This is a genomic window from Sulfuriflexus sp. (assembly GCF_032250955.1).
Lineage (GTDB): Bacteria > Pseudomonadota > Gammaproteobacteria > AKS1 > AKS1 > Sulfuriflexus.
In genome coordinates this window covers 1-54,308 of sequence record NZ_JAVVES010000011.1, presented here as the reverse complement: position 1 = coordinate 54,308, position 54,308 = coordinate 1, and the positions used below count along the sequence as shown (strand labels likewise).

The following is a 54,308-nucleotide window of genomic DNA, read 5'->3' as shown; positions in this document are numbered from 1 at the left end:
CAATGTGTTATCGAATCTAAATCCCCTCACCCTAACCCTCTCCCGAAGGGAGAGGGAATTAACGGGACAGCAGTGATTTTTCCTGAAAGCGCCAGGCGCAAATGCTGACATCCATATTGCGGATGCAGCTCGGTCATCTTTACCCGGAAAAATCGGGTACGACAGCTATTGAAGCTTTTACCTTGTTTTACAATTCCCCTCGTTTGTCCATGTTTTAAGTCTTCTGCTTTCAGGTATAGTTATTGACAGGAAGGCCAGGGCGAAACCTCATGACGAACCAGAAGATCCTGCTGGGGATCAGTAGTTGCTTACTCGGTGAACAAGTCCGCTTTGACAGTTCACATAAGCATAATCGCTACATCACCGACACACTCGGCGAATATTTTGACTTCCAGGCATTTTGCCCCGAGGTGGCCATTGGCATGGGCATACCCCGGCCACCCATTCGGCTGGTCAAGGTCGGGGACAGGATCCGTCTCCGCGGTGTCAGAGACCCTGATACCGATGTCACTGACGAGTTGATCGCCTATGCAGAAAAAACAGCCGCAGAATGCAATCACCTCAGTGGCTACATCTTCAAAAGCAAATCACCAAGTTGCGGTATGGAGAGGGTAAAGGTCTACAATGAAGCAGGTAACCCACTGGAGTCCTCGTCAGGGATCTACGCCGCCGGCATCATGCGGCAATACCCGGCGTTACCGGTGGAAGAAGAAGGCCGCCTCATGGGCCCGCATTTGCGCGAGAATTTCATCGAGCGCGTTTTCATTTATCATCGCTGGCAGCAATACCGGCAGCAAGGCCTGACATCCGCCAGTCTCGTCGATTTTCACAGCCGGCATAAATTTACCGTCCTCGCCCATGATGAGCCGGTATACCGCGAGCTCGGCAGACTGGTCGCCGAGGCCGGCAAAGGCGACTTGTCCGAAACGGCTGAGGAATACCTGACCCTGCTGATGCGGGCCCTGAAAAAACTGGCCACCAACAAAACCCACACCAACGTGCTCCAGCATATCATGGGGTTTTTCAAGGAGAACATGTCGGCAGCGGATAAACAGGAGCTGCTCGAGGTGATTGATGAATACCGCCGCGGCCAGTTGCCGTTGATAGTGCCGATCACCTTAATCAGGCACTATCTACGCCTGCACCCGAATGACTATATTTCGTCGCAGTATTACCTTGAACCCCATCCACGCGAACTGCAGTTACGCAACAAGGTCTAGCCGCGCCCCTGTCAGAGTATCTCCCAGTCCTCTATTTCCCCGCGCACTTTTTCAAGCAGGGGATGGGGCCTGATCTTTTTAACCGTTTTTAACTGCTGGTATAAGCCTGGCGCCCTGACCCTGAGTTTTTTCAACAGGTGTTGGAATTCGTATTCCAGTTGGCCACTGGTGACCGGGATCTTATGCATGATGCGCCTGTTTACCAGCCTGCTTCTGTCGAAGTTATACCCCCTCCTGTCGGCCTCGTCGGCCACACAACGCAGGTAGCTGGCGATCGCCCCGGGCGGGTTCCTGTTCTGTTTGAACCGCGTCAACTGCGGATGGTTTGTATAGCCTTTCGTCTTGCCTAGTAAAACATTTTGCGCCAGCAGACCCTCTCGCCAGAGCGCCACCAGCCCCCTGGCATCCAGATAGTCGGGGTGCAGAGACCACAGCCGCATGACTTTTCCTCGATAAGCGCTTGAACAACCCGCCACAGGTTGTTCTATGTCAGGTACTGTACTCGACTTGCCGGATCTGATGCGGAGCAAACAGCAGCGTGCCCCAATAAACGAACAGGCCACTCATGATCCCCGGCACCACTTCGTAGATCAGTCCGCCCAGTCCCAGATAGTACCAGAACAAATAACCGGCGACCCCGACCAGTACCATCATGATGGCCAGCGGTTCCGAGGGCAGCTGCTTCCTCGAGTAGACCAGGATAAGGGGCACAAAGGCGGAGGCCAGCAAGCCCCAGGCAAGCAGCACCAGGTTAAACACCGTTTTGCTATCAGAAATCGCAATGACGAGTGCCGTCAGCACAACAAAGGCGGTTGCCATTTTCGCCGCCCGCAACGAATGCTTCTGATGCGGCAGAAAGTCGCGGGTGATAGCACCCGAACAGGCGATAACGAGCGAATCCGCTGTTGACATGGTGGCGGCAAACATCGCCGCCAGGATCAGGCCGACCAGGACATCCGGCAGCAGGAGTTTTGCCATCGTCGGTAACGCCAGCTCCTGATCAAACCCCTGGGTCTCCGGCAGGATGATACGCGCCAGCAAACCCACAATAATCGTCGCACCGTAGAAGAGCGTAAACCAGGAGTAATAATAGGCACGCAGGCGATTGATGTGTTCCGGTTTATCGAGGCTCATAAAACGGATCACAATATGCGGCTGCCCCAGAACCGCCATACCACCAAATATCCAGCCAACGATGAACAGCACAATACCCAGCGTGGTTTTGTCGGGGAACCAGTTCATGTAATCATGACTGACATTACCGAGTGCCGCCATGACCGGTTCGATGCCACCTATATACTGCGTGCCGGCGAACATGAGCAGGAGCATGCCAAACAGCATAACAAATGATTGTGCCGCATCGGTCCAGATAGAGGCGCGCAGGCCACCGGCATAACTGTAAAGCAAGACAATGACCGCGCCGATAATGATGCCTGAAGACTGCTCCCAGCCAAAGATCACAGTGGTTGCCTTGTCGCCCGCCTTCAGTTGTGCCGCCGCGTAGGCGCCGAGGAAAATCACGGTCAGCAGGCCCGACAGGCGGCGCAGCCAGGTATAATCCGTTCCGTGCCAGTTGGCCAGCAGGCCGCCGAAAGAATGAATGCTCTCTTGCCCGCTGGCCAGCCTGATCTGCCTGACGGCCAGCAAGTTACCCAGCAAGTCCCCGAAGATCCAGCCGATCATTACCCAGATGGAGGCCAGCCCCGTGGTATAGGTCAGCCCGACCATGCCGATAAACATAAAGCCGCTGTTGTTGGTGGCGACAGCCGACAAGCCTGCCAGCCAGGAGGCAATACTCTTGCCGGCAATCAAATAGTCTTCGGCACTGTTTTTGCTTTTAAAGTAGGAAAGCATGCCGATGATGACGAAAAGCAACAGAAAGAAGAGAAAGCCAGCTGTTATCACGATGCGTACCCCCATGATTTTTTTGTGTAAGAGACAGACGAACTGAGTGCGTATTTATTTTCAGGCGATAATTGTGCTGGTGTTGTTTTGTCGGCAACCCGGGTTTTTTCAGCAGCTTGCCCGGCCGGCGAACGGCCGGCGTGAACGCTTCACAAAGGCAGACTGATACCCAGAATATAGGGCATGGGCGATTTTATCAAATGGCCGGGGATTAGCCCCGTGCAGCGCGGCTCAGGCCTTTTTCACAAACTCTGATTTCAGTTTCATCGCACCGATCCCGTCAATTTTACAATCGATATCATGATCGCCATCGACCAGGCGGATATTTTTGACTTTGGTGCCGACCTTGACGACCGCTGATGAACCCTTGACCTTGAGGTCTTTAAGCACGGTGACCGTATCCCCGTCCTGCAGTACATTGCCATTGGCATCGGTAATAACGCGCTCACCCTCGGTCTCGACGACCGCGGCTTTCGCCCATTCATGCGCGCATTCCGGGCAAACATACATATTGCCGTCTTCATAGGTATATTCCGAGCCGCACTGCGGACACTTGGGTAGATCACTCATGGTTTTTTATATCCTGTCATTGTTTAAATAATTCGTCATGCCACTACTCGTCCCGGACCGCATATCGAAATGCTCGACTGGATCGCTATCGACGATTTTCTTTATCTTATCCGATAGCCGGCATGGCAGGCGACGCATGAAGACGTCACGTCTGAAAGCATCCTGTATGCCGGTAACAGCTCACCTTCCTGGGCCTTCAGGGCAAAACGACTCGCCGCTTTATGCATCTTTGTGCCGGTCTGCTGCATACCTTCCGGCATGCGGGCAGCCATGTGGCCCGCACCATGCAGCTCCAGCGAACTCATGCCGAGGCGCTGCTCGGCTATGTCGGCGGCCTTGTCCAGCTCACCATTGCCCATATTGATAAGGATTTCATTTAATGCCAGCAGATGGTCGCGCATATTCGACAGCATATGCTCCTGCATCATTTCCGGAAATTCTACCAGCTGCCGCGTGTCTTCAGCCGCAGTGCTTATCGGGCTTGTTAGCCACAGCAGTATTAAAAGTGCTGATTGTCTTATTGCGCTCATCAGTCTCCACCCTTTGCCTGTATGTTCATATGCCTTTTTCCGCACCGGCAAGTCCTCACTCTGGTGTTGATAGCTGGAGCATCTCCCTGCTCTTTGCCAGCGCCTCATCAATCGTTCTCGAAAATGTGATCTTGCCGGCACCCGCCAGGACACCGGCACGACGCAATTTCAGGATCATACGGGGTCGCAGGTTGTTTATCACCAACTCTACATGATTGGCCGACAGGTCAAACACAATTGATTCCATCGCCACGATGGCACTCATGTCGATCATCGTCACCCTGGACATATCCAGCACCACAACCCTGACTTCCGGCGTAATGCTGGTCAGGCCATTCATCGCCTTTTGCGCAGAGCCAAAAAATAACGGTCCGTCGATATTGTAAATCGCAATTTCCTTCGGCAGGTCTGCATAGGCGTCATCCTCTGTCTCGAGCCTCGTGCTGTCGGTCAGGCTGATGCTTCGCCGGATAAACAGCATAGCCGCCAGCCCCATGCCGATACCCACTGCAACGGTCATATCAAATATGACCGTCAGCAGAAAACAGACCATCAAAGTCAAAATATCGTCTCTCGGGGCAATTTTAAGCGTACGGATAAAATGCCTGGCCTCACTCATATTCCAGGCCACCATAAGCAACAAGGCCGCCATTGATGCCATCGGGATATAGGACAATAAAGGTGAAAGTGAAAGAATAGCGACCAGGATAAACAGACCGTGCACAACGGCGGCAAGCGGCGAGGTCCCACCTGCCCGGACGTTCGCCGCGGTACGCGCAATCGCGGCGGTTGCCGGAATGCCCCCGAAGAAGGGCACAATCATGTTGCCGATCCCCTGCCCGATAAGTTCGTCATTGGGGTTGTGCTTCTTGCCGGACATGCCATCCGCCACGACGGCACATAACAGGGACTCGAGCGCCCCCAGTACCGCAATCGTAATGGCAGAGGCCAGTAATGTGCGCGCGAGATCAAAACTGAAACCAATCGGCTTGCCATCAGCGCCAGGGTAATTCCATGGCCATTCAAATCCGGGAAGAAGCGGCGGGATACCGCCACCCGTGAGACCATTCAGCTCGTAATGAAAGCGACTGCCAATAGTCGCCACAGAGAAATCGCCGTTGAGCTGGCTCAATACCCAGGCGATGCCGGAGCCGATTAATATCGCAACCAGATGCCCCGGGATCCGGGAGCGTAGTTTTGGCCAGGCAATCAACACGCCCAGGGTAATGGCGCCAATCAGTGTTTCTTGCCAGTGCGTGGTCGGCAAGGCCTGCATGATCTGCAACAGCTTGTCTATATAGTGGCCATCCACGGCCTGGACATTCAAGCCGAAAAAATCTTTTATCTGGAAGGTGGCAATAACCACGGCGATACCTGCTGTAAAGCCGACGATTACCGGGTAAGGAACTATTTCAATCAGCCGGCCGATCCTCATAAAGCCCATTGACACCAGGATCACACCCGCCATGAAGCCACTGATCAGCAAACCACCGATCCCGAATTGCTGCACAATTGGCAACAACACCACCACAAAGGCCGCCGTCGGCCCGGAAATATTGACTTTAGAGCCACCGGCGAGGGCGATCACAATACCGCCCACTATTGCCGTGTATAAGCCATGTTGTGGAGGGACACCGCTGGCGATCGCCAGCGCCATGGATAACGGCAGTGCAATCACGCCGACTGTTAAGCCGGCCAGTACATTGGCCTGAATGCTGGATAGCGAACATCCATTTTTCAACGATTTAGTTAATGCAGAAAACATTGACGTCTCTTGATTATGCTGCGCGCTCGCGCCTGAACTCATTTGTGTGTCGCATTTTATCACCGACTTTACAGGCAAGGCCTGGTGCGCTGGCCGCTGCCCGGCACACAGGAAACACTTGATCGACATCCCGCTCAAGCTGGTGCTACAAGCAAGACATAAAGGGCAATCTGCGTACCTTGGTTATGTTGCAATCCCGGATACAGCTGCCGACAGGCACCAGACCTCTACGAGGTTATGACAAGGCTTGCGGCCAGAAGCTACCGATAAATACAACAATTGCCTGAGTATACCACCCGGGCACATGCCAACTAAGCCCCACTATGTGTCCGTCTCAAACATTCCTTCTTTCGAGGAGGAAAAACCGCCACTGGATCAGGCCATGGTGCCCAGCGTTTTGCGAAAGCGTGCCAGCGACAGGGCGAATAACGCCGTACCGATGGCGACCAGGGCCAGCAGTTGCGGTCAGACCACGGCGATACCGGCACCGCGAAACAGGATGGCCTGGGCGAGCGAGACGAAGTGGGTATTTGGCGCGGCCAGCATAATGGTGCGGACGATCTCGGGCATGCTCTCACGCGGCGTCATGCCACCGGAGAGCATCTCCAGTGGCAACAGTACGAGGAATAACAACAAACCGAGCTGGGGCATGGAGCGGGCGACTGTTCCCAGGAATATCCCCATCGAGGTGGTGGCGAACAGATGCAATGCCGCGCCGAACATGAACAGACCAAGCGATCCCTCGACAGGCACGGCCAGCAGGCCGCGAACGATCACCTGCAATGAAAGGGCTGAGGCAAGCAGCACCACCAGCATCATCGCCCAGACCTTGCTGCTCATGATCTCAAACGGCGTGATCGGCATGACCAGTAGATGCTCCACTGTGCCGTGTTCACGCTCGCGAATCAGCGCCGCACCGGTCAGGACGATCGACAGCATGGTGATGTTGCCGATGATCTCCATGATCGCGCCGAACCAGGCGTTGTTCAGCTCGGGGTTGAAGCGTGCGCGCAGTGCCAGTTCCACGGGCAGGGTCGTGGTGGCACGATAGCCCTGCACGAAGTCGTTGACCTCGTCGTAGATAATGGCCTGGATATAGCCGCTACCGGTAAAGGCCTGGCTCATGCGGGTGGCATCCACATTAAGTTGCAGCGCCGGACCGCGCCCGGCCAGCACATCACGCTGGAAGCCGGCGGGGATGTGCAGGGCAAAGGTGTCGAGCCCGGCATCCATGCGCGCATCCATCTTCGCCGGGGTAATCAGCCTGGGCGGCAGGAAATACGGCAGATAAAAGGCATCAATGATGCGCCGTGACAACGGCGAGCGATCCTCGTCGACGACAGCGATAGGGGCCTTGTGCAGGGTCTCCGGCATTGCCGTGGCGGCAGTGTAGACTGAAAAGGTAAAGGCATAGACGATCAACACCAGCATGATCGGATCGCGCGACAGACTGCGCAGCTCCTTGACGCCGAGATAGAAGATGTGACGTGCGGATCGCAGGCTCATGATCACTTCTCCTGCTTTTTCAGCAGCAGTGCGCCAAGGCCAATCAATATGGGAATGGACAGCAGCAGCGGCACAAAACTGTCCCGCAGATCGGCAAACCCCAGCCCCTTGGAAAAGGTACCACGCGCGATGGTGATAAAGTGGGTGGTAGGGAAAATCTCACCAATGAAACGCCCCGCCCCTTCCAGCGAAGTGACCGGATCGATGAGCCCCGAAAGGGTCACTGCCGGCAGCATGGAGAGGATGGCCGTACCGAACAGCGCAGCTATCTGGCTGCGCACAAAGGTGGAGATCAAGAGCCCGTAGGCGGTGGCAGCGATCACATAAAATACGGCGGCAACGCCCAGGGTGATAAAGCTGCCCTTGAGCGGCACACCAAACAGGAAAATGGCCAGCGCCGTCAGCAACAAGAAACTGACCAGAGAAAGCACTACGTAGGGGATCTGTTTGCCGATCAGGAACTCCAGCCGGGTCACTGGCGTCACGTACAGATTAACGATGGAGCCCAGCTCCTTCTCACGGACCACCGCCAGGGCGCTGAGGATCGCGGGGATCAGTATCAGCAACAGCGGGATCACCGCCGGCACCATCGACTGCAGGCTTTCCACGTCCGGGTTATAGCGAAAGCGCGTCTCTATGGTCACAGGCGCGACGAGGGCCCGCTCGCCGTAGGTCTCGCGCAGCCTGGCGTTCAGCCAGTGCTGGTGCATGCCCTGCACATAACCACGCACTGTTTCGGCGCGCTGCGGCATGCTGCCATCGATCCAGGCACCGATCTCGGCCTGATCGCCACGCGCGAGATCGCGCGCAAACCCCGATGGGATCTCTATAGCCAGGCTGAGCTCACCACTGCGCATGCGCTGATCCAGTTCGGCATAACCCGACAGCGGTGGATGCTCGTCGAAGTAACGCGAGCCGGACAGGTTGAGTGTGTAATCCCGGCTCACCGTGGTCTGATCGCGATCGAGTACGGCGAAGCTCAGATCCTCCACGTCCATGCTGATGCCATAGCCCAGCACCAGCATCAACAGCGCGCTACCCAACACGGCCAGCGTGAGACGAACCGGATCGCGTTGCAGTTCCAGTGCCTCGCGCCGACTGTAACTAAAGAGGCGGCGCAGGCCACGCTGCCAGCTGCTGCCGGTGGCGGGCGGCGGCTGCCCGATTCGGGCCGATTCGCCCGGCACGGTTTCATCCGGTTCGACGGCTGCCGCTGTCGACTGGGCCACCGCTTCCTCGAGGTGACTGATAAAAGCCTCTTCGAGATTGTCTGCGTCGCGCTCCCGGGTGATAGCCGCCGGCGTGTCAGTGACCAGTACCTGACCTGCGTGCATCAGCGAAATACGGTCACAACGCTCGGCCTCGTTCATGAAGTGGGTGGAAATAAAAATAGTGACGTTGTCGCGCCGTGCCAGCTCTATCAGCACATTCCAGAATTTGTCACGCGCCACCGGGTCCACGCCCGATGTCGGCTCGTCGAGGATCAGCATCTCCGGACCATGGATCATTGCCACTGCCAGCGACAGGCGCTGGCGCTCGCCCAGTGGCAGTTCGCCGGGCAATGCCTCCATGCTCCCGGTCAAGTCAAAACGCCCGGCCATCTCCTGCACCCGCGCGTTGATCCGATCCGATGTCATGCCGAACAGACGCGCGTGCAGCACCAGGTTCTGGCGCACGCTCAGCTCACCATAGAGTGAGAAGGACTGGGTCATGTAACCCACACGGCGACGGGTGTCGATGTCGTGTGGGTCCACCGGGTGGCCGAACAGCCAGGCCTCGCCCTCGCTGGCGGGCAACAGGCCGGTGAGCATTTTCATAGTGGTGGTCTTGCCGCAACCGTTGGAGCCGATGAAGCCGAAAATCTCACCGCGCCAGATCCTGAAGCTGACATGCTCGACCGCGGTGAAATCGCCAAAGCGCATGGTCAGATCGCGGGCCTCGATGGCAGTTTGTTCCGCATCACTGACATCGCGGGGCGAGATCTCCACCGACTGGTATTCCGCCTGCTGTGCCTCGGGTAACAGGCGAATAAAAGCCTGCTCCAGGTTTTCGGTCCGGGTGTGCGCCAACAGCTCTTTGGGTGTGCCTGTCGCCAGCACCTGCCCGGCATTCATCGCCACCAGCCAGTCGAAGCGCGCCGCCTCTTCCATGTAGGCGGTGGCCACCAGCACACTCATGCCGGAACGCCTGGAACGGATACGGTCGATGAGCTCCCAGAATTGCCGGCGCGACAGGGGATCAACCCCGGTGGTGGGTTCATCGAGGATCAACAGGTCAGGATCGTGGATCAACGCGCAACACAGGCCGAGCTTCTGTTTCATGCCGCCGGAGAGCTTGCCGACGGCACGCTCCTTGAAGGGCGCGAGTCCGGTGGCCTGCAGCAGTTCATCGATGCGCCGTTCACGTTCACGCCGAGCATGCCCGAACAGGCCGCCGAAGAAGTCGAGGTTTTCAAACACCGACAAGGTGGCATAGAGGTTTTTGCCCAGGCCTTGCGGCATGTAGGCGATCCGCGGGCAGACCCGACGGCGATGCCGCGCCTCCGCCATATCGCCACCAAGCACGTCAATATGGCCGTCCTGGATCTTTCTGGCACCGGCGATCAACGCAAACAGACTCGACTTGCCGACACCGTCCGGCCCAATGATGCCGACCATACAACCTGCCGGCAGCTCGAGGGTGATGGCTTCAAGGGCCTGTGTCTTGCCATAGCGCAGGCTGACTTCGCGCAAGCACGCCACGGGTTCGTTAACCGGCGATCGCATCACACCGCCGGCCTCGCTCATTGCACCAGGTTTTGCTGCAGGGACTCAGGCCACGCCGTATCGGCATCGAGCCGCACGTAGGCGACCCCTGGCAGACCGGTTTTGACCTGCTCAATGTGTTTGTTCAGCAGTTCGCGGGGAATGCGTGCGCGCACGCGGAACATTAATTTTTCCCGCTCGCTCCTGGTCTCCACTGTCTTCGGGGTGAACTGCGCCACGTCGGCGACGAAGGAGACTCTTGCGGGAACCACATAGTCCGGCGCGGCATCAAGGACGATGCGTACCTCGGTACCAATCGCCACCCGACCCGCCGCCGCGGTCGGTAAAAAGAAGGTCATATACACATCGCTGAGATCGACCAGATTCAACACGCGTCCCCCGGCGCTGACCACCTCGCCGGTGCGGGCCACGATAAACTGTACGCGCCCGTCGCGCGGGGCAACCAGGTTGCTGTCGTCGATGTCGCTCTGAACCCGTTCTACCGCTGCACGCGCGGCTTCCACCGCCGACTGCGCGCTGTCGATCTGGGTACGCGCCGTGGCGATAGCCGCCTCGGTCGCTGCGACCTGGGCGCGGGTAGCACTGAGTGCCGCGGCGGCGCTCGCCATGTTCGCGCTGGCATCATCCGCTTCCTGTGCCGAAATGGCCCCTTGTTGCGCGAGTTCCGCAATACGCGCCGCCCGCTTGCGCACCGCCACGAGTTCGGCCTGCCGCTGGGCGACCATCGCCTCGGCAGCCGTCTTTTCGCTTTGCCGCTGGACGAGCTGGCTGCGCGCGGTGGTCACCGCCTGTTCGGCCTGCCGCAACTGCGCCTCGGCCTGCTGGCGCTGGGCCTCCAGTGAGCGGGTGTCCATTCGCGCCACGACCTGGCCGCGACTGACGAAGTCACCTTCCTCTACCAGTATCTCATCGATTCGCCCGGCCGTTTTGGCGGCAACGTCAATCTCCACCGCCTCGATGCGGCCGTTGCCACTGGCGATGCCCTCGAATCCGTCATCGGCCTCGTAGCGTTGCCAGGCCAGGGCCACCAGCACCCCGACTACCAGTGTGGCGATGGCGCGTCTTAACCATTTCTGCTGTTGTGCGATCATTATTGTTTTAACCCGGCGTGGTACCAGTGATCAAAAGGACATCGATATCTACAGTCGCATGATATCCCAGATATAAGGACAAAGTCCCTGTATCGAGCAACCAACCTTTTGATCTCTTGCCTGAACCCATCATGGCCTGACACCAGTGCCTGACTCATGGATTGGCGCAGTTGGTGGATCGTTGTTGTAAGCAGATACCCTTGGAGAGGCTACAAGCTGCTGCACTTCCGCAGACAAACAAAGGCTCCAATTTCCAGCCTGCAGCATGCGCGGCTAGAGACAATTTATTCCCTTGGCCAGACGTGCGCTTCCACCTCGATAATATGACCCTTGGCATTGAGAACGGCACTCACCCCGTGGAATATCAACGTTTGCCCGGACGGTACCGGTAGCGGTAGCGGCTGCATCAGTTCTGAATACACCTTAACACTCTGGTTATTGCTATCGAGTTCATATATATACTCAACCCGCAGCGGGATGAGCATGGACTCATCCAGTATCTGGTCAAATATTATCAACTCGCCCCGATTGACGGCTCGCAAAAACACGTTAATGATTTTATAGGGCGCGTAGAATCCTGATTCTGCTGGACGCGGCACTTGCTCGGTTGTACGTGCGAAACCCGCATCCCCCAGCATAATGATCAGAAAACCCAGGCATGCAATGAACGCCACTTTCATATAAACATCTCTATGCTTGACGTCCCTGCCGGGCACAAAATGAGCGTCCTTTCCACTTCGTCGGCAAGTGGCCAATATTATTTACTTTGCTGATACGTCGCCCGCCATGACGATTATCAACTTATCTGGATGGAGACGACATTTGAAGGCCGATGATGTCGGCGATGCTGACTGCCGCGACCTTATTGATGAAGATATCGATAATCTGACGGCGGCACGCAAAAAAAATCGAACATGACCACATACTCTGTGATCTTTTTATGGCTGTCGATACGTAATGCCCCGTCTCCAATCTTCTGCCAGACCCGTTTCCGTGTCTCTGCGTATGCACCCGGGCACTGCATACAACCCCGGTTCCCCGGCACCTACCAGCGTGTCCGGGACATTGCGTCCCGTATAGCGGCACTACCCGGGCGTAAGGGTGTGATGGGCAATGACTGTCGTGGCATAAAAAAGGGGGCTTGCGCCCCCTTGATATAACTTGATCAACTGTGAAGCTGTTACTTGCCGCCACCCACCATTACCGTCACCAGCTTGTCGGGATGAATACGACGTTGGAAGGCATCCCTGATGGCCTCGACCGTGACGGCCTCTACCTTGCTTGTAAACGTGTCAAGGTAATCGAGTGGCAAACCATAGAAACCGATCATGGCGACGTACTCGGTGATCTTCTTGTTGCTGTCAACACGCAATGCCCAGCCGCCGGTGATGTTCTGTTTGGCGCGCTGCAGTTCATCTTCGGTGGGGCCCTTGTCGATGTAGTTGCGCAGTGTTTCGTCGAGCAGCTTCAGGGCCTCGTCAGCCTTGGCGTTCTTGGTCTGCAGCCCCATGGTGAAGGGGCCATTCTCGCGCATGGGGGAGAAGTAGCTGTAGGCACTGTAGGCCAGGCCGCGCTGCTCGCGGATGACATCGCTGATGCGCGAGATCAGGCCGCTGCCGCCGAGAATATGGTTGCCGACATACAGGGCCATGTAGTCTTCATCGCCTCTGCGCATGCCGGGCTGACCAACGAGAATATGGGTTTGCTGGGAATCGTGTGTGATGCGTTGCTCGTTGGCCTTTTCAAGCGGTGCCACCGGCGGGATGGCCGCAGCCTGTTTGCCGGTAGCCATCTTTGCGGTCAATTGCGCCGCGATATCCTCAGCCTGCTCGCGACTGACATCGCCGACGATTGCTATCGTGGCATTACGGGCGGTGTAGAAATCCTTGTGAAAGGCCTTTACCTCGTCGCGCGTTACGGCCTCGAGACTGGCCTCGGTGCCGTCACTGTGCGAGGCATACGGGTGCGCGCCGTAAATGGCCTGGTAGAAAGCCTTACTGGCGATTGCGCCCGGTGACTGCTTTTCCCGTTGCAGACCAATCAACATGGCCTTGCGGTTACGCTGAAAGGATTTTTCCGGGAACGTCGGCGTGGCCAGCACGGCAGCGAAGGTCTGCAACGCCGTATTCATGGCCTTCGCTTCGGTCAGGCTGCGCAAGCTTGTCACGGCCATATCACGCAGCGAACTGGCGCCGTACTGGGCACCCACACCCTCGAAGGTTTCTGCCAGCTCGTTGGCGTTCAGTGTTGGTGTGCCTTCGTCGAGCAGGCTGTTTGTCAACGCGGCCAGCCCCGGCCTCTCGCCATCACGGGCACTGCCGGCATCGTAAATGACCCGCAGGTCAATCATGGGCAGTTCCGGGGAGTGGACGAAATACACGCGCGCGCCGTTTTCGGTCTGCCAGTGCTGGATCCTGGGTCCGGCCAGCAGCAGGCTGGCGTTGAGCAGGAGGACGACTGCAACAAGGATTTTCAGACTCTTCATTGCTTGTCTCCCGTGGCTGCGGCTTGCCGGTCGCGCTTCGCCTGCGCATTTTGCGGCTCGAGCGTGGCGAGGGTCAGGGTTTCATTGACCAGGTATTTTTGCGCCACCGCCTGTATCTGTGCCGGCGTGACGGCGCGAATGCGATCGACGTATTCATCGAGTTGCTGGTAGTCGAGGCCGACCGTCACGAGTGTGCCGATCTGCATGGCCTGATAAAACACCGAGTCACGCTCGTAGACCTTGGCAGCCACGACCTGGGCCTTGATGCGCTCCAGTTCTGCCTCGTCCACCGGCTCGTTCTGCACACGCTGGATCTGTTTACGGATGGCGACCTCGAGTTCCTCGACGCTATGCCCGGTGCTCGGGGTGCCATCAAACAGGAACAGGCTGTTAATGCGATCATAAAGCCCGTAACCCGCACCGGCCGATACGGCGATCTGGCTGCCACGGACGAGCTCACGGGCGAGGCGGGCACTGCTGCCACCATCGAGTACGGCGGCGAGCATTTCCAGGGCATAGGCCTCTTCCGTGTCGGCAGCAGTCTTCAGCACCGGCACCTTGTAGCCCATGAGCAAATACGGCACCTCGGCCGGGACCTTGACCTTGATGCGACGCTCGCCAAGCTGTTTGACTTCCGGCCGGGGTTTCACCTTCGCCGCGGCCGGCCCCTCGAGTGGGCCGAAGTGCTGTTTCGCCAGCCGGTAGACCTTATCAGCCTCGACATCACCGACCACGACCAGGGTCGCATTGGCCGGCGTATACCATTTGATGTACCACTCGCGCAGATCCTCGATAGTCAGGCTCTTCAGATCGGCCATCCAGCCGATGACCGGGTACTGGTAAGAGCTAGTCTGGAAGGCGGCGGCATTGAACTGCTCGTAGGTCAATGCGGTCGGCTTGTCTTCGGTGCGCAGGCGGCGCTCTTCCATGACGACCTGTACCTCCTTGGCAAACTCTTCCGGCGGCAGGCTCAGGTTGCGCATCCGATCGGCTTCCAGCTTGAAGCTGATCTCGAGACGATCCTTGTGCATACGCTGGAAATAGGCGGTGTAGTCGCGGCCGGTGAAGGCATTCTCGCGGCCGCCGTTGGCGGCGATGATCCGGGAGAACTCGTTGGGAGCCAGTTTCTCGGTGCCCTTGAACATCATGTGCTCGAGGACATGCGACACACCGGTGATGCCATTGTGCTCGTAACTTGAACCAACCCGGTACCAGACCTGGGAGACCACAACCGGGGCGCGGTGGTCTTCGAGGACGAGGATCCGCAGGCCATTGTCGAGCGCGTATTCACGCACCTTGTTGGCAGGTGCCGCCAGCCCGCTCAGGGCCGGTAACGCAATGAGTAAGCCGATGGCGACGGCCAGATAAGCACGGGGGGGACTCAAACGCATGATTTCCTTCATTCCTTCAAGTTTGTTTTTACCGGCAAGCCGCCGGAGTGATACGATAGCATGCCTGTACCTTATATAATCCTGGACCCACAATATAGTGTGGATTTCACAAGTCATGAGACAGCAGTAAGTCATGTTTGGTTTCGGAAAAAACAAAGATACCCCCCCAAAAAAACCTGCCCCGGCGGAAACGCCAGCTCCTGAAGAAGGTGACCGCGAGGCGGCCGCCGGAGCCCCGGCTGGCAAAAAACCCGGCCTGTTCGCACGCCTGAAACAGGGGCTGAGCATGACCCGCTCCGGGCTCGGCGATGCAGTCGCCGACCTGGTGCTGGGCAAAAAGGAGATCGATGACGAGCTGCTCGAGGACCTCGAAACGCAGTTGCTGACTGCCGATGTCGGCATCGATGCCACCCGCCAGATTATCGACGACCTGACTGCGCGGGTGGCCCGCAAGCAACTCAATGACGGTGACGCCCTGCTCGCCGCCCTGCAGGAAGACCTCGCTGCCATGCTCGCGCCCTCCAGCCGGCCACTCGAGATCCCGCCAGCCGACAGCCCGTTCGTCATCCTCATGATCGGCGTCAACGGCGTCGGCAAGACCACCACGATCGGCAAGCTTGCCAAGCGTTTCCAGGAACAGGGGCTCTCGGTCATGCTTGCCGCCGGCGACACCTTCCGCGCCGCCGCGGTCGAACAGCTGCAGGTCTGGGGCGAACGCAACAATATACCGGTGGTCGCGCAGCATACGGGTGCCGATTCGGCCTCGGTGATCTTTGATGCCCTGCAATCGGCACAGTCAAAAAAGGTTGATGTGCTGATTGCCGATACCGCCGGTCGCCTGCACACGAAGGGTCACCTGATGGAAGAGCTGGCCAAGATCAAACGCGTGCTCGGCAAGCTTGATGCCAGTGCGCCGCATGAAGTCATGATCGTACTCGATGCGACCACCGGGCAAAACGCCCTTGCCCAGACCGAACAGTTCAACGCGGCCATTGGCCTGACCGGCATCACCCTGACCAAGCTGGACGGCACGGCGAAAGGCGGTATCATCTTTTCGATTGCCAACAAGACGAAGTTACCTATCCGCTATATTGGTGTCGGTGAAGGCATCGATGACCTGCGCCCGTTCGATGCTGAAGAATTCAGCCGCGCCTTGTTTGAATAACAAAAGAATGCGTATTTAAATGATTGAGTTTCACAACGTCAGTAAACGCTATCCCGGCTGCCAGGATGCCCTGAGCAACGTCAATTTCCATATCGACAGTGGCCAGATGGCCTTTCTTACCGGCCACTCCGGGGCCGGCAAGAGCACCCTGCTGAAACTCATCGCCCTGCTGATCCGCCCGACCACCGGCCAGGTGATCGTCAACAATGAAAACCTCGGCCGCGTCAGCAAACGCCGCATCCCCTATGTACGCCGGAATATCGGCATTATCTTCCAGGACCACAAGCTACTGTTCGACCGCACCGTGTTCGATAACGTTGCCCTGCCGCTGGTGATCCAGGGGATGCCACACCGCGACATCGGCAAGCGCGTGCGCGCCGCCCTCGACAAGGTCGGCCTGCTTGAAAAGGAAAAGTCCCTGCCGATCACCCTCTCCGGTGGCCAGCAGCAACGCGTCGGTATTGCCCGCGCCGTCGTCAACAAGCCGCCCATCATTCTCGCCGATGAGCCGACCGGTAACCTGGACCCGGATCTGTCGCGTGAGATCATGAGCTTGTTCGAACAATTCCAGCAAGTGGGCGTCAGTGTCCTCATCGCCAGTCATGACCTGGAACTGATCCGCCGCATGGGCCATGGCGTGCTGACCCTGAGCGGCGGCCGTCTCATCGCCGGTGGTGACGGAGTCACGCCATGACCCGGCTCAAGGTCTACATCGCCCGCCACCTGCAGGTATTCTTCTCCACGCTCGGCGAACTGGTGCGCGCGCCGTTTTCAAATATGATGACGATTGCCGTGATCGGCATTGCCCTGGCCCTGCCGACCGGCCTGCATGTGCTGTTGCAGAATGTGCAACAGGTCAGCGCGCAGTGGGATGGCGCGGCGCAGATCTCCTTGTTCCTGCACCAGCAGACGACCGACAAACAGGTCGAGCAACTGGCTGGCCTGATCCGCAAGCGTCAGGATGTCAGCACCGTCACCAGCATTACGCGCGAGGCGGCACTCGAGGAATTTCGCCAGAACTCCGGTTTCGGGGAGGCCCTCGATGCCCTCGAAGACAACCCCTTCCCGCCGGTGATTGTGGTCTATCCGACCAGCGAGGCCGACAACATCGAGTCGGTGCAGGCCATGCTTAAGATGCTTGGCGAGCGCCCCGAAGTTGAACATGCGCAACTCGATATGCAATGGCTGAAACGTCTTTATACCATTATGGATATCGGCCGCCGCGGCATCTGGGTGCTGGCGACGCTGTTGTCTATATCGGTCCTGCTGGTGGTCGGCAATACGATCCGCCTGGCAATCGAGAGCCGCCGCGAGGAGATCGAGATTATCAAGCTCATTGGCGGCACGAATGCCTTTATCCGCCGTCCCTTCCTGTATACGGGGTTCTGGTATGGTCTCACCGGTGGCGTCATCAGCTGGCTGCTGATTACGACCTCGCTGTGGCTGCTGGGCGGGCCGGTTAACCGGCTGGCGACACTCTACGACAGTCACTATGCGCTGGCCGGCCTCGACCTGGCCGCTTCGCTGGGCCTGCTCGGCGCCAGCATCCTGCTCGGGCTTGGCGGTTCCTGGCTGGCCGTGACCCGCCACCTGCATGCCATTGAGCCACAATAATATAGCCACTGGTCGGCTTCGGTTTGCCTAATCGGGATTCGCTTGCCACAATAATCAAGAGAACAAATCCATAAGATATCAGTAATTTACTAACATACCGTAAGCCGGCATCGGGGCTGTGGGGGGAGATGGATGTCGCAAAGACAAACAAGCATCATGGTCGTAGATGGTTCTGAAGTCTCACGCACCATAATCGGACGCATTCTCAAAAATGAAATGAGCAACGTCAGTATCACTTCCTGTGCCAATGCAGAGGAGGCGCTGGCGCGCCTCGGTAACTGGGAACGCTTTGACCTGATTACCACCTCGCTGATGCTACCCGACCTTGACGGGCTTGACCTGTGTCGCAAGATCCGCGCTTCCGAGCGACACTATTACACGCCGGTGATTGTCGTCTCCGGCGATGCCGACAGCCGCCTGCTCCGCGAAGGCTTTGCTGCCGGGGTGACCGACTATTTCGATAAATCCAGCGGCTACAAGGCCTTTGTCGAATTCATCAAATCCTTCCTGCAACGTAATTCCGGGCTGGTCGGCAAGATCCTCTACGTCGAGGACAGCCCGACCGCGGCGGCCATTACGCGCCGCATCATGGAAAAGCACGGTCTCAAGATTGTCCACGTCACGCATGCCGAACAGGCACTGGAGCTGCTGGAGGGGGTCTCTAACGGCTGGGCCGACGAGGAAGACGGCTTTGATATTATCGTCACCGACTTCTTTCTCAAGGGCAAGCTCACCGGCGGCGACCTGCTACATGCCATCCGCACCCGCTTCCACTATTCGCAGCAGGAAATGCCGGTTCTCGTAATAACGGTCAATGATAACCAGAAAAAGCAGGCCGAGGTCTTCCATGCCGGGGCCAACGACTTTGTGAGCAAGCCGATTTTTGAAGAGATATTTATTGCCCGTATCCGCTCGCTATTGCTGATCAAACAGCAATTTCTCGCCCTCAAGCAGCAAGCCGAGGAGATGGGGCGCATTGCCTCTACCGATAGCCTTACCGGGGTTCGCAGCAAGCGTTATCTGCTTGATAACGGCAAGCGCCTGCTCGCGGCCAGCGCCAGGAACAAACATCCGTTGTCGGCACTGATCATGGATATTGACCACTTCAAGAAGATCAATGACCTGCTCGGCCACCTGACCGGGGACCATGTGCTGGCCGGGATCGGTGAACTGCTCAACCAGCTGTTTCCTGACGACACCGTGGTCCGTTTCGGTGGCGAGGAATTCTCGATCATCTTTTCCAATACGCCGCCGGAACAGGCCATCGCACACGCCGAAACCCTGCGCAAGCAGCTCGAGAGCCTCTGCCCGGCCAATGTCGATGTGACGGTTAGCATCGGCGTGGCCAGCACCATCGACTATCCCGAGGCCGATATCACCAAACTTCTCGCCCACGCCGACAAGGCCCTGTACGCGGCCAAGGAACGCGGCCGAAACCGGGTCTGCATCGCCCACATCGAAGGCCCGCAAGACCTTCCCGCCCTGGCTAGTTAGTTTAACCTATTGATATTAAAATAATTTATACTTATGCTGCGGCAGCTTCCGAAATGCCCTTACGGGAACTTTTCCCGCTATTGGCACTCTCACCATGAGAGTGCTAATATAAGCGAACGTGAATATATCCCGACCTGGTCGAAGAGGTATTCCAAATGAGTAATGCTATGCAAGTAAATTTATCGATTCCAACCAGCAACCTGTCTGGCTACATTGCCACTGTGAACAATGTTCCGATGCTTACCGCAGAGGAAGAACGCGCACTGGCGGCAGACCTGCAGGAAAATGGTAACCTCGATGCCGCACGCCAGCTGATCCTGCCACACCTGCGCTTTGTCGTGCACGTGGCCCGTGGCTACTCAGGCTATGGCCTGCAGCAAGCTGATCTGATCCAGGAAGGCAATATCGGCCTGATGAAGGCTGTAAAACGCTTCGACCCGAATGTCGGCGTCCGCCTGGTTTCCTTTGCGGTCCACTGGATCCGCGCCGAGATGCACGAATTCATTCTGCGCAACTGGCGTATCGTCAAGGTTGCCACCACCAAGGCACAGCGCAAGCTGTTCTTTAACCTGCGCAAGTCCAAAACACGCCTCGGCTGGTTCTCGCATGAACAGGTCCAGACTGTCGCCAGCGAGCTTGGCGTCAAACCCGAGACCGTACTGGAGATGGAATCCCGACTCTCCGGTCGTGATGTCGGCTTTGACGGCTATCAGGATGACGATGATGAGCGGGCATTTGCCCCGGCCGCCTATCTCCAGGACACCAGCCAGGAGCCTGGCCGTATACTTGAAGCCGAAGACTGGAGTTCTCACAACGAGGCCCGCCTGACCCAGGCCCTGACGACGCTCGATGAACGTAGCCAGGACATTCTCGCCAGCCGCTGGCTAGCCGACAAAAAGGCGACCCTGCACGAACTGGCGGATAAATACGGTATCTCGGCTGAACGCATTCGCCAGCTGGAAAAAGCCGCCATGCAGAAACTGCGTTCCACGCTGATGGATTAGACCGGCGGCATGGTTATGCAAAAAGCCCCCGCACGGTTTCCGTGCGGGGGCTTTTTTTTGCCCTAGGCCAGTCGGGACAACGTTATCAACGTGAATAGCGAATAACTCGCCGCTACTGGTTAGCCACCCAGGGCATGCATGATTAACGGGATGTAATGATCAATCAGTAAAAAGGCAAACAGGGCCATCAGGTAGAAGATTGAATAACCGAAAGTCTTGATCGGCATTGTTTCGTCTTCGGCCTTGTGCGTGGCTATCGCGTAATACAGGAAACCCAGTCCCAGGGCCAACGCCCCGCCGAGGTAGAAGACCCCGCTCATGAGGGTGACAAACGGCAGTATGGTCACGATGATGAGGATAATGGTGTAGAGCAGGATCTGCAGACGCGTAAACGCCAGCCCGTGCGTGACCGGCAGCATCGGGATCTCGACCTTGGCATATTCCTTGTGCCGGTGGATCGCCAGCGCCCAGAAGTGCGGTGGTGTCCAGGCAAAGATAATCAGAAACAGCAACAGCGAGTGCTCATTGATATCACCGGTTACTGCTGACCAGCCCAGTACCGGCGGCGCGGCGCCGGCGGCCCCGCCAATCACAATATTCTGCGGGGTGGCGCGCTTCAGGTACATCGTATAGATCACCGCATAACCGATCAGGGATGCGAAGGTCAGGATCATCGTAACCGTATTCACGAGGAAGTACAGGATCAGCATGGCAATCGTGCCGATAATGACTGCAAAGGCAAGGGCATGACCATTATCCATATGCCCGGTCGGTAATGGCCGGTTTTTGGTTCTCGCCATGATCGCATCGATACGCTGATCGACAACATGATTAATCGTCGCCGCGGAGGCTGACGCCAGGGCGATGCCAATGCTGCCAAACACCAGTGGTTGCCAGGGCACCATGCCGGGGACGGCGAGGAACATCCCCACCAGGGCAGTAAACATAATCAGCGCTACTACCTTTGGTTTGCAAAGTTCCAGGTAATCACGCCAGCCGATTGCCATCTCGGCAGTTTGTGTTGTGTCAGTCATTTTTCCTGCCTTAACCTGTCTTTGAGTACTTCAACAAACGTTCCAGATCCTTGACCAGGTCATGTGGCCCCTGTTTGGGTTCATAACGCATCATCAGGTTTCCGAGCGGGTCGATTATATAGACCCGTTGTGCATTAATCGCGTCAGCCGCATTATCAAATTCAAAAGGCTGCAGGGTTGCAGGCAGGTCGCGTGCTGTGGTGACCTTCATCCCGTAATGCTCATCAAGCAACGGCTGCATCTCGGCCAGCTTGCTGCTGTCGGTCAACAGCATGATGCGCTGAATTCTTCCCTTTTCACCACCCATTCCCAGCCGGGACTGCCTTATTTCATACAGGTTCTTGCGACACTGTTCATTACAGTCTGCGCTATCTACATAAAATAAAGTCCAGATGCCCTGCAGGTCTTTGTGAGTGACAGCCTTGCCGTCAAGCGTCTCGAGCTGCAGATCCTTGAGGCTACGCACGGGTGTCACCAGCTCGCCAAAGTTGACGGACTGCCCCGGTCGCCAGCCACCGTCAAGACTATGCAGCACAATCGCTGATCCCACGGGGACGACAAACAGTAACACCAGCAGGATCACCGTCAAGCGTGGGTCCATACCCGATTTGGTTTTTTTATCTTCCACTATTCTTCCTCGTCATTCTGCGGCAGCGGCCTTTTTAACCGCCGCGTATTCAAGCCTATATATATTAACAACAATACCACAGCCATACTGAACCACTGTATGGCGTAGGCGTGGTTTTTTTGCGGCGTATCAACATAGGGCGTCCAGTCCTGCTGGTAAGCATGTTCACTGCTCGCATCCAGATGCAGGACATAATCATGCAGTCGCAATCCCGTGTCCCTTCCCACCTGCTCCAGCTCCAGGTTCTGTATGCGCTGCGGCCAGCTATTGCTGCTATCTGGATCTGGCGCGGCCAGTTGCATGAGCTGCCCGGGAGGCAGGCCCAGCACGCCCTCTAACCTGACTTTCTCGCCACTTACCTCGATATCGGGCAGTTTATTTCTGTCCCGGGCTGCCGCTATCCAGCCGCGGTTAACCATGATCCAGCTCTTCCCCATGTCGAGACTGAAAGGAGTATAAACGCTGTAGCCTGTCTGCCCCCTGTAGATACGGTTATCCAGCAGGTACTGATGTTTCGGGTCAAAATAACCGTCGAGAATGGTCTGTCGGAAAGTCATGTCTGCCGCCAGATCCCCGGCCTTTGTTATATGTTCTGCCGGTTTCTCCAGCCGCTCCTGGAGCAGGGTTTGCAGCACCTGCTTCTCTGCTGCGCGGTCCAGCTGCCAGAGGCCCAGTGAGGTCAGCAACGGCAACAGTGCTACCACTGCCAGCGTTGGTAATATCCTGGGACTGAACTCAAGGCTGCCGATGCGCATATATTCGTTTACTGATAGTCGAGATTGGGCTTTGGCTGGGCTATACTAAAAGCCGTTTATAGCCTGGAAAATACCATGATAGCGAAAATCTTTGTCATTGTGATCTTGCTTGGCATCCTGTTTATGCTGGGTAGTGCGCTGCGCTTTATGGTCACCGATCAGGGGCAGGGTACACGTGTTGTCCGCGCCCTTACCTTCAGAATTGGTACCTCGATTGTCCTTGTTGCCCTTCTGTACGGTATGGCTGCACTGGGTATTATCGAGCCTAACAGCACGCCTTTCTAATTATTTATTTCTATACGCCATAAATAAAAAAGGCGCTGCCACAGGCAGCGCCTTTTTTGTCGATGTCTGAGGCGCTTACAGCCAGTAGACAAAGATAAACAGGCCAAGCCAGACCACGTCAACAAAATGCCAGTACCAGGCCGCAGCCTCAAAGGCAAAGTGGTTGTCAGCCGTAAAATGTCCCTTCATAGCGCGGAATAGCATCACGGTCAGCATAATAGCACCGATAGTCACGTGCAGGCCGTGGAAACCGGTCAGCATAAAGAACGTCGACCCATAAATACCGGATGACAGTTTCAGGTTCAGTTCGGTGTAGGCATGGACATACTCCGTGGCCTGGAAGCCAACGAAGACGAAACCCAGCACCACCGTGGCCAGCAGCCAGAATACCAGTGCACCGCGGTTAGCCTTCTTCAGTGCCCAATGCGCCAATGTTACAGTGATACCTGAAGTCAGCAAGATAGCGGTATTCAGGGCAGGAATCCCCCATGCACCGATAGTTTCCTTATACTGGCTAAAGCTTTCCGGGTCCGGCATGGCATTCAATGGCCAGTTCGGCTGGAAGCCGTTCCAGAGAAATTCATTCGTGGCGGCATTATTGTCCGCACCACCCAGCCACGGCAGGGCCAGTGTTCTGACATAGAACAGCGCACCGAAAAAGGCCGCGAAGAACATGATTTCAGAGAAGATGAACCACATCATGCCCATACGGAAGGAACGATCGACCTGGGCATCGTAGGCACCTGACTCGCTTTCCCTGATCACCTGTCCAAACCAGCCGAACAGCATGAAAATCAGGACGGCCATGCCGATGTACATCATGGTCAGATCGCCAACTGCGCCTTCACCGTGCGGTAGCGCCGAGGCAAAACCGAACAGTGTTAGAAACAAACCGATTGAGCCGATAACTGGCCACTTGCTCGGTTCCGGTAAGTAGTATCCACCGCTTGCATTAGACATCTTGTTTTCCTCTTTATAGTCTTTCTAATATCGCAAAACTGTTACGCCAGGCCAGCTCAATTCAAGGCGCTTGTCATTATGTTAGCCGTACTCAAGGTCAGCTCTTCTTTTTGCAGTGCAGTCACTCCGGCGTGCTTGCCAGAGTCCTCCTTCACCCCGCCCTGCTGTGTATTAAAAAACGTATATGACAACGTTATGGTTCGTACATCCTTTGGTAAATCCGGGTCTACGATAAACCGCAGTGGCATTTCGCGCCCTTCTCCCGGCCCAAAGGTCTGTTGCGAAAAACAAAAGCATTCCGTTTTATTGAAATACTTTGAGGCCCTGAAAGGGGCAACGCTGGGTACTGCCTGCCCCGTTATCTTTTCAGTGCTCATATTTTTCGCGTAATACGCAACCTGGGCAACTTCTCCCGGATGTACCTTGACGATCCTCGTCAATGGCTTGAATTCCCAGGGTAGGTTGGCATTCACATTAGCATCAAACTGAATCGTAATTTCACGCGTATTATCAGGTCGCTGTGCCAATGCCTGTTCTTTCTCTATTCGGCCTGACTTCCCGCCAATGCCAGTGATGTCACACACCAGGTCATAAAGTGGAACGAGTGCATAGCTGAATCCAACCATGCCTACCGCAACCAGGGCCAGCTTGCGCATAAGCCTTTTGTTGCGATAAGCCTGATCATCATTCATCTATTTATGACCAGAAAGAAAAAGCCTATGTAAAAAGCAGCTGCTAGCCCAATCAGGACGGCAACCAGTGGCCATTTTTTTCGTTTCACGTTTTCCATCATTAGAACCTTTCGTAAAGATAATCCCGGCGGCCGTATGGCCACCGGGAATTTATACCTTACTTAATCTCCGGGGCAGTAGCGAAGGTATGATATGGAGCAGGTGAATCCACTGTCCACTCAAGGCCTTCAGCACTTTCCCAAACCTGACTGGTCGCCTTTTCGCCACCCTTGATACATTTAATGACAAGTACCAGGAACAGCAACTGTGCAAGACCGAAGCCGAACGCGCCAATACTTGACCACTGGTTGAAGTCAGCAAAGGCGACGTTGTAATCCGGGATACGGCGCGGCATGCCGGCCAGACCCAGGAAGTGCTGCGGGAAGAATGTCAGGTTAACGAAAATCATCGACATCCAGAAGTGCCAGTTAGCCAGGCTCCGGCTGTACATATGACCTGTCCACTTTGGCAGCCAGAAGTATACAGCAGCGATAATGGAGAACAGGGCACCGGTTACCAGAACGTAGTGGAAATGCGCTACAACGAAGTAGGTATCATGGTACTGGAAGTCAATCGGGGCAACACCTAGCATCAGGCCGGAGAAGCCGCCGATTGTGAACAGAATGACAAAGGCAAGTGCCCATTGCATGGGCGTTTCAAATGTCATAGAGCCCTTCCACATGGTGGCAACCCAGTTGAAAACCTTCACACCTGTTGGTACCGCAATCAGCACCGTGGCATACATGAAGAACAATTCACCCGCTACCGGCATACCGACAGTCATCATATGATGAGCCCAGACGATGAATGACAGGAAGGCAATCGAAGCTGTTGCATAGACCATTGAGCTGTAGCCAAACAGTTTCTTGCGCGCAAACGTCGGGATGATGTGCGATATAATCCCGAAGGCCGGCAAGATCATGATGTACACCTCTGGATGACCGAAGAACCAGAATACGTGCTGGAACAGAACCGGATCCCCACCGCCCGAGGCATCAAAGAATGATGTCCCGAAGTTACGGTCGGTCAACATCATGGTGACAGCACCGGCGAGCACCGGCATCACCGCAATCAGCAAGAAGGCTGTAATCAACCAGGTCCAGACAAACATGGGCATCTTCATCAGGGTCATGCCAGGGGCACGCATGTTGAGGACGGTCGCAATGATGTTAATGGAACCCATGATGGAAGAGAAGCCCAGCATGTGCACAGCAAAGATGAAAAAGTCTGTGCTCGGTGGACCATAAGTCGTTGACAGTGGTGCGTAGAATGTCCAGCCGAAGTTGGGGCCACCGCCTTCCATGAACAGGGTAGAAACCAGCATTATGCCGGCAAACGGCAGGATCCAGAAACTCCAGTTATTCATACGTGGCAGGGCCATATCCGGAGCGCCGATCATCATCGGGATGAGCCAGTTCGCCAGGCCGACGAAGGCAGGCATAATGGCACCAAATACCATAATAAGACCATGCATGGTTGTCATGGTGTTAAAAAAGTTCGGATCCACCCATTGCAAGCCCGGCTCGAACAGCTCAAGGCGAATTACCATTGCCATAGAGCCACCGATAAGTAGCATGGTGAAACTGAACCAGAGATAAAGGGTACCAATATCCTTATGGTTCGTAGTAAACAACCAACGACTTAGACCGCTGGGCGCGCCGTGGTGTTCTGCATGTGCTGTATCTGTAGACATTTTTATTTTCCTCCAGGCACGCCTTAGCGGGCAGCCTTAACGTCTTTAGGTTGGACGATACCGGCATCGTTGCCCCAGGCATTACGCTCATAGGTGATGACGGCGGCCAGATCAAGGTCATTCATCTGGGCAGCGAATGGCGGCATCGCATTCTTGCCGTTGAGAACGATACCTATGTGACCCGCGGCTGGTCCTGTCGCAATTGCGCTACCCTTAAGTGCCGGGAACGGGCCAAGACCTTCACCGTTTGCCTGGTGACAGGCTGCACAGTTGGTGTTGTAAACCTTCTCACCCCTGGCCATCAGCTCGGCCTTGCTCCAGTCCCTGGTACTGGCAGCGGCGGCAGCTTCAGCAGCAGCTGCTGCTTTTTGTGCAGATGTCCACTTGGTGTACTCATCCTCGGAAACGACATCAACCACGATTGGCATAAAGCCATGGTCCTTGCCACACAACTCGGCACACTGACCGCGGTAAGTGCCTTCTTCGTCAGCGCGTGCCCAGATCTCATTGATGTAACCGGGAATCGCATCCTTCTTCACTGCGAAGTCGGGCACCCACCAGGAGTGAATCACGTCATTGGAGGTCACCAGGAAACGTACCTTCTTGCCTACTGGTAGTACCAGGCGGTTATCAACATCGAGCAGGTAGTTGTCAATTTCTACAGGGTTTTTACCTGAATCCAGCTGACGAACCTCGTTATGCGTTGAGTTCAGATTACTGAAGAAATTTACACCCTGGGCAGGTCCGTCAATGTATTCATAGTTCCACTTCCACTGGTAGCCTGTCACCTTGACAGTCAAATCCGCATCGCTGGTGTCCTCGAGATGCAACAGTGACTTGGTAGCCGGAATGGCCAGGCCAATCAGGACAACAAACGGAATCACGGTCCAGAGAATCTCCAGTTTGTGATTTTCATGGAAGGTTGCGGCAACCGCCCCCTGGGATTTACGGTGCTTGATCATTGAATAAATCATTGCACCGAACACGCCAATACCGATAATGACGCAAATCCAGAGAACAATCATATGCAGACTATAGATATCCTTACTTACCTCGGTGACACCCTGACGCATATTCAGGACCTTGTCAGCCAGGGCATGACTCGATGTCATGAGTAAGGCCGTACCGGCGAGCCCGAAGACCCCCTTTTTCAATTTACTTACGGACATGCTCCACTCTCTCTTTGTAATAATTACTTTATAGAATCTCGTGGTTTCTTCAGCATCAGGCAATTGCCTGTTCTAGCTGACAGGCTAATTGCTTGCGCTCCTCCTCGGTAAGGCAGCCTCCTACCTCCACCGCCCGGCCGTGCGAACGAATCAGCAAGCGACTGGGATACCAGTGATGAGCTGGCTGCTCGTGTACGATCCGCACCCATGCACGCAGGAATTCATGACCCTCTTCCGGTTCCTTGCGTCCACGCATTACCGTGACACTCTCCCTGCCAACCGCTATCACTTCACAGCGGCTATTACGTTGCGCGCATATATATAGAGCGATGCACAGCACAACGACTTCCAATCCTGCAAACGGGAGAATCATCCATGCGCCGAGAAGGGCGAAACCCGTAGCGATACAACCAGACAGTGTTGCAATTCCCAACAACAGCCACACTGTCGAACGCCAGCCAAGAGAAGAATTCGGTCGAATAACAAACTGACAGGTATGCGAATCGTGGTCTTCTTCTCTCGCTACCATCAGCCGGGGCACCCCTTACTGTCGGTTTCTTCCCTCTTAATGAGCTATGGCATGCTAAACCATGCCCCTACCGTCCGCAATTAAACATTTCGTGGCGCTCATCATAATTTTTCATATTAGCAAGTACTTATATAATAATTTGCTTGCTATATTACGATTCTGGCTAGGCTTAAGATTACCATATTCACGCGTTAAGTGAAGGGTTATCACCATGACGGCATCATGGTTAATTGGTCGGGGATGATATGCGCGGCTATCGTGTTGACATCAAAGGCTTCCAGGCAGGGGATCTCTGCAAGCAGCGGACACGCCAGGCGTTTTTGAAGTGCCGTAATATTCTCTTTTGTTACCGGATCAGAACCGTCACACATGTTCGCGACCCAGCCCGCCAGCGGTAAGCCCCGTGCCTTGATATTTTCTGCTGTTAACAAGGCATGGTTCAGGCAGCCCAGCTTGATCGCCACCACCATGATCACCGGTAACTGTAGTCCCACGGCAAGGTCAGCAACTGTCTGCATCTTGTTCAACGGTACCTGCCAGCCGCCTACGCCCTCCACAAGCAGTATATCGGCACGATTTGCCAGCTGCTTCGCGGCTTGCAGAATGTTCTCCAGCTCAATGACCTGATTGGCCTGCGCGGCCGCGATGTGCGGAGCAACGGCCGGTATAAAGGCATAAGGATTTACCTCGTCATAATCAGCCGGCTCGCTCATGTGCTGCATCAGGCAAAGCGCATCGGCATTGCGCAATTGCTTATCTAGCATGTCACAGCCACTGGCAACCGGTTTCATCGCGAGTGTACGCTGACCCCGGGCATTGAGTGCATGCAACAGCCCAGCCGTGACCCAGGTTTTGCCTACATCGGTATCCGTGCCTGTAACGAAATAACCACGCATGATCAGGTTCGTTTCAGACTCTCGATACTGACTGACACCGTTTGCTCATCCACCGGTGCCCAGGCATGCCCGTAGACCACCTCGTAGCTGGCGGGTAACACGCCATCACAACGAAACTTTTCATAGGCCTGTTCAAAAGCCTGCAGACGCTGACGACCGGTAAGCCCGCGTGGCCGGTCGTGGGCCACATTATGCGCACCAATACCTTTTAGTTCGCGCATCAGGTCATGTACCTTATTGTAGGTCAGGGTCAGATTCTCAACGTCCATGACCGGCTCGGCCAGACCCGCCTGGAGCATGGCATCACCAACAATATGCATGTCAATAAAGTTATGCACATGTTCCTTCGTATCCACCGCCGCCCAGCTCTGCCGGAGTTCGGTGAGTGTGTCCGGCCCAAAGGTGGAAAACAGGATAAACCCGCCCGGACGCAGGACACGGCGAAACTCTGTAAATGCCTTCTCGAGTTCCTCGCACCACTGCATGGCGAGACTGGAGAAAATCAGATCAACACTGTTATCGGCAAACGGCAGGGCCTGCAGGTCCGCACAGACCGGGCGCAAGGGCCGGCGCCAGCTGGATCGCTTGCGCATTTTTTTCAGCATGGGTTCTGCCAGGTCCAGGCCATAAGTAAGGGCACGCGGATAACGTTTTGCCAGAGCTGCAGTGTGTTCGCCGGTACCTGCCCCCAGATCAAGGATCACCTTTGGTTCGGCAAGAATATAATCGAGGCGTTCAAGCATGCGTGTGCCGACTTCGCGCTGTAAAAAGGCAAAGGCATCGTACTGGTCTGCGGCCGCGGCAAAGGAACGGCGGATGGCGGCTCGATCAAGCATGTTCAGATACCGTTGCCGTGTCAGTCATAAATCGGTGAATCACTTTGTATGTCTCATCCCGGTGCGACAAAAACGGGGCGTGCCCGGCCCTGTCGATAAGCGCCAACCCGGCATTGGGAAACAGGGCCGCCATTGCCGACAGGGCCTGTTTCGGCACGAGCGTGTCACGCGTGCCCGTCAGCAATAATGTGGAGGCATGGTTTTTCCGCGCCTGCTCGCGGAGATCAACTTGCCGTAACAACTGGAGCCCGGCCTGCAAGGCCCCGCTGTCCGGAGACGGTTCCAGCAGCATACGCCTGAGTAACCGCGCATCGTCACCGGCCTGTTTGCTGCCGCGGGTCTGCAGGGCAATAAAACGCAACAGTGTGGCCTGCGGATCATTCAACAGGTCCTCATTAAACTTTTCAAAAACGCCTGCTTCCACAGCGCAAGCCCAGTCCTCGCGACGGATAAAGCTCGGGGTCGAACCGAGCAGGATCATTCTCTCTACCCGGCCCGGTTCGAGCAGGGCGACCTGCTGGGCCACCAGTCCGCCCAGCGACCAGCCCAGCCAGCTTGCCCGCGGCGGCGCTATTGCCAGTACCGCCTCCGCCAGGACGGGCAGGGATACCATCGCACTTGCCGTGTAGGGACTATGGCCGTGGCCGGGGAGATCGATACAGGTAACCCGGAAGCTTGCGCTCAACAACTCGCGCAGACCTGTCCAGACACCGCTGTGCGCGCCCCAGCCGTGCAGCAGTATCAACTCGGGGCCCTCACCGCTTGTTTCGCTATACAGTTTCACACCAGCACCTCCAGTGTGGTCAACAGGCGTTCAACATCTTTGCGTGTATGCGCAGCCGTTAACGTGATGCGCAAACGTGAACTGCCATCCGGGACGGTTGGTGGTCGTATTGCCGAGACCAGGATGCCCTGCTTCAGCAGGTTCTCGCTCATGGCCACGGCGCGCACGGCCTCGCCAACCAGCAGCGGCTGGATCGCGGTCGCCGACGGCATAAGCGGCAGACCGAGTTGTGCCGCCCCCTGGCAGAAATACTTGATAAGTTCGTGCAGGTGCTCGCGCCGACCGCTGTCCGTTTGAATGATCTTCAGGCTTGCGTGGGTGGCCTCAGCAACGGCAACCGGCAGGGCGGTGGTGTAAATATAGGGACGCGCCTTCTGAATCAGGGTTTCAATCAGGGACTCGCTGCCGGCGACAAATGCACCGAAGGTGCCAAAGGCCTTGCCGAGTGTACCGACCATTACTGCCGCATCGTTGTTATGCATTGCAAAGTGTTCGAGCACCCCCGCACCATGCCTGCCCAGTACGCCCAGCCCATGCGCGTCATCGACCATCAACCAGGCATTATGGCGGCGACAGGCGGCGGAAAGCGCCGGCAAGGGTGCGATATCGCCATCCATGCTGAAGACGCCATCGGTAATTACCAGCTTGTCTTTTGCAGAGCTCGTAGCCAGACGCTGCTCAAGGGCTGAATCATCGGCATGTTTATAGCGTATATGTCTGGCCTCACTGAGTCGGGCGGCATCGATTAACGAGGCGTGATTGAGCTTGTCACCAAAGACTTCATCATGGCGGTCGGTCAGCGCAGTCACCGCCGCCAGGTTGGCCATGTAACCGGTGGAGAATAACAGTGTCCGCTCACGACCGGTAAAATCGGCCAGTTCTTCCTCAAGGGCATGATGGGCGCGGTGATGACCGGTAACGAGATGCGCGGCGCCACTGCCGACGCCATGTTCATTGGCTGCGCTGATAAAGGCTGCTTTCACATCCGGATGCGAGGCCAGACCCAGATAATCATTACTGCAAAATACCAGGCAGTCTTTACCGTCGATACGCATGCGCACGTCGCTGCCGCTCTCGGCAATGCGCCGCGAACGATACAAATCGCTTTCGCGTTGCTGTAGCAGCCGGCTTTCAAGATCAAACATTTATGCTGGCGGCTTAGTCTGCGCAGGGTGCAGGATCGCCTGCCGTGATCCCCAGGCGGGCAAACAGGTCACGATCGTGATCTGCCTCGGGATTGTCTGTCGTCAATAATTTTTCGCCATAGAAAACCGAATTGGCACCGGCAAAGAAGCACATTGCCTGCAATTCATCACTCATGTTTTCACGTCCGGCGGACAGACGTACCTGTGATTGCGGCATGATGATTCTTGCCACCGCAATCATGCGCACAAATTCAAAGGGATCGAGTTCTTCGACACCGTTCAATGGCGTACCCTCAACCTGCACCAGCAAATTGATTGGCACACTCTCGGGGTGCTCCGGCTGGTTGGCGAGCTCCATTAACAGGCCGGCACGGTCAGCACGTCCCTCTCCCATACCGATGATGCCGCCACTGCAGACACTCATGCCGGTCGCGCGGACATGCCGCAGGGTTTCCAGGCGGTCCTCATAGGTTCGCGTGCTGATGATCTCGTCGTAATATTCACGCGAGGTATCAAGATTGTGATTGTAATAATCGAGCCCCGCCTCGCGCAGACTCTGCGCCTGGTTCCCGGTCAGCATGCCGAGGGTCATGCATGTCTCCAGCCCCATGGCCTTGACGCCAGCGATGATCTCGCTCATTGCCGGCACATCGCGGTCATGCAATTTGCGCCAGGCGGCCCCCATACAAAAGCGTGTTGCACCACTACGTTGCGCCTCTTCGGCGGCGGCCAGCACGGTTTGCGTATCCAGCAGGCGCTCCTTTTCCAGGCCCGTGTTGTAGTGCGCGCTCTGCGGACAATAGGCACAGTCTTCCGGACAGGCACCGGTCTTGATACTCAGCAGGGTACTGATCTGCACGGTATTCGGGGCAAAGTTTTCACGGTGCACAGTGTGGGCACGAAACAGCAGGTCATTAAATGGCAGGGCAAACAGTGCCTCGATTTCACCCTGGCGCCAATCATGGCGAAGTACCACCGCAGCCGGGCTTTGGCTGGTAAGACTTTCTGGTGTAGCAGACATGCGAACTCTCCGTTCAGGCAGGTTACCCACCGGCAACCAATCAGGTATAGAATGCCTGCATGGTAGCCTGCACAGGCCGCCTGTCAACGGGAAAGGATGCCCATGGTGAACAATTGGTTAAATAATATACTATCCTGGTCACTGACTTCCAGTTGCCAGCTTTGCGGGTCGCTCCAGGTTTCGGGCCAAACCGATCTCTGTTCCGCCTGTTACGAGGCCCTGCCCTGGCTGTCATCCACCTGTCCGCGGTGTGCCAACCCGCTGCCCGCCACCGGCGGCCTGCTTTGTGGCCAGTGTCAGCAAGCCCCTCCTGTGTTTGCAAACAGTCTCGCGTTGTTTCGCTATGAACCGCCACTCGACCGCCTGATCCAGGATCTGAAATTCCATGGACAACTCCGTTACGCCCGCCTGCTCGGGACGCTCATGGCCGAACATATCGGCCAGTTGTCACAGCCACCCGATTGTATTATCCCGGTTCCCCTGCACCGCAGGCGGTTGCGTGAACGCGGTTTCAACCAGGCCCTGGAACTGGCGCGCCCCATCGCCCGGCAACTCGATATCGACATTGATACCCGGCATTGCCAACGGGTTCGCTACACGCATGGGCAGGCTGACCTGCCGCTGGCCAGAAGGCAGGCCAATGTCCGGCGTGCCTTCCGCGTGGACAGGCAACCCGGCTGGCGACATGTGGCCATCATTGATGACGTGATGACCAGTGGGCAAACCGCCAATGCCCTGGCGAGGGCACTCCAGCAGGCTGGTGTCGAGACGATCTCGGTGTGGAGTTGTTGCCGGGCAACCCTCGAATGGTGAAACAAGAAAACGTTGGTATTCATGTCAGGATTTCGCATAATGTGACGCACTTTGCGTAACCCCGCTGTGGCTTTGTCTAAGCTGGGCTTATGCCGCTATATAACAGGCTAAAAATGGACGATGGCAACTATAACAGTCGCGGCCTGCAACGCCAGCTTCGGCTACTGGTAGACGAGGCGCGACGCAATGAGGACAAGCTTCAGCGACTGCAAGCGCTGGAGTTATTACTGCTGGGTGCCGAGTCGTTATCGGAGCTTGTGCAGATGTTGCTGTATCGCTATCGCGAAGACTTTGGCCTCGATGCGGTAAGCCTTGTACTGCTCGATCCAAACTACGAAATCCGCCGCTTTCTTGAAGACGAACCTTTCGAACTTGCCAGACACCCGGACCTGATCTTCAAGTCCGACGGTGATGCCGCATCAGCAGACTCTACCAGCCTGTTTCCGCGGCTTGGCGCCTTCGATGCCAGGCAGCACGCACACTTGTTTAATATCGTGCAGACAGAACTGTGCAGTGTTGCCCTGTTGCCCCTGGTGCGGCAAGGCCGGCTTATTGGCTGCCTGAATCTGGGCAGCAGGGACAGTCGTCGTTTTGTTAACGGCAGTGGCACCGACCTGCTGGAAAGGCTTACCGCAATTATCTCTATCTGCCTGGAAAACACCCTGAATGTCGAACGCCTGAAGCATACCGGCCTGACCGATGCCCTCACTGCCATTAATAACCGTCGTTTTTTTGACCAGCGAATCTGTGAGGAAATTGAGCGTGCACGGCGACATCGCCAGGCGCTGGCATGCCTGTTCATCGACATCGACTATTTTAAAAAGATTAATGATAGTCACGGCCATCAGAGCGGTGACAAAGTGCTGCGAAATACGGCCGCCTTACTGAATGAGCAGATGCGTCGCTCCGATATTCTGGCACGTTACGGCGGTGAGGAGTTTGCCATCCTGTTGTGCAATACCGACATGGAGGCCGCTGAAGAGATTGCCGAACGCCTGCGCCTGACGATTTATGCCACGCCGCTAACCGGGGTCAATCATGAAGAGATTCCGATCACCGTCTCGATTGGTGTCGCGTCCCTTATCCCTCAGCAAGACCCAGCCATGGACATCGAGCAGCAGGCGGATCAACTGGTGGCCAGGGCCGATAAGGCGCTCTATGAAGCAAAAAAAGCCGGCCGCAACCGCGTACGCCTAGTCGGTGATGGCGGCCTGACCGCCGAGTAAACGAATGCGTTGCTGCACAAATTTTTTCAATTCGGATTGCAGCCCCTTGCCCCTGAGTGCCTGCTGGTAGGCGAGAAGCGCTTCAGCAGATTTATCCAGTGCCTGCAGGGAGATCCCCAGCCCCATCCACCAGACTGCGCGACCGGGAAAGACCTCTACCAGTCCCCGGTAAACCATGGCGGCATCAGCGGGTCGTGCAACCCGCTGGTAAAGTGCTGCCAGCAAGGCATAGTAGTCACTGTGGTTGCGGGCAAGAGGCTTTTGTCCCTCAAGCACGGCAATCGCATCGGTATCACGCCCCTGTTCCATGCGTACGCGGGCAAGTAGCAAGCGAAACGGAATATGTCCGGGTTGTTGCTCCACGCCTGTCGCCAGCACGGCGGCGGCCTCGGCATATTGCTGATTATGAAATAACAGGCTTGCCAGTAATTCCCGGGCGCTGCTATGTCCGGCATCATGCACGAGAACCTCGTGCAAGAGCTTTACCGCCTCAGCCGCCTGCCCGGCCTTTACCTTGTCTGACGCCGTGGCAAACAGGCCGGCAGCCTGCTCTGCCGGCGTCGCCTCGCGGCGGGTCCTGGACAGCTTAACAGTGGGCTGTGGCGCTACCTTTACAGGAACTGCGGTCTCGCGTGTTTTTCTGTCAGGGGTTTTCACCTTAAAGGCAAAGCGTTGCGAACTGGCTCCACCACTGCGCTCGATACGCACGGCCCAGTCATCGGCCTGGGTACCCGGATTAAAGTACAGAAGCAGTTCATGCTCATTAACGGATGCAAGCTGGCGGTCATCCAGCACCTTGAACCCCCGCCCGCCTGACCATTCGAGCAATACATCAAAGGGGGGCACAAAACCTTCGCCATAAATACGCATCGCCGTGCGCTTGCCGTTTGCCACAAAATCGACTGGCGTAATCCGTTCAATGCGGGCGACTGCCTCGGCCTCCGGCAGCAGATCGGCAGTAACGATTTCCTGCATATGTTTATTCGCCGTAGCGACTTCGGCGGCAGGGGTTTCCGGCACGGCCCCGGCGACGGTTGATTCGCTTTTGACGGCCGCTGACTCTGCCTGTGAAACCACTTCGACTGGCACCGCTGCCGGTGCTGTAGCTGTAGTCAACACTGACTTATCTGGCGAGGCCTGTGCGGCCACGCTGGCTACCCGCAGGGGAACCGGGCTAAAACGCTCCCATAATAACCATGCAAGGAGTACCAGCACGACAAGCAGCAGCGCCATGACGAGTTTCAGACTGCGAGCCCCGGCTGCATGCGAACTGCCTGCCGCCAGATCACCCAGCATTCCCCGCTCACCATCAAAGTCCCGCGCCCTTCGCTGCTCAAGGTCTTTGAGCATCTGGTTTATCACGCTCATTGCGCCACCCTCAAATATAAAAAACCGGCCATGCCGATAACAAGTACAGCAAGCCCGACAAAGGCATAGATAATACGATTTCGCCGACCCGCGTGCTGTTCGTCCACGTCCTCGGTGTCTGCAATGGCTGCTGAAACGTGTTGCTGCCGGACTGCCTTCGCCCCCTGTCCATAGGCGGCCATTAATGTTTTGTGGGCGAGAATATTGATCAACCTGGGCACACCCCTGCTGGCACGATACAGGCTGTCGATGGCCTTGTCGGAGAACATCGACTGACCACTGTAGCCGGCAACAACCAGCCGATGCGCCAGGTAGGTCCGCACCGCTTCACGATCCATAAAGGGCAAATTATAGCTAAAGGCAATGCGTTGCCGCAGTTGTCGAATTGACGGTTTCGCGAGGATAAGGTCGAGTTCGGGCTGACCGAACAACACGATTTGCAACAGTTTGTACTTCTCGGTTTCGAGGTTGGTTAGCAGGCGCAGGGCCTCCATTGATTGCGCGGGCATGGCCTGCGCCTCATCAATCAGCAACACCACATGTTTGCCCTCGGCATTCAGGGCAATGAGTTTATCTGTGATCAACTTCAGAACGCGGTGTTGCCCCAGGTTGCGCGGGCACTCTATCCCCAGTTCTTCAGCCAGTGCCAGGCTTAGCGCGGTAGGGGTCAGCAACGGGTTGGGGATATAAGCAGTGACAAATTCCTTGTCAGCACCGAGCAGGTTCAACAGGCGACGGCACAAGAGAGTCTTGCCGGTACCGACTTCGCCGGTGATCTTGATAAAGCCTTCACCGCTACGCAACGCCACCAGCAAGACATTCATCGCCTGCTGGTGGCCAGAGTAATTGAAAAAGAAACTGGTATCCGGGGTTATTGAGAAAGGTAATTCACGCAGTGAAAAATGCTCAAGGTACATACCTTACCCCGTCACAACTGCCATGGGCAGGTTTCACTCTGCCTCGGAACCAAATACTTCCGACTTGCCACCATAGTGAAAGCCCTGATCCAGATTGCGGAAACGTTGCGAGGATTGCTGCAGACTCTCCTTCCATGCCACATCAGAATCCACCACAATCGGGCGTAACAGAATCACCAGCTCGCTCTTGCGTGAACTTTGCCGCGTGTGCCGGAACAATGAACCAACGATGGGGATGTCACCGAGCAGCGGTGTCGAGCCAACATCCTCGCGGGTGGCGTTCTGCATCAGGCCGCCAATCACGATGATCTGGTTACTGCGCGCCCGCACAATACTGTCCGATTCGCGCACGCTACTCTGCGCCAGGGGCAGGGACTGTTGCTGGCCCGCCACCGTGATCACCTTGGTTTGCTGTTCTACTTCACTGACGGTGGGATGGATATGCAGGATAACGTTGTTGTCTTCATCGATCTGCGGAATCACATCCAGCGCAATACCCGAGAAGAACGGCGTCAACGTCACCGAGGGTGTACTGGTAGTGGTGGTGCCGGTAACCGTGGTGCTGGAGACATCGGTGACAAAAAACTCATCCGTACCCACCTTGATCACGGCCTTCTGGTTATTCACCGTCGAGACGCGGGGACTGGAAAGCACCTGGACATTACCCTGGGTCTCGAGCAATTCAATGAAGGCAGTGAAGTCATTCAGGTTCAGGGCCAGCGAGAAGACCCCGCCAAATGCCGAAGTCAGGGTATTCTCGACTTGATTCAGGTTTTGCGGGTTAAGGACCCCGGTCTGCCCCTGGATTTCACTCGTGTCATTGCTGAACAGGCTGCCGCCGCCGGTCTGGCCGCCGATAATCGTCTTGCCACGGCCGGGCTCGCCAAGCGCCGCCCAGTTGATGCCGGAGCGGAAACCATCGTTGAGTTCAACCTCGACGATCTTCGCTTCAAGGATAACCTGGCGTTCTACCGCGCTCTGGGTGGTCTTCAAAAAACTGGCCACATCACGCAACTCGGCAGGCATGCCGCGCACCACGACCACCCCCGATTGCGGGTTGATAACGACACTGCGCCCGCCGCCGTTACCGACAATGGTGGCCAGCGAGGTCTTTAATTCGCTCCAGAAATCGGCATCGGAATTGGTCTCGACCTGGCTACCGGATAATTCCGATAACTCCGATGAATCCGTGACCACGCTATCCGCATTGCTGGTAATGCCTGACCCCGAGGTGGAACTTTCTGCACTCGGCTGCGAAACCTGTCCCGAGCTAACGCGGGTCTGCGACTTGCCGCGTCGCGTCACATTCAGGTAACTGACCTGGAAAATCCTTGATCGCAGGCGCCGCGGTAACACCTGGTAGACATTACCCTTGTCGCGATATTCATATCCATGCACATCACGCAACACCGCCATCACTTCCGGAATGGTGACATCCTTCAAGGTCAGCGATATCTTGCCGGTAACCTCCGGATGCACCACCATGTTGTAGGCAGTGCCCTCGACCAGACCCATAAAGAAAGCCTGTGCCTCGGCCTCTTTTACCGCGATGTCAAAACGTGACTCCGGCGCCGCGATCTTACCGGGGACGTTAATGTTTATTGTCGGCACCAGCGCATCAGTGACCGCCTGTGGTGTCTGTTGACTGCGCTGCTCGGCACTGGCGATACCTTCCCGCAGGGTCTCATGAATACTGTCAATGGCCGTAGCTTGTTGGGGCTCCTTGCTCGCACAGCCTGACAAGATAACCGTTAATGAGCTCACCACGCCAATCAACATGCACCAGGATGGCCCTCGCTTCGCTGCTGTCTCTGTAAGTTGTGGTGTCTGCATAATCTTTATTTTCCTGTTCTTTTTGCTTCTTGTATTACTTGTCTCGTGCTGACTTTATCTGCGTCGGCAATAACTTCACACTGAATGCCCCAAGGCTGTCCCGCAGCGTCACCGCGGTTGCTGAAATACTGACTACTTTTGCATCACCGACCATGTCACCCTCGCTGGCGGCCTGACCATTAACGATAACGATACGGCGTTCGCCTGAAATCAGAATCGAAGTGACTATCCAGACAGGGGCCTGGTCCGCTTTACTCTCGCCTTCCTTGCCCATGAAGCCCGGTGGCCGGGTCGGGTCCTCCAGGGGCGCAGCATACACTGCCGCGCAACACGTAAGTAACAGCGGTGCCAGGCCAGCCAGCAGTGTTTTCTTCAGTTTGTTATCAAACACCAATCCAGGCCTCATTCAAGCTCAGCGTATTCACAATGATCGTCACATGCGCCTGCGGATGATCTTCCACGGCAAAATCGACGCTGCCCCAGTAAAAGCGGTGCGATAATTTTTCCAGCTCCTGCATATAACGCAGCGTCGACAGGTAACCGCCCTTGAATTCAATCTTCAGTGCATGCTGATAAGCTCCCGTCACCGCGCCCTTGCCGTCTTTCTTCTTCCCGGCCTCGTCAGGGTCGGTCAGTGCCAGTGGCGGCAGGGACTGCACACTCACCAGCTGCAGGTCGGTGTCACGGGTCAACACCTCTTCCAGAACCTTCGCCATTTGCTGTGGATCGATAAGATCAACGGTCATGCCCTGAAGCCGGGCATCCAGTTCCTGCATGACCTTTTTCAGGGCGGCAATCTGCTGCAGGTTCTGGGCATCCGGGTCTGTTGCCGAACGCTGCACAAGCTGTTGCTGTTGCTCGCGCACGCGCACCAGGTCTTTTTGTTGTTTTTTCAGTTTGACCTGAAGTTGCCTGGCTTGCTTGTCGAGCGGTTCAAGCAAGAGCTGGTTGCCGACCAGGAAGATGGCAATAATCAGGGCTATCAGCAAAAACCCGCGCTCCCGGATGCTGAGTGCATCGATCCAGTTCGCCAGTTGCTGGAGTTTTTCCTTCATTATTGCGCCCCTTCGGCAACACTGCGCACGCTAAAGTTTACTACGGCCGCATTCGTGGCATCGCGCTGCATCCGGAAAATCTGAAAACCGTTGTCCTCAAAGGCGGCCTCTGCCGTCAGCCGTTGCAGGAAGGTCGGGACCAGTTCCGGTTGCAATGAACTGCCATGAATGCCGATGACTTCACCACCCTGTTCGAGTTCAAAACGCCGCAGCCACATGCCGTCGGGGCGCTGCCGGGCCAGACCCTCGAAGTAACCGGAAAAGCCCTCATCGTTACCTATGCTGCGCCCGGAGAGGGTTTTAATCAGAAACTGCTTGGTCTTGCGTTCCTGCTGCAGACTCGCCAGTTCGGCCTCTGTTTCCCGGTTCTTCTGTTTCACGGGGTAACGGCGGGCGAGATCATCGAGTCTCTTCATTTCATTGTCATGCTGTCGGGTGAGCTTTGCAGATTCGGCGACCAGTGAATATACATTCCAGCGCGCATAACCGTAAATCGCCGCGAAAAAGGCAATGGTTATCGCAAACACGAGCAGCATGGTGCGCGCCGAAAAGATCTTCTCCTGCTTGCGGAACATCGGCTGGTAGAGATTGATTTGCTGCTGAACACTCATCTGCTACAGGACCTTTTGTTGCAGACGTAATGCCGCACCGATGGCGGTCAGACAGTGTGCCTGTGTCGCTGAATCGATATTGTCATTCGTTTCGAGCACGCTGTTCAGATCGAGGACACTCACCGCCATGCCCAGGTTTGCGGACAGGTAAGGGATAACCCCGGGGATTTCCCGGGCGAGAGGCGCCAGTACCAGGCTGTTGATCGGCGGTTGTGAGAAATGGCTTTCGTAATAATCAAGCGAACGCTGCACTTCCAGCGCAATGCGTTCAAGGGCTTGTTGGGTCTGCGGATGTATTTCGCCATCGTTGCCGTTCGCGGTGACCATTTGCTGCAAACCAACATCGATGTTCCGGGACAGGTAGAGCGAACCCTGACGCGTCAGGGTGATCACGCCACCTCGTTGCCCGAAATACAGGAAAGCGGTGCCGCGTATATCCTCGTCCAGCAAGGCGGCAATATTGCGAATAGCGAGTTCGGGGATGTCGATGATCTCGAGATCAAGCGAGGTCTTTTCCAGCGCCTTGATCTGGCTGTGAATGGTCGATGCCCTGGCGGCCACGGCATACATGAGGCGGGCCTTGCCGGGTGCCGCGCCCTGTTCCGGGATCTCGAAGACATCGATCACAGCGTCGTCAATATGAAAATCAATCAGGTCCTTGATACGCCAGCGTACCGCCGCCTTGAGCTCGGCAGGTTGCACATCAGGGGCTTCGATGAGTAACAGCGAATGCGAGTCAGGCTGCATGACGACGACACTGCGCCCATGCTCGATACCCAGCTCAGAAACCAGACCTTCCAGTACCATGGCGGCGTCAGCACCGGCCTCGAGCGGCAGGTAACGGCAGGCTTCAAGTTGCGGCGTCTGCCCTTCTTCGCGTCGGATGCGGGCGATAGCAATACCTTCGGAGCCCAGACTAACCCCCGTCAGCCCCCTGTCCTGTGCCTTTCGTTTTAGTAACGCAAACAGCGTATTATCCTCACCCGGCCATTTTTCGACCTTTTTATCCCCTCAACACCGGCCCTGGCCCACCACAGTCAGCATTTCCCTGAAAACATGGTTTTGTTAACGCCTTTTATAAACTCATGTATTTTATAAGATTCACACAGTAACTATATGTTGTCAATACAATCATATAGCGCAATTCTGTCCGGCTCGCGGTTGTCAGCCAGCCTTCTTCAGCCCCATCGAAAATCGATGACAATACCGGCAAAAACCACGGCGCCGAGCCAGTTATTGTTCAAAAATGCCTTGAAACAGGCGGCAGGTTGCCGATTACGGATTAAATATTGCTGATAAATACTGAGACCCACTGCGCCCAGCACCCCGAGATAATAAAACAGCCCTGATTCCGTATGCCGCCCGACCAGCAACAGCACCAGGATCAACAGGGCCTGGATGAGGCCGATAACCAGCCTGTCAGCATCGCCGAACAGGACGGCCGTTGATTTCACGCCAATCCGCAGGTCATCCGGTCGATCAACCATGGCATACATCGTGTCATACGCCGTCGCCCACAATACCGTGCCTGTCAGCAGCAACCATGCCAGTTGCGGCACCTCGCCGGTCTGGGCCGCGAAGACCATCGGCACGGCCCAGCCGAAAGCCAGGCCGAGAAAAACCTGCGGCAGATAGGTGTGACGCTTCATGAACGGGTAGATAAAGGCTAAAAATACGCCGACAAATGCCAGTTTGATGGTCAGCGCGTTCATGAACAAAACCAGCCCGAAGGCAATCAGGCACAGGCCGATAAAAAGCCAGATGGCCTCGCGCGGGCTGACCTGCCCGAGGGCCAGTGGCCGTGCCCTGGTTCGCGTCACATGCGGGTCTATCTTGCGATCGGCAAAATCATTAATGACACACCCGGCAGCGCGCATCACAAACACGCCGAGGGTGAAGACAATAAACACCGCCAGGGATGGCTTGCCCTCGGCCGCGATCCACATGGCCCACAGGGTTGGCCAGAGCAGCAGGAAGGTCCCGATCGGCTTGTTCAGTCGCATCAGCAAGACATATTGCCGTAAACGATCGCGCACCGGTGCGGGCACGCGCCCTGCATAGAGGTCTTGTAATCTTCTTAATGGATTTTGCATTGCGGTCATTATCGCGAAGCGGCGGCGCGGGTGCCAGTTTTTACGTTGATACCTGGCCCGTCAGGTATGTTTCGGAATGCCGGGCAAAAAAATCTCGCTCACCAGCAAAGGCTTGTCATGGAGGCGGAATACCGAACGCCGGCCCCAGATCCCGGCCGGTTTCTGTTCTTGCCGCTGTGTTGCCGCCCGAAACAGCCGCTGGCCGGGGTGAATACAGGCCAGCTCGACCTCGCCACGCTGCATGCGCGGTTCGGCGAACAGTACTGCACCGAGTGGCTTGTCGCCCAGGTGCATGAGGCGTCGCTCGCGACCGGTCAGGGTAGTGTGCGGGATCACGGTGCGGGCAAACACCCAGGGCTTGCCGTCACAGTGCAAATAAACCTCGCGAATCAAGGCCCGGCGGCTGGCCAGCAAGCCCATCGCCCGGGCCTCGTTATGCAGGGGCTTGTCCCAGCACTGGCGAATGACCTCGACACTGAAACGCCCCTCGCAGGCGCGCTGCAGGCGCCGGGTCAGCGAAGCGGGATCCAGTAGCCACTCCCACCAACCTGCCGGCACCTGGCAACGTAGCAGGCGGCGCGAGCTGCGCCAGACGGGTTCACGATGATGCATAACAGAAAGACGGGCCGTATTCGAAAAGCGCTTACCTTAACACGATGCCCGTCGTTCACCTATGCCTCACACCTCGCCATAGCGGGTTGCCTCGCCAAGCCAGCGGCGTACTAACGGGCTCACATGGCCGGGGTAATCCTGCATGAGCAGGTTGGCCGCCTGCTCCACGGCCGGCAGCAGGGCCTGATCGCGCACCAGGTCCGCAATCCGCAACATGGCCAGCCCGGTCTGGCGGGTACCAAGGACCTCGCCGGGGCCACGCTGTTCCAGGTCATGGCGTGCGATCTCGAAACCATCCGTGGTCTCACGCATCACCGCCAGCCGATCACGGGCGCGCTGGCCGAGCGGTGCGCGGTATAATAAGACACAGTTGCTCTCGTGCGCACCGCGCCCGACGCGGCCACGTAACTGGTGCAGTTGTGCCAACCCCAGCCGTTCCGCATTTTCGATCACCATCAGGCTCGCATTGGGGACATCAACACCGACCTCGATGACCGTTGTCGCAACGAGCAGGTCAATATCACCGGCCTTGAAGGCGCGCATGCCTGCCTCCTTGTCTGCGGCCTTCATACGGCCGTGCACCAGGCCGACATTAAGCCCTGGCAAGGCAGCCGCCAGTGCCTGCGCGGTATCTTCAGCCGCCTCGCACTGCAGGGTCTCGGATTCTTCGATCAGGGTACAGACCCAGTAGACCTGCCGGCCACTGGCACAGGCCTGCTCGACGCGGAGCACAATATCCGCACGGCGACTGTCGGGGATCACCACGGTACTCACTGGCGTGCGCCCCGGCGGTAATTCATCAATCACCGAACAATCGAGATCGGCATAAAAGGTCATGGCAAGGGTTCGCGGGATGGGTGTCGCTGTCATAATCAGCTGGTGCGGATGTCCCTCTTCGCGCCGACCTTTCTCGCGCAAGGCCAGCCGCTGATGCACACCAAAACGGTGCTGTTCATCAATCACAACCAGTCCCAACCGATCAAACTCGACATCGTCCTGGAACAGGGCATGCGTCCCCACCACGACCTGCGCCGCGCCGCCACCGATGGCGGCCATTTCTTCCCGCCTTGCGGCCGCCTTCAGGCTACCGGTCAGCCACGCAACCTTGATGCCCAACGGTTCCAGCCAGTCACGAAAATTCCTGTGGTGCTGTTCGGCCAGCAACTCGGTTGGCGCCATGACGGCGACCTGGTAGCCGGACTCGACGGCATGCAACAACGCGCAGGCCGCGACAGCCGTCTTGCCCGAACCCACGTCGCCCTGCACAAGTCGCTGCATGGGCACCGCGCGGGATAGATCCCGTAAACATTCCTTGACAACGCGTTGCTGGGCCGCGGTTAATTCGAAGGGTAGCTGCTGCAAAAAACGCTTGTTGAATTCGCCGCTGTTGCGCAACGCCGGGGCCTGGTGTGCCTGCATCCGTTCCCGCAACTGGCGCATGCTCAGGTGCTGGGCGAGCAATTCTTCAAAGGCGAGGCGCTGCTGGGCCGGGTGCCCGCCATCGCTCAGGCCGCTCAGGGGCACATCCGCTGCGGGGCGGTGCAGCATGCGCAGGGCCTCACGCAGGGTCGGCATGGCCAGCGATTCAAGCAGGCTGGCCGGTAACCACTCACGCAAGCTGGCAATATGCGACATGGCCTGTTCACTCAGGTCCCGCAGCTTTAGCTGGTGCACGCCCTCGGTGGTCGGGTAAACCGCGGTCAGGCTGCTTTCCACTGTCGTCGCCTCATCGGCAAGCACGACGCGGTATTCCGGGTGAATCAATTCCAGTGTCGACGCCCCGCGACGCACCTCGCCGTAACAGCGCAACGTGGCACCGCGTTCGAGCGAGGCCTTTTGCGCGGCATTGAAATGAAACAGGCGAATAGTCAGCGAACCGGTGCCGTCACTGATGCGTGATAACAGGCTGCGCCTTTTGCCAAACCTGACCTCGGTGAGCAGGACCTCACCCTGCACAACCGCCGAGTCGCCCGGCCGCAGGCTGCCTATCGGCACCACCCGCGTGCGGTCTTCATAACGCAACGGCAGGTGGAAGAGGATGTCCTGAATAGTATACAAACCCAGCCGGGCCAGTTTCTCTGCCACCTTGGGGCCGACACCCTTCAGGCAGGTAACGGGCAGGCTGGCCGGATCGTTGTTCATGCAGGATACAAAAAGGAGTTTGCCATTCAGTCGATAACCAGCACGGCATCCATTTCCACTTCGGCGCCTTTGGGCAGTGCCGCGACACCAATCGCCGCACGTGCCGGGTAAGGCTCGTTGAAATAACGCGCCATCACTTCATTCACCACCGGGAAGTGCGTCAGGTCAGTGAGAAAGATATTCAGTTTCACGACATTCGAAAAATCGCCACCGGCGGCCACGGCCACTGCCTGCAGGTTTTCAAAGACACGCACGATCTGGGCTTCGATATCACCCTCGACCAGTTCCATGGTGGCCGGTACCAGCGGGATCTGACCGGACAGGTAAACGGTGTTATCGACCTTGATCGCCTGTGAATAAGTACCGATGGCCTGTGGTGCCTGCTCGGTAGAAATAATCTCTCGTGCCATTATTTTCCCCTTGGTTATTTAGCTGCGAACCAGCTTGAGAACATGTTTATTATTGTGCAGGTAACGCATGATCTGTGCCAGATGATGACGGTTCCTGACGCTGAGCGTAAAGGCCATGGTCACATACTTACCCTCGCGCTCTTCCATGGCCACGTTTTCGATATTCGCGCCCATGTCAGCGACCGCTGCCGCGATCCTTGCCAGTACCCCGCGCTGGTTGGAAACATCGACGCGCAAGCCAACCTGGAAATCGCCCTCGATCTCTTCCTCCCACTCTACATCGATCCATTTTTCCGGGTGCTTGCGGAAATCAGCGACGTTACTGCAATTGCTGGTATGGATCACAATGCCCCGGCCGGCACTCAAAAAGCCCATAATCGGATCGCCGGGGATCGGGTGACAACACTTCGCATAGTTGACCAGCATGCCTTCCGTACCCCTGATCACCAGGGGTGGCGCATGCGGCTCACCGGCGGGAGGTTCTTGCCGGCCTTCTTCTTCCGGCACCAGGGCGCGCGCAACCAGTTGCGCCATGCGCCCGCCGAGACCGATATCAGCGAGTAACTGGGCCGGCGTATCAAAGCCATATCGGCTTAACAGGTGACTGACACGGGACGGCGGGATTTCATCAAAGCTGACGTCAAACACCGACAAAGCCTTGTTGAGCAGGCGCAGGCCGAGTTGTTCTGCCTCATCCTGCTGCATGTTCTTCAGGAAGTGACGAATGTTGGATCGCGCCTTGGCCGTGATGGCGAAGTTCAGCCAGGCCGGGTTCGGCTTTGCATTCGGGGCGGTAATGATCTCCACGTGCTGGCCATTAAACAGCTGGGTACGCAACGGTGCCAGGCGGCGATCAATCTTGACTGCAACGCAGGAGTTGCCGATGTCGGTGTGCACCGCATAGGCAAAATCGACGGCCGTCGCCCCCCGCGGCATCTCCATAATCTTGCCCTGCGGTGTGAAGACGTAGACTTCATCCGGGAACAGGTCGATCTTCAGGTTCTCGATAAACTCGAGTGAGTCCCCGGCGCTCTTTTGCATCTCGAGCACATTGCGCAACCACTCGCGGGCGCGCACATGATCGGTTGAACCCGCCATCTCGCCGGTTTTATAGCGCCAGTGCGCGGCAATCCCGCCCTCGGCAACGGTGTGCATGTCGCGGGTGCGGATTTGTACCTCTATGGGTACGCCGTATGGGCCGAAGAGGATGGTGTGCAGTGACTGGTAACCATTGGCCTTGGGGATGGCAATGTAGTCCTTGAACTTGCCCGGCACCGGTTTATAAAGATTGTGCACAATACCGAGCACCCGGTAACAGGCATCAACATTGTCAACGATGATGCGAAACGCATACACATCAAAGACCTCGCTGAAGGTCTGTACCTTCTGGCGAATCTTTTCATAGATACTGAAGAGGTGTTTTTCACGGCCGATGACTTCACCTTCGAATCCTTCCTGCTGCAGACGGCGCTTGATCGAGGTCTCGATCTTGCTGACGATTTCCTTGCGGTTGCCCCGCGCCCGTTTCAGGGCAGCCTCGAGGATCCGGTAACGTAATGGATAGATAGCTTTGAAACAGAGTTCTTCGAGTTCGATACGGATCGTATTCATGCCCAGACGCGTGGCAATCGGCACATAGATCTCGAGGGTCTCGCGGGCAATACGCCGTTTCTTTTCCGGCTTCATAACACCGAGAGTGCGCATGTTATGCAATCGGTCAGCCAGCTTGACGAGAATCACCCGGATGTCACGCGTCATCGCCAGCATCATCTTGCGCAGGTTCTCGGCCTGCTGCTCGGCCTTGCTCTCGAACTGGATCTGGGTCAGCTTGCTGACGCCGTCAACGAGTTCGGCCACTTCCTCGCCAAACTCGAAACTCAGTTGTTCCTTCACCGCCGGGGTGTCTTCAATGACATCGTGCAGGAGTGCTGCGATGATCGTCTGCGGATCCATGTGCATGTTGGCGAGGATGCGGGCGACGGCAATCGGATGGTAGATATAGGGCTCACCGGACATGCGGTGCTGGCCCTCGTGCGCCTCGGCGCCAAACAGATAGGCTCGGTAAATCTCACGGACCTGATCCTGCTCCAGGTATTCCTCGAGCAGGTCACACAGATCACTGATTAAAAACACCGGGACCTCCTGACTGGTTTCCTTCATAGCGGGAAACTATTGTGTGGTGCGAGGCCTGATGTGTAAAGCGGGTTGGTGGCGGGGTTTACTCAGCGGCCGGCAGTATATTTTCTGTCACTGCGGCAACTTCGGCTTCCAGCGCAGCGGCCTGGGCGGCGATTTTCGCCTCGGTCTCGATATCATCCATGATCTTGGTGCTCATCAGGCCTTCGGCGATTTCGCGCAGGGCAACCACGGTCGGCTTATCACCTTCCCACTCCACCAGTGGCTGCTTGCCGTTCACGAGTTGGCGCGCACGACGGGTCGCAACAAGTACGAGGTCGAAACGGTTATCAACATTATCCAGACAGTCTTCAACGGTTACACGTGCCATTCACTCATCTCCGGGGTGTACAATAATTAGCCACTTTTCGTGCCGTGGGCGGCAAATTGTACTGAATATGCCGTCTTCATGCCAGCAAATCCTTAATCAAGGCGGCATGAAGCGTTTTTTGCACCGCCATGCGCTGTCGCCGGGCCAGGGCCACACTGGCCAGCTCGTCCAGCGCGGTCTCAAAGTCATCATTGATGATCAGGTAATCGAACTCATGATAATGAGATATCTCGCTGATCGCGTCACGCATACGGCGAGCAATGACCTCATCGCTGTCCTGGCCGCGGCCGCGCAGCCGCTCTTCCAGGGCCTGGCGGGAGGGCGGCAGGATAAAGATCCCGACCGCTCCGGAGAAGGCCTCGCGAACCTGGCGCGCGCCCTGCCAGTCGATCTCGAGGATCACATCGGTGCCAGCGGCCAGGCGCTGCTCTACCCACTCGCGGGAGGTACCATAGAAATTATCAAATACCTGCGCATATTCGAGAAACAGCCCCTCCTCAACCATTTGGTTGAACTTGTCCACAGTGGTGAAATTGTAATCCTTGCCATCGACCTCGCCTTCGCGCGGTGCGCGCGTCGTGTGCGAAACCGAGACCATGATGTGGTTATCACGTTCCAGCAGGGCCTTGACCAGACTGGTTTTTCCGGCGCCGGAGGGGGCCGCGATTATATAGAGTGTCGCTGACATAGGGGGACTCGTATTTTTTCCTGGTTATTCAATGTTCTGGATCTGTTCGCGCATCTGCTCGATAAGCACCTTCAGGTCCACCGAGGCACGAGTGGTATCGATGGCGATCGACTTCGAACCGAGGGTATTGGCCTCACGGTTCATCTCCTGCATAAGGAAATCCAGCCGCCGGCCGACAGGCTTGTCGGCGTCGAGGTTGCGTTCCACCTCGTCGATATGCGTGGCGAGGCGGTCCATCTCCTCGTCGACATCCATCTTGTTGACCAACAGCGCGGCCTCCTGCTCCAGGCGGCCTTCATCGAGGTTCACGTCCAGCTCAGCGAGCCGCTCGATGATCTTCTGACGCTGGGCGGTAATGATGGCCGGCAGTTGCTCACGCACCGCGGACACACGCTGGCGCATGCCCTGCAGGCGTTCGAGGATCATCTCGCGCAAGCGGGCACCCTCGCGCTCGCGCGTACTGACCAGTTCATCCAGTGCCTCATCAAACAGCAGCAGCGCCTGTTCACGCAGGGCCGCCCAGTCGGCACTGCCGCTATCAAGCACCCCCGGCCAGCGCAGCACGTCCATGGAATTAATCGCCGCCGAGTTATACAGGAGATGGTCGATCTCGCGGCTGGCATCGACGACCTGTTTGGCGAGCTCGGTATTGATATTCAGGCTGGTCTTACCCTCGCCCCCGGCCTGGAAACGCAGGTTACACTCGACCTTGCCCCGGCCCAGCCGTGTCGCCAGACGCTCACGCAAGCCGGCCTCGATGGCGCGGATTTCCTCCGGCATACGCAACCCGGGTTCCAGGTAACGGTGGTTAACGGAGCGCACTTCCCAGCTCAGTGTGCCCCACTCGGTGTTGCGGTCACAACGGGCAAAGGCGGTCATACTGCGGATCATGGAAAAACCTTTTTTCTGTTATTCGACTAAAAGATGTGACCGCGCCGGGCTTCGCCGGCTGCGGTCTTGTGCTAGGCTTTGCAATAATGATGAATACTAAACCACTTGCCAGATGAAGACACCACCCAGAAGCCTGCCCGACGGTACCCGCATTGATGATTATGTCATCACCAGGACACTGAGTCGTGGCGGTTTCAGCTATGTCTACCTTGCCAATGATGTCCGCGATGGCAGGCGCATAGTCCTCAAGGAGTATATACCGGCACGCCTCGCGCAGCGTGATACGGAAATGCGCGTGGTCGCCCATAGTGAAGAAACTATCGAGCATTTCGTTCATGGTCGCAAGCTGTTTCTCCAGGAGGCCAGTGCCCTGGCCGGCCTGAAACACCCGAATATCGTCAACGTCATCAATTTCCTGAATGCCAACGGCACGGTCTACATGGTGATGCAATTCGAGCAGGGCCATAACCTGCACAGCTATATCAAGAAGCATAAGGGTTTTCTCAGTGAACAATTCCTGCTTACCGTGTTCCCGCCCCTGCTTGATGGCCTGAAGATGATCCACGCCTCCGGTTTCCTGCACCTCGACATCAAGCCGGGCAATATCCACCTGCGCCCCGGCGGCAGCCCGCTGCTGCTCGATTTCGGTGCCGTGCACCCGATCATGCAGACCCGTAGCGGCCAGCCGACCCAGGTCGTTACCCCCGGTTTTTCGCCCATCGAGCAATACACGAATCGGGGCTATGTCGGGCCGTGGACGGATATCTATGCGCTTGGCGCGACCATGCGTAACTGCATCGATCAGCGACCGCCGCCGGCCGCGATCGTGCGCCACGAACAGGATTCAATGAAGCCGGCAGCCGAGGTCTTTCGCAAACACTATTCCCCGGAATTGCTCAAGGCCATCGACTGGTCGATGGAGGTCGATCCCCTGTTGCGGCCACAGAGTATCGATGCCCTGCTCGAGGTCATGCCCCGCCTGAATGTCGATGGTACGCCACGGGAAGAGTCTGCATAAACATCGATGAAAACGGCTATCGCACAAATCAACCGCCTCGGCAATCGCCTATATAACGAGGATCGCCTGATCGTTACCGAGGATAATGACACGACCCTGCTGGTGGTAGCCGACGGCATGGGCGGACACAGCGGTGGCGATATCGCCGCCCAGGTGCTGGTCGATACGCTCGACAACTATTTCCGCCGCAGCAAAAAACCGATTGCCAGCCCGCGGGCCTTTTTGCGCAATGCCATTGAAGTCGCGCACAGCAATATCCTCAAGGCCGGCCAGCAGCAGCAACCGCCGGTTGAGCCGCGAACCACCTGCGTTGCCTGTCTCGTACAGGGGCAGACCGCGACCTGGGCACATGTCGGTGACAGCCGACTGTACCTGCTGCGTGCCGGTCGCATCATTGCCCGCACGATTGACCACTCTTACGTCGAGGAGCTTTTCCGCAAGGGCCTGATCAGCGAGTCAGACATGCTGACCCATCCAAAGCGCAGCTATATCACGCAGTGTGTGGGCGCGCGCAATCACCTGCCGGATATCAGCTACACCGAGCGTGATGACCTGCAGCCGGACGATATCCTGCTATTATGCAGCGACGGTTTCTGGTCGGCACTCGGCGAACGCGACCTGCAGGGTCTGCCGGGCAGCCCCAACCTTGATAACGCGCTCAATGATCTCGCTACTCGCGCCGAAGGCAGCGCCTATCCGCAAAGCGACAACATCAGCGCTGTCGCCCTGCGCATGCTGGACTGCAGCAGCACGATCAACGCCGGCAACAACCCTCACCACCCTGCCCGGACTACCGCGGAGGAGCCGGGCAGCGATAACATCAGTCACGCGATCAGTGCCATTAACAAGGCCCTGGAAGATTACCGTGACGAAATGGATTATGATCCGAAAACCAAATAAGTCTTTTTTACTCACCTGAACAATAAGGAATTCCCATGCGACCCAGTGGCCGAGCCCCGAATGAATTACGTCAGATCCGTCTGACCCGCAACTACACCAAGCACGCCGAAGGCTCGGTGCTTGTCGAGTTTGGTGACACCCGGGTCCTGTGTACCGCCAGCGTCACCGACAAGGTACCGGGCTTTCTACGCGGCAAGGGCCAGGGCTGGGTCACCGCCGAGTACGGCATGCTGCCACGCTCCACGACCGAACGCATGGGCCGCGAGGCAGCCCGCGGCAGGCAGGGTGGTCGCACCATGGAAATCCAGCGCCTGATCGGTCGCGCCCTGCGGGCGGCTATTAATATGAAGGCCCTGGGCGAACACACCATTCACATCGACTGTGATGTCATCCAGGCCGATGGCGGCACACGTACCGCCTCGATCACCGGCGCCTATGTGGCGCTTGCCGACGCCATCGCCGTGTTGCTAAAGGACGGCTCGATCAAAAAGAGCCCCCTGCAAACCATGATCGCCTCGGTCTCGGTCGGCATGTTCAAGGGTACGCCGGTACTCGATCTCGACTACCCGGAAGACTGCAATGCCGAAACCGACATGAACGTGGTCATGAACGAGCAGGGCGACTTCATCGAGGTACAGGGCACCGCCGAAGGCGTGGCCTTCAAGCGCGCGGAACTGGACGGCATGCTGGACCTGGCCGCCGACGGGATCCAGCAATTAATCGAAGCACAACGCACGGCCCTGGCGGCAGGATAAGCAAGACATGCAAAAGATCGTACTGGCCAGTAACAACGCCGGCAAGGTTCGCGAGATAAACCAGATCCTCGCCGGTCTGGGTGTTGAGGTCGTGCCACAGGCTGAGTTTGATATCCCCGAGGCCGAGGAAACCGGTTTAACCTTTGTTGAAAATGCAATTCTCAAGGCCCGCCATGCGGCGCAGCTAAGCGGCCTGCCGGCCATCGCCGACGATTCCGGTCTCGAGGTCGATGCGCTGCAGGGGGCGCCGGGTATTTACTCGGCACGCTATGCCGGGGTGGGCGCATCAGACCGGGACAACCTGAACAAGCTGCTCAAGGCCTTGCAGGATGTGCCCAAGGCCGAACGTAGCGCACGCTTTCAATGCCTGATGGTCTTTATGCGCCACGCCGAAGACCCGACACCACTTATCTGCCAGGGAACCTGGGAAGGCCGCATTCTTGAAACCGCACAGGGCGAAAACGGTTTCGGCTATGACCCGGTATTTTACGTGCCGGAACAGGGCTGCTCCTCCGCCCAGCTCGATGCCGGAACCAAGAACCAGCTCAGCCACCGGGGCAAGGCGTTACGAGAATTAGTCACCGCGATGCAGAAACAGTTTTTATCCTCCGTTCAAACGCCCTGACCGGCAACGTTCACTAAATTCAAGATGTTAAATACGGATTTTTCGACCCTGTCAAAAAACCAGCATTTTTTGTAACAAAAAATAACCATTATGATCTAGGCGCACGCTTGAAAGATAGTATAATTACCCCATATTCACTGTATAGCATTGCAATTGACAGGTTGTTTTGCCGACATGCTACCCCCCCTCTCCCCCCCTGCATGTCGGTTTTTTGAGCGCGGCATTTTATGCCGCGCTTTTTTTTGCCCTGAACCTTCGGGACGAAGGTTAGGGTACTCATAATGAAGCCCGAAGGGATTCTATGAGTGGTGAAATTATCCACCACAGATGTCCATATAAACGCAAAAATTCAAAGCCCCACGAACAAAGGAAACGAGTGATGGCTTATAGAAGTTGTAGGTCGGATCAGCGAAGCGTGATCCGACGTGCACATGTTAAATCCGCGTCGGATTACGTCGCTATCACTCCTAATCCGTATATGGTCTCCTCCCGTTTTGCAAGTCTTTGTGTTATCGGTGACAGGGACAGGATTGCTTCCGTATATCCGGCCTGTTGATGGGGGCTATCCCCCTGGCCTCGATGAAATGCGCGCGTATCGTCCTTATCGACCTGGCGGTCTTGATGGACCGTCGGATTAGTCAGGTTTTCGATACGCCGGTCTGACCTGTTGTGTCATCGGTTGTCACAAAGTCTTCGCAATCGTTGGCAGGTTACCTCTCTACTCGTTAGCGTACTGTTTCAACGTCTCTTCATGCGGCCTGATAAACCGCCTTGTTGGCCAATACCGCCCATCCCATTCGCGCCATCTTGTTGGCCAACGCAACAACGGCTTTATTGAAGCCTCGCGCCGCCTTGACCTTGTTGACCCAGCGGC

52 protein-coding genes and 2 pseudogenes are annotated in these 54,308 nt (G+C 56.7%); 15 read left to right on the top strand and 39 right to left on the bottom strand.

Annotated elements, in window-relative coordinates:
• Window positions 1–269 precede the first annotated feature (269 nt).
• Window positions 270–1,220, top strand: a complete 951-nt coding sequence (locus RQ738_RS03325; RefSeq protein WP_314161993.1) for a DUF523 and DUF1722 domain-containing protein — start codon at window positions 270–272, stop codon at window positions 1,218–1,220.
• 11 nt (window positions 1,221–1,231) lie between these two features.
• Here the strand turns inward: RQ738_RS03325 and RQ738_RS03320 are convergent, their stop codons facing one another.
• From RQ738_RS03320 to RQ738_RS03280, 9 genes and pseudogenes are all read right to left on the bottom strand, one after another.
• A complete protein-coding gene (locus RQ738_RS03320; RefSeq protein WP_314161992.1) occupies window positions 1,232–1,660 on the bottom strand; it encodes a pyrimidine dimer DNA glycosylase/endonuclease V in 429 nt (142 codons plus the stop codon).
• A gap of 49 nt (window positions 1,661–1,709) precedes the next feature.
• Window positions 1,710–3,125, bottom strand: coding sequence for a sodium/proline symporter (locus RQ738_RS03315; RefSeq protein WP_314161990.1), 1,416 nt, complete (start codon window positions 3,123–3,125; stop codon window positions 1,710–1,712).
• A 231-nt stretch (window positions 3,126–3,356) separates the two neighbouring features.
• Window positions 3,357–3,695 carry a zinc ribbon domain-containing protein YjdM gene (locus RQ738_RS03310; RefSeq protein ID WP_314161989.1) on the bottom strand — a complete coding sequence of 113 codons (339 nt, stop codon included), beginning with the start codon at window positions 3,693–3,695 and terminating at the stop codon, window positions 3,357–3,359.
• A 101-nt stretch (window positions 3,696–3,796) separates the two neighbouring features.
• Window positions 3,797–4,225 carry a hypothetical protein gene (locus RQ738_RS03305; RefSeq protein WP_314161987.1) on the bottom strand — a complete coding sequence of 143 codons (429 nt, stop codon included), beginning with the start codon at window positions 4,223–4,225 and terminating at the stop codon, window positions 3,797–3,799.
• A 55-nt stretch (window positions 4,226–4,280) separates the two neighbouring features.
• Complete coding sequence (gene dauA / locus RQ738_RS03300; RefSeq protein ID WP_314161986.1) at window positions 4,281–6,032, bottom strand: C4-dicarboxylic acid transporter DauA; 1,752 nt, start codon at window positions 6,030–6,032, stop codon at window positions 4,281–4,283.
• A gap of 333 nt (window positions 6,033–6,365) precedes the next feature.
• Window positions 6,366–7,496 (bottom strand): annotated as a pseudogene (locus RQ738_RS03295) (ABC transporter permease).
• A 2-nt stretch (window positions 7,497–7,498) separates the two neighbouring features.
• The gene (rbbA, locus tag RQ738_RS03290) at window positions 7,499–10,282 is read right to left on the bottom strand and encodes a ribosome-associated ATPase/putative transporter RbbA (protein ID WP_409929520.1); all 2,784 of its coding nucleotides are present in this window, start codon (window positions 10,280–10,282) and stop codon (window positions 7,499–7,501) included.
• Window positions 10,279–11,352: an HlyD family secretion protein gene (locus RQ738_RS03285; protein WP_314161983.1), complete on the bottom strand. Its 1,074-nt coding sequence runs from the start codon at window positions 11,350–11,352 to the stop codon at window positions 10,279–10,281. Before RQ738_RS03285 ends, rbbA begins: the two co-directional genes overlap by 4 nt.
• A gap of 284 nt (window positions 11,353–11,636) precedes the next feature.
• Window positions 11,637–12,032 carry a hypothetical protein gene (locus RQ738_RS03280; protein ID WP_314161982.1) on the bottom strand — a complete coding sequence of 132 codons (396 nt, stop codon included), beginning with the start codon at window positions 12,030–12,032 and terminating at the stop codon, window positions 11,637–11,639.
• A 106-nt stretch (window positions 12,033–12,138) separates the two neighbouring features.
• On the opposite strand from RQ738_RS03280, the gene RQ738_RS03275 reads away from it, so the two are divergent.
• On the top strand, window positions 12,139–12,270 hold the full coding sequence (locus RQ738_RS03275; RefSeq protein ID WP_314161980.1) for a hypothetical protein: 132 nt from the start codon (window positions 12,139–12,141) through the stop codon (window positions 12,268–12,270).
• 262 nt (window positions 12,271–12,532) lie between these two features.
• On the opposite strand, the gene RQ738_RS03270 is transcribed toward RQ738_RS03275, so the two are convergent.
• On the bottom strand, window positions 12,533–13,837 hold the full coding sequence (locus tag RQ738_RS03270; RefSeq protein ID WP_314161978.1) for a pitrilysin family protein: 1,305 nt from the start codon (window positions 13,835–13,837) through the stop codon (window positions 12,533–12,535).
• Window positions 13,834–15,228: a pitrilysin family protein gene (locus RQ738_RS03265; protein WP_314161977.1), complete on the bottom strand. Its 1,395-nt coding sequence runs from the start codon at window positions 15,226–15,228 to the stop codon at window positions 13,834–13,836. Before RQ738_RS03265 ends, RQ738_RS03270 begins: the two co-directional genes overlap by 4 nt.
• A gap of 133 nt (window positions 15,229–15,361) precedes the next feature.
• On the opposite strand from RQ738_RS03265, the gene ftsY reads away from it, so the two are divergent.
• The 5 genes from ftsY to rpoH all read left to right on the top strand — a co-directional run bounded on the left by ftsY (window position 15,362) and on the right by rpoH (window position 20,505).
• Window positions 15,362–16,393, top strand: a complete 1,032-nt coding sequence (gene ftsY / locus RQ738_RS03260) for a signal recognition particle-docking protein FtsY (protein WP_314161976.1) — start codon at window positions 15,362–15,364, stop codon at window positions 16,391–16,393.
• 19 nt (window positions 16,394–16,412) lie between these two features.
• Window positions 16,413–17,087 (top strand): cell division ATP-binding protein FtsE, encoded by a 675-nt coding sequence (gene ftsE / locus RQ738_RS03255; protein ID WP_314161974.1) that lies wholly within the window; start codon window positions 16,413–16,415, stop codon window positions 17,085–17,087.
• The gene (gene ftsX / locus RQ738_RS03250) at window positions 17,084–18,007 is read left to right on the top strand and encodes a permease-like cell division protein FtsX (protein ID WP_314161971.1); all 924 of its coding nucleotides are present in this window, start codon (window positions 17,084–17,086) and stop codon (window positions 18,005–18,007) included. Before ftsE ends, ftsX begins: the two co-directional genes overlap by 4 nt.
• A 132-nt stretch (window positions 18,008–18,139) precedes the next feature.
• Entirely contained in the window at window positions 18,140–19,501 is a 1,362-nt protein-coding gene (locus RQ738_RS03245) for a diguanylate cyclase (protein ID WP_314161970.1), read from the top strand.
• Window positions 19,502–19,668: 167 nt separating this feature from the next.
• Complete coding sequence (gene rpoH, locus RQ738_RS03240; RefSeq protein WP_409929519.1) at window positions 19,669–20,505, top strand: RNA polymerase sigma factor RpoH; 837 nt, start codon at window positions 19,669–19,671, stop codon at window positions 20,503–20,505.
• A 119-nt stretch (window positions 20,506–20,624) separates the two neighbouring features.
• On the opposite strand, the gene cyoE is transcribed toward rpoH, so the two are convergent.
• Genes cyoE through RQ738_RS03225 form a run of 3 tightly spaced genes read right to left on the bottom strand, consistent with a single transcriptional unit; the run spans window position 20,625 to window position 22,922 of the window.
• A complete protein-coding gene (cyoE, locus tag RQ738_RS03235; RefSeq protein WP_314161964.1) occupies window positions 20,625–21,539 on the bottom strand; it encodes a heme o synthase in 915 nt (304 codons plus the stop codon).
• 10 nt (window positions 21,540–21,549) lie between these two features.
• Entirely contained in the window at window positions 21,550–22,167 is a 618-nt protein-coding gene (locus RQ738_RS03230; RefSeq protein ID WP_314161962.1) for a hypothetical protein, read from the bottom strand.
• Window positions 22,167–22,922: an SURF1 family protein gene (locus RQ738_RS03225; protein ID WP_314161961.1), complete on the bottom strand. Its 756-nt coding sequence runs from the start codon at window positions 22,920–22,922 to the stop codon at window positions 22,167–22,169. The genes RQ738_RS03230 and RQ738_RS03225 overlap by 1 nt, the downstream gene beginning before the upstream one ends.
• A 75-nt stretch (window positions 22,923–22,997) precedes the next feature.
• Here RQ738_RS03225 and RQ738_RS03220 point away from each other — a divergent pair, with 75 nt between their 5' ends.
• The gene (locus tag RQ738_RS03220; protein ID WP_314161960.1) at window positions 22,998–23,207 is read left to right on the top strand and encodes a DUF2909 domain-containing protein; all 210 of its coding nucleotides are present in this window, start codon (window positions 22,998–23,000) and stop codon (window positions 23,205–23,207) included.
• Between the two features lie 75 nt (window positions 23,208–23,282).
• Here the strand turns inward: RQ738_RS03220 and RQ738_RS03215 are convergent, their stop codons facing one another.
• The 10 genes from RQ738_RS03215 to bioB all read right to left on the bottom strand — a co-directional run bounded on the left by RQ738_RS03215 (window position 23,283) and on the right by bioB (window position 32,971).
• Complete coding sequence (locus tag RQ738_RS03215; protein WP_314161958.1) at window positions 23,283–24,167, bottom strand: cytochrome c oxidase subunit 3; 885 nt, start codon at window positions 24,165–24,167, stop codon at window positions 23,283–23,285.
• A gap of 56 nt (window positions 24,168–24,223) precedes the next feature.
• The gene (locus RQ738_RS03210) at window positions 24,224–24,859 is read right to left on the bottom strand and encodes a cytochrome c oxidase assembly protein (protein ID WP_314161957.1); all 636 of its coding nucleotides are present in this window, start codon (window positions 24,857–24,859) and stop codon (window positions 24,224–24,226) included.
• A 157-nt stretch (window positions 24,860–25,016) separates the two neighbouring features.
• Window positions 25,017–26,591, bottom strand: coding sequence for a cytochrome c oxidase subunit I (gene ctaD / locus RQ738_RS03205; RefSeq protein WP_314161955.1), 1,575 nt, complete (start codon window positions 26,589–26,591; stop codon window positions 25,017–25,019).
• Between the two features lie 23 nt (window positions 26,592–26,614).
• The gene (gene coxB, locus RQ738_RS03200) at window positions 26,615–27,760 is read right to left on the bottom strand and encodes a cytochrome c oxidase subunit II (protein WP_314161954.1); all 1,146 of its coding nucleotides are present in this window, start codon (window positions 27,758–27,760) and stop codon (window positions 26,615–26,617) included.
• A 55-nt stretch (window positions 27,761–27,815) separates the two neighbouring features.
• Window positions 27,816–28,289, bottom strand: coding sequence for a DUF2244 domain-containing protein (locus tag RQ738_RS03195; protein WP_314161952.1), 474 nt, complete (start codon window positions 28,287–28,289; stop codon window positions 27,816–27,818).
• A gap of 206 nt (window positions 28,290–28,495) precedes the next feature.
• Complete coding sequence (gene bioD, locus RQ738_RS03190; RefSeq protein WP_314161951.1) at window positions 28,496–29,185, bottom strand: dethiobiotin synthase; 690 nt, start codon at window positions 29,183–29,185, stop codon at window positions 28,496–28,498.
• Between the two features lie 2 nt (window positions 29,186–29,187).
• Window positions 29,188–30,021, bottom strand: coding sequence for a malonyl-ACP O-methyltransferase BioC (gene bioC, locus RQ738_RS03185; protein WP_314161950.1), 834 nt, complete (start codon window positions 30,019–30,021; stop codon window positions 29,188–29,190).
• A complete protein-coding gene (gene bioH / locus RQ738_RS03180) occupies window positions 30,014–30,805 on the bottom strand; it encodes a pimeloyl-ACP methyl ester esterase BioH (RefSeq protein ID WP_314161948.1) in 792 nt (263 codons plus the stop codon). The genes bioC and bioH overlap by 8 nt, the downstream gene beginning before the upstream one ends.
• Window positions 30,802–31,950, bottom strand: coding sequence for an 8-amino-7-oxononanoate synthase (gene bioF / locus RQ738_RS03175; RefSeq protein ID WP_314161947.1), 1,149 nt, complete (start codon window positions 31,948–31,950; stop codon window positions 30,802–30,804). The genes bioH and bioF overlap by 4 nt, the downstream gene beginning before the upstream one ends.
• Before the next feature lie 13 nt (window positions 31,951–31,963).
• Window positions 31,964–32,971: a biotin synthase BioB gene (gene bioB / locus RQ738_RS03170; RefSeq protein ID WP_409929518.1), complete on the bottom strand. Its 1,008-nt coding sequence runs from the start codon at window positions 32,969–32,971 to the stop codon at window positions 31,964–31,966.
• 96 nt (window positions 32,972–33,067) lie between these two features.
• Between bioB and RQ738_RS13715 the strand changes: the two are divergent.
• From RQ738_RS13715 to RQ738_RS03160, 3 genes and pseudogenes are all read left to right on the top strand, one after another.
• Window positions 33,068–33,259, top strand: a pseudogene (locus RQ738_RS13715) (double zinc ribbon domain-containing protein); the annotation flags it as partial.
• 24 nt (window positions 33,260–33,283) lie between these two features.
• Entirely contained in the window at window positions 33,284–33,784 is a 501-nt protein-coding gene (locus RQ738_RS03165) for a ComF family protein (RefSeq protein ID WP_314161946.1), read from the top strand.
• A 113-nt stretch (window positions 33,785–33,897) separates the two neighbouring features.
• Window positions 33,898–35,010, top strand: a complete 1,113-nt coding sequence (locus RQ738_RS03160) for a sensor domain-containing diguanylate cyclase (RefSeq protein ID WP_314161945.1) — start codon at window positions 33,898–33,900, stop codon at window positions 35,008–35,010.
• Here the strand turns inward: RQ738_RS03160 and RQ738_RS03155 are convergent.
• From RQ738_RS03155 to RQ738_RS03085, 15 genes are all read right to left on the bottom strand, one after another.
• Window positions 34,978–36,378, bottom strand: coding sequence for a tetratricopeptide repeat protein (locus RQ738_RS03155; RefSeq protein WP_314161943.1), 1,401 nt, complete (start codon window positions 36,376–36,378; stop codon window positions 34,978–34,980). The two genes, RQ738_RS03160 and RQ738_RS03155, sit on opposite strands and share 33 nt — an antisense overlap.
• The gene (locus RQ738_RS03150) at window positions 36,375–37,295 is read right to left on the bottom strand and encodes an ExeA family protein (protein WP_314161942.1); all 921 of its coding nucleotides are present in this window, start codon (window positions 37,293–37,295) and stop codon (window positions 36,375–36,377) included. The genes RQ738_RS03155 and RQ738_RS03150 overlap by 4 nt, the downstream gene beginning before the upstream one ends.
• Before the next feature lie 33 nt (window positions 37,296–37,328).
• Window positions 37,329–39,128 (bottom strand): pilus (MSHA type) biogenesis protein MshL, encoded by a 1,800-nt coding sequence (gene mshL / locus RQ738_RS03145; RefSeq protein WP_314161941.1) that lies wholly within the window; start codon window positions 39,126–39,128, stop codon window positions 37,329–37,331.
• A 34-nt stretch (window positions 39,129–39,162) separates the two neighbouring features.
• Window positions 39,163–39,519: a hypothetical protein gene (locus RQ738_RS03140; protein WP_314161939.1), complete on the bottom strand. Its 357-nt coding sequence runs from the start codon at window positions 39,517–39,519 to the stop codon at window positions 39,163–39,165.
• Complete coding sequence (gene gspM / locus RQ738_RS03135) at window positions 39,512–40,183, bottom strand: type II secretion system protein GspM (protein WP_314161938.1); 672 nt, start codon at window positions 40,181–40,183, stop codon at window positions 39,512–39,514. Before gspM ends, RQ738_RS03140 begins: the two co-directional genes overlap by 8 nt.
• Complete coding sequence (locus tag RQ738_RS03130) at window positions 40,183–40,794, bottom strand: PilN domain-containing protein (RefSeq protein WP_314161936.1); 612 nt, start codon at window positions 40,792–40,794, stop codon at window positions 40,183–40,185. Before RQ738_RS03130 ends, gspM begins: the two co-directional genes overlap by 1 nt.
• Before the next feature lie 3 nt (window positions 40,795–40,797).
• Entirely contained in the window at window positions 40,798–41,709 is a 912-nt protein-coding gene (pilM, locus tag RQ738_RS03125) for a pilus assembly protein PilM (protein WP_314161995.1), read from the bottom strand.
• Between the two features lie 263 nt (window positions 41,710–41,972).
• Window positions 41,973–42,830: a 4-hydroxybenzoate octaprenyltransferase gene (gene ubiA / locus RQ738_RS03120; protein WP_314161994.1), complete on the bottom strand. Its 858-nt coding sequence runs from the start codon at window positions 42,828–42,830 to the stop codon at window positions 41,973–41,975.
• 117 nt (window positions 42,831–42,947) lie between these two features.
• The gene (locus RQ738_RS03115) at window positions 42,948–43,499 is read right to left on the bottom strand and encodes a chorismate--pyruvate lyase family protein (RefSeq protein ID WP_314161935.1); all 552 of its coding nucleotides are present in this window, start codon (window positions 43,497–43,499) and stop codon (window positions 42,948–42,950) included.
• A gap of 66 nt (window positions 43,500–43,565) precedes the next feature.
• Complete coding sequence (gene recG / locus RQ738_RS03110) at window positions 43,566–45,641, bottom strand: ATP-dependent DNA helicase RecG (RefSeq protein WP_314161933.1); 2,076 nt, start codon at window positions 45,639–45,641, stop codon at window positions 43,566–43,568.
• Window positions 45,642–45,667: 26 nt separating this feature from the next.
• Window positions 45,668–46,051 carry a RidA family protein gene (locus RQ738_RS03105; RefSeq protein ID WP_314161932.1) on the bottom strand — a complete coding sequence of 128 codons (384 nt, stop codon included), beginning with the start codon at window positions 46,049–46,051 and terminating at the stop codon, window positions 45,668–45,670.
• An 18-nt stretch (window positions 46,052–46,069) separates the two neighbouring features.
• Window positions 46,070–48,211: a bifunctional GTP diphosphokinase/guanosine-3',5'-bis pyrophosphate 3'-pyrophosphohydrolase gene (gene spoT / locus RQ738_RS03100; protein ID WP_314161931.1), complete on the bottom strand. Its 2,142-nt coding sequence runs from the start codon at window positions 48,209–48,211 to the stop codon at window positions 46,070–46,072.
• 58 nt (window positions 48,212–48,269) lie between these two features.
• On the bottom strand, window positions 48,270–48,557 hold the full coding sequence (gene rpoZ / locus RQ738_RS03095; RefSeq protein ID WP_314161928.1) for a DNA-directed RNA polymerase subunit omega: 288 nt from the start codon (window positions 48,555–48,557) through the stop codon (window positions 48,270–48,272).
• Between the two features lie 76 nt (window positions 48,558–48,633).
• A complete protein-coding gene (gmk, locus tag RQ738_RS03090; RefSeq protein WP_314161927.1) occupies window positions 48,634–49,245 on the bottom strand; it encodes a guanylate kinase in 612 nt (203 codons plus the stop codon).
• Window positions 49,246–49,269: 24 nt separating this feature from the next.
• On the bottom strand, window positions 49,270–50,136 hold the full coding sequence (locus RQ738_RS03085; RefSeq protein ID WP_314161926.1) for a YicC/YloC family endoribonuclease: 867 nt from the start codon (window positions 50,134–50,136) through the stop codon (window positions 49,270–49,272).
• A 112-nt stretch (window positions 50,137–50,248) separates the two neighbouring features.
• Here RQ738_RS03085 and RQ738_RS03080 point away from each other — a divergent pair, with 112 nt between their 5' ends.
• The 4 genes from RQ738_RS03080 to RQ738_RS03065 are packed head-to-tail and all read left to right on the top strand — an operon-like array spanning window position 50,249 to window position 53,434.
• On the top strand, window positions 50,249–51,154 hold the full coding sequence (locus RQ738_RS03080; protein ID WP_314161925.1) for a serine/threonine-protein kinase: 906 nt from the start codon (window positions 50,249–50,251) through the stop codon (window positions 51,152–51,154).
• 6 nt (window positions 51,155–51,160) lie between these two features.
• Window positions 51,161–52,054: a PP2C family protein-serine/threonine phosphatase gene (locus RQ738_RS03075; protein WP_314161923.1), complete on the top strand. Its 894-nt coding sequence runs from the start codon at window positions 51,161–51,163 to the stop codon at window positions 52,052–52,054.
• Window positions 52,055–52,089: 35 nt separating this feature from the next.
• A complete protein-coding gene (gene rph, locus RQ738_RS03070; protein WP_314161922.1) occupies window positions 52,090–52,809 on the top strand; it encodes a ribonuclease PH in 720 nt (239 codons plus the stop codon).
• 7 nt (window positions 52,810–52,816) lie between these two features.
• Window positions 52,817–53,434 carry an XTP/dITP diphosphatase gene (locus RQ738_RS03065; protein WP_314161920.1) on the top strand — a complete coding sequence of 206 codons (618 nt, stop codon included), beginning with the start codon at window positions 52,817–52,819 and terminating at the stop codon, window positions 53,432–53,434.
• The last annotated feature ends 874 nt before the right edge of the window (window positions 53,435–54,308 follow it).

Excerpts from the sequence above, each read along its gene's own strand:
- RQ738_RS03325 (WP_314161993.1), top strand. The coding sequence starts at position 270 with ATGACGAACCAGAAGATCCTGCTGGGGATCAGTAGTTGCTTACTCGGT.
- RQ738_RS03320 (WP_314161992.1), bottom strand. The coding sequence starts at position 1,660 with ATGCGGCTGTGGTCTCTGCACCCCGACTATCTGGATGCCAGGGGGCTG.
- RQ738_RS03310 (WP_314161989.1), bottom strand. The coding sequence starts at position 3,695 with ATGAGTGATCTACCCAAGTGTCCGCAGTGCGGCTCGGAATATACCTAT.
- RQ738_RS03305 (WP_314161987.1), bottom strand. The coding sequence starts at position 4,225 with ATGAGCGCAATAAGACAATCAGCACTTTTAATACTGCTGTGGCTAACA.
- dauA (WP_314161986.1), bottom strand. The coding sequence starts at position 6,032 with ATGAGTTCAGGCGCGAGCGCGCAGCATAATCAAGAGACGTCAATGTTT.
- rbbA (WP_409929520.1), bottom strand. The coding sequence starts at position 10,282 with ATGAGCGAGGCCGGCGGTGTGATGCGATCGCCGGTTAACGAACCCGTG.
- RQ738_RS03285 (WP_314161983.1), bottom strand. The coding sequence starts at position 11,352 with ATGATCGCACAACAGCAGAAATGGTTAAGACGCGCCATCGCCACACTG.
- RQ738_RS03280 (WP_314161982.1), bottom strand. The coding sequence starts at position 12,032 with ATGAAAGTGGCGTTCATTGCATGCCTGGGTTTTCTGATCATTATGCTG.
- RQ738_RS03275 (WP_314161980.1), top strand. The coding sequence starts at position 12,139 with ATGACGATTATCAACTTATCTGGATGGAGACGACATTTGAAGGCCGAT.
- RQ738_RS03270 (WP_314161978.1), bottom strand. The coding sequence starts at position 13,837 with ATGAAGAGTCTGAAAATCCTTGTTGCAGTCGTCCTCCTGCTCAACGCC.
- RQ738_RS03265 (WP_314161977.1), bottom strand. The coding sequence starts at position 15,228 with ATGCGTTTGAGTCCCCCCCGTGCTTATCTGGCCGTCGCCATCGGCTTA.
- ftsY (WP_314161976.1), top strand. The coding sequence starts at position 15,362 with ATGTTTGGTTTCGGAAAAAACAAAGATACCCCCCCAAAAAAACCTGCC.
- ftsE (WP_314161974.1), top strand. The coding sequence starts at position 16,413 with ATGATTGAGTTTCACAACGTCAGTAAACGCTATCCCGGCTGCCAGGAT.
- ftsX (WP_314161971.1), top strand. The coding sequence starts at position 17,084 with ATGACCCGGCTCAAGGTCTACATCGCCCGCCACCTGCAGGTATTCTTC.
- RQ738_RS03245 (WP_314161970.1), top strand. The coding sequence starts at position 18,140 with ATGTCGCAAAGACAAACAAGCATCATGGTCGTAGATGGTTCTGAAGTC.
- rpoH (WP_409929519.1), top strand. The coding sequence starts at position 19,669 with ATGCAAGTAAATTTATCGATTCCAACCAGCAACCTGTCTGGCTACATT.
- cyoE (WP_314161964.1), bottom strand. The coding sequence starts at position 21,539 with ATGACTGACACAACACAAACTGCCGAGATGGCAATCGGCTGGCGTGAT.
- RQ738_RS03225 (WP_314161961.1), bottom strand. The coding sequence starts at position 22,922 with ATGCGCATCGGCAGCCTTGAGTTCAGTCCCAGGATATTACCAACGCTG.
- RQ738_RS03220 (WP_314161960.1), top strand. The coding sequence starts at position 22,998 with ATGATAGCGAAAATCTTTGTCATTGTGATCTTGCTTGGCATCCTGTTT.
- RQ738_RS03215 (WP_314161958.1), bottom strand. The coding sequence starts at position 24,167 with ATGTCTAATGCAAGCGGTGGATACTACTTACCGGAACCGAGCAAGTGG.
- RQ738_RS03210 (WP_314161957.1), bottom strand. The coding sequence starts at position 24,859 with ATGAATGATGATCAGGCTTATCGCAACAAAAGGCTTATGCGCAAGCTG.
- ctaD (WP_314161955.1), bottom strand. The coding sequence starts at position 26,591 with ATGTCTACAGATACAGCACATGCAGAACACCACGGCGCGCCCAGCGGT.
- coxB (WP_314161954.1), bottom strand. The coding sequence starts at position 27,760 with ATGTCCGTAAGTAAATTGAAAAAGGGGGTCTTCGGGCTCGCCGGTACG.
- RQ738_RS03195 (WP_314161952.1), bottom strand. The coding sequence starts at position 28,289 with ATGGTAGCGAGAGAAGAAGACCACGATTCGCATACCTGTCAGTTTGTT.
- bioD (WP_314161951.1), bottom strand. The coding sequence starts at position 29,185 with ATGCGTGGTTATTTCGTTACAGGCACGGATACCGATGTAGGCAAAACC.
- bioC (WP_314161950.1), bottom strand. The coding sequence starts at position 30,021 with ATGCTTGATCGAGCCGCCATCCGCCGTTCCTTTGCCGCGGCCGCAGAC.
- bioF (WP_314161947.1), bottom strand. The coding sequence starts at position 31,950 with ATGTTTGATCTTGAAAGCCGGCTGCTACAGCAACGCGAAAGCGATTTG.
- bioB (WP_409929518.1), bottom strand. The coding sequence starts at position 32,971 with ATGTCTGCTACACCAGAAAGTCTTACCAGCCAAAGCCCGGCTGCGGTG.
- RQ738_RS03160 (WP_314161945.1), top strand. The coding sequence starts at position 33,898 with ATGGACGATGGCAACTATAACAGTCGCGGCCTGCAACGCCAGCTTCGG.
- RQ738_RS03155 (WP_314161943.1), bottom strand. The coding sequence starts at position 36,378 with ATGAGCGTGATAAACCAGATGCTCAAAGACCTTGAGCAGCGAAGGGCG.
- RQ738_RS03150 (WP_314161942.1), bottom strand. The coding sequence starts at position 37,295 with ATGTACCTTGAGCATTTTTCACTGCGTGAATTACCTTTCTCAATAACC.
- mshL (WP_314161941.1), bottom strand. The coding sequence starts at position 39,128 with ATGCAGACACCACAACTTACAGAGACAGCAGCGAAGCGAGGGCCATCC.
- gspM (WP_314161938.1), bottom strand. The coding sequence starts at position 40,183 with ATGAAGGAAAAACTCCAGCAACTGGCGAACTGGATCGATGCACTCAGC.
- RQ738_RS03130 (WP_314161936.1), bottom strand. The coding sequence starts at position 40,794 with ATGAGTGTTCAGCAGCAAATCAATCTCTACCAGCCGATGTTCCGCAAG.
- RQ738_RS03115 (WP_314161935.1), bottom strand. The coding sequence starts at position 43,499 with ATGCATCATCGTGAACCCGTCTGGCGCAGCTCGCGCCGCCTGCTACGT.
- recG (WP_314161933.1), bottom strand. The coding sequence starts at position 45,641 with ATGAACAACGATCCGGCCAGCCTGCCCGTTACCTGCCTGAAGGGTGTC.
- RQ738_RS03105 (WP_314161932.1), bottom strand. The coding sequence starts at position 46,051 with ATGGCACGAGAGATTATTTCTACCGAGCAGGCACCACAGGCCATCGGT.
- spoT (WP_314161931.1), bottom strand. The coding sequence starts at position 48,211 with ATGAAGGAAACCAGTCAGGAGGTCCCGGTGTTTTTAATCAGTGATCTG.
- rpoZ (WP_314161928.1), bottom strand. The coding sequence starts at position 48,557 with ATGGCACGTGTAACCGTTGAAGACTGTCTGGATAATGTTGATAACCGT.
- gmk (WP_314161927.1), bottom strand. The coding sequence starts at position 49,245 with ATGTCAGCGACACTCTATATAATCGCGGCCCCCTCCGGCGCCGGAAAA.
- RQ738_RS03085 (WP_314161926.1), bottom strand. The coding sequence starts at position 50,136 with ATGATCCGCAGTATGACCGCCTTTGCCCGTTGTGACCGCAACACCGAG.
- RQ738_RS03080 (WP_314161925.1), top strand. The coding sequence starts at position 50,249 with ATGAAGACACCACCCAGAAGCCTGCCCGACGGTACCCGCATTGATGAT.
- RQ738_RS03075 (WP_314161923.1), top strand. The coding sequence starts at position 51,161 with ATGAAAACGGCTATCGCACAAATCAACCGCCTCGGCAATCGCCTATAT.
- rph (WP_314161922.1), top strand. The coding sequence starts at position 52,090 with ATGCGACCCAGTGGCCGAGCCCCGAATGAATTACGTCAGATCCGTCTG.
- RQ738_RS03065 (WP_314161920.1), top strand. The coding sequence starts at position 52,817 with ATGCAAAAGATCGTACTGGCCAGTAACAACGCCGGCAAGGTTCGCGAG.